Below are 57671 nucleotides of genomic sequence, written 5' to 3' on the forward strand. Positions count from 1 at the left end.
GCTATAGACCACATTTAAGTTTAAATATGAACACCCCGAATCAGACGTATGAGCAAACTAAAACCGAGCTAATTGCTTAACTCGGTTTGAAGTGGAATACTGTCAATCTATTTCAGGACAAGACATAAATTATAGGGAGCAGTGGATCATGGACAAATCTCTGTCTTATTTGCGTGTATAACTCTCTCCTTTGACTGACATTTTCTAATGGCCTTGATCATCTTGATAAGGTGAGCGCTGAATGGTGAATTGTTGAGAGAAATCATCCTGACCGATGCTAAAACTCTGATTACCAAAACTGCTCAAATGGGCTTTTATTCGCGACTGTTCAGCACCACTGAAGGTTTGGTTGGCAATGCTTTTTTCGGTATGTTCTTGATGGTAATACGTCACTTCGCCCGACGATTTGATCACTAATTCACTGTGGTTGTTTTGCCAAGTCCCCACATAATTTTCATGGCCTTTGAGGAGCGGACTGTTTTGTGTACAGGCAGAGAGCATGAGCAGACAGAGGGGAGCAAATACGAGATGTTTTTTCATAATGAAATCTACCACGCAGGAGATTTCTTTAAATGTGCGCCTGAATGCTGAAACTTACAATAGGCTTTTTGAGGCTCATAGGTGATCAAAAAACTGAGGCTGAACCGTATGCATATGTGATGCTTTTCAGGTCACACTCAACAAATCTTTGCAGTATAAAAAACTCACTTCGTGCTAATTTAAAATCAATTAGTTGATGATGCTTTAGATCGATCATTTCAGCGCATGATAAAAAATATAGAGATTGAAAATAATGCAAGGATTCGTGGATTTTTGGAAAAGCTTTAGACTTTTACCCTCAGCATGGCTGTTATTGGTGCAGTTTCTGATCTTGGTATTAACCGCGATTACCCGAGAAAGCCTGTCTTTTCGTGCGCTGATTTGGGTACTTGGGGTATTGGTGCTGTTGATCATTGCCAAAGTGATTCGCCAAACACCGATGTTTACGATTCTTGGGCTGAGTTTTGTTGGCTGCGCCGTATTGTTTTCCACTTTGATTATGCTGGGTGTAAATCATCCGAATATTCAAATTATTGCGCATGGTTTTGAAGCCTGTGCGTATTTTAGTGCAGCCTATGGTGTATTGCGCTATATGTTTGCCGATCGCTATTTAACCAAAGATGAACTTTTTGCAGCAGGGGCAGTATTTACCCTCATCGCATGGGGTTTTGCCTTTCTCTATAGTATTTGTCAGCTGATTTATCCGGATAGTTTTGTGAATCCTGCAGAGCCGGGCATGCAGTCGTGGTTAGATTTATTATTTTTAAGTTTTAGTTTGCAGTCTGCCACGGGCTTGTCGGATCTCATGCCTGTGAGTGCGCCTGCACGGGTCTTGGCTATGCTTCAAATGTTCTGTGGAGTGATGTATTTGGCTCTCATCGTTTCACGCTTAATTGCATTGCAATATATTGCCCATTTACCGGAACGCCATGAGCCCAAAGACAAATAATGGCAGGAAAAAAAAGGACGCAAATGCGTCCTTTTTGGTATTCAGTATCTAATATGAATTAGAAACGGAATTTAGCGTTTACGCCAACAGTTTGAGTGTCAAGCGCAACTTCTTCAGCATTAGCATTTACATAGCTAGCACCAACTGCAAAAGCAGGAGTGATGAAGTAGTTTACGTTCGCGCCCCAAGCTGAGTCTGGAGTACCAGCAAAGCTAGATTCAGCGTAAGAAGCACCAACGCTTAATTTAGGAGTTACGAAAAGATCAGTTTTGAATTGGTAAGCAGTGTCATCACCGTAGATGATGCCTGATTCGAAACCAATTGCCATGTTAGTGTCGTCGATTGCGCCAACATATTTAGCACGTGCAGTGATTGCGTCTTGGTCTTGGCCAATAGTTGTAGCTTCAGCAACAGCTTTAGCAACACCGTTACCCATAACGTTGAACGCGTCAACAGCAGCTTGGTCAGCAACGCTAGTGTAACCAACAGCAACTAAGAAGTTTTGAGTTGGAAGCGCACCAACTTCTAATGCATAACGGTCGCCGTTGTCATCAGTGTTGTTTGCATTTTTGCTGTCAAGGATAGTGTGGCTGTAAGAAGTACTAGCGTATACAGGAACAACTTTAGTTGGAACATAAGCTTCAGCTTTAGCACCGAAGTTATGAGCAATTACGTCAGTACCTTTTGAACCAACTTCACCGTAGTTGTAAGCAACAGATACGTTAGAAGCTTGGTTTAAGAATGCAGCTTCTGCTAAAGGACCTTTTGTAGAGTCAACATTTTTGAAGTAGTAAGTACCTTGAACACCACCAATGAAATCTTTGTCATTTGCAGTTGTGTCGATGTATTCTGCTTGGCCTTGAACTTCAAATTGGTAAGCTTGAGCACCGGTCATGGCTAATAATAAAGCAGTGGCTAAACCGAGTTTTTTCATGATTTTATACCAGTTGTTACAAATGGATTAAACATTGAGCATTGTATTGTAACAATATATTAAGTCAATGATCCTAAAGGTTATTATTCAGTCTCTGACTCAGATCTTTATTTCATAATAAGAAATTCAGTTTTTACTCTAACTAATAAGTCACTGAAAAAAAATCATTGAGAACAATTAAGTAAGTTTGATTAAATTCTTAATTAAAAAAATACACTTGAAAAAATACACAGCTTTTTAATCTGAAATAACAATTATTATTGTTATTTTAATTCAAAATAACATTTATTGTAGTGGGCAAATTCTAACGCTTTTCACGCATTTGAAGCGATAAATTGCGGTTTTGACTGCCGATTTGTTGGGCGAAAACTGTTTATTTGCATAGTAAATGGACGTTTTTGTTTTAAATCTGAGGTCCATTTAACTTAAATGAATATCTTGGTGATAAGTTTAATACCATTATGAAATACTTGGCTTTACATCAGGTTTTATTTGATTCATAATTTGCCAATCGAGTCGTTACACAGTTTAAAAGTGTGACTTTGACCCTGATTCTCCATAGTTTGTTTTTTATTCGCCCAGCTTTCCCCAAGGTTGGGCTTTTTTTTTATTCAAAAATTTAACTTTACTGTAAATCTTAAAGATAAAAGGATTATGAATAAAAAAATATGCACTACTATGGTGCGTAAATTATTGGATTTATCATCTAGTTTAGAGACTATAGACAAAAAAAATCCTGATTTTCATGGAAAATCAGGATTTTTTAGCCAAAATTTTCGGGAAACTAAAATATTCTGCTGAGGAAGAAATTTAGTGTGCCCTAATACGGTGCATTCTGCACCAATTTATTGCAATTGTAAATATTTATTTAAGCAAGTTCATAAAAAAATTTATTCCTTTCAAATATGTTGCTGTTTTTTAGCAAATTATCTCGTTTTAAAATGATAAAAATGTGACAGATTCAACACATTTGTATAGAATTTAGCTGTATAAATGTTCATTTTATAAATTAATAAATTATTGATCATTAATTTAAATATTCCCGCGTTTAGTTGATAAGTGGGTTGGGGTATGCAACAAGTGTGGGGCATAAAATAGATGGAAACATTACGAACAGAGCATATTAGTAAGCGCTTGCAACTTGCGATGCTAGTAATCGTCTTGTCTATCGTATTTATTAGTGTTCCACTGATTGTGAGCAGTTATCAAAACTACCTCAAAAATGCTCAAGCGCTGAAAGAAATTCAGATGCTAAAAATGGTGGCAGATTTAACCAACCAAATTTCTCGTGAACGTGCGCCAGCTAACAGTGCAATGTCGAGTCAAGGTCTTCAGCGTGAGCAAAAAATTATTGAGTTGGCTGAATATCGTCAAGGCGTTGATCGGCAATATCAAGATACACTGAAAGTTTTAAAAGAAACGGGCTTTGCACCGATCGCCCAGCAGTTAGAGTCCAATTTATATCCATATTTGTTGCAGGGTCGCAAAACGGTCGATCAATATATTGCGCTGCCGACACAACAGCGTGACGCTAAAAAATTGGATCATGCTATTTTGGCGATGTTCCAAGCTTGGGATCAAAGCTATATTGCCATGCAGAAATTGGTCAATCATTCACATGGTAAAGATACCCGTGTATCGAATTATTACACGCTGATTTTATTACTGGCAGAATTACGTGATCAGGCAGGACGAGTCGCGTCCAATATTATGGCTGCAGTATCGTTTCAACAGGAAATTCCTGAACAAAATTTAGCGCGGAGTTTACAAACCCAGCGTCAAACACGCTATCTATGGGAATTGATCAATGTCGTGCAGTCCGAACATGACAAAACACCCGAGTTTAAACAGTTACATCATGCGGTACGAACGGAATTTTTAGATAAAGGTTTGCCAATTATTGATGGTTTGGCTCAAAAAAGTCTTCAACATCAGCGTTATCACATGGATGACACCCAGCTCACTGATGCAATGGTCAATAAATTTGTCACAGTGGTGGAATTGCAAAGTTATATTTTAGATTACAGTCTCAAAGTAGCTGCGGATGAACAACGTGAAGCGCGAAATAAATTGATTTTCACGCTTTTTGTCTCGCTCGTGTCATTACTGACTGCATTATTAACGATGTTCTATGCCAAGAAATGGGTGTTTGAACCTTTAATTCGTGCTCGTAATCAGTTATTTAAACTGGCTCGGCACCGACAAATGGATCAAGGCGTGATTGAACCTGCCAAAGTAGGTTATCTCAGTTTATTTGATGCCATTCAGCATATTGAAAACATGTTGGAACAACGTGATGCCTTTGAATTTCAGCTTAAACATATTGCCAATACTGACTCACTCACCAATGTCGCCAATCGTTTTGCCTTAGATGAATATATTAAATTTCGCGACAGCCAAAATTCAGGCTTTTTACATACAGCACTGATCGTGATTGATATTGATCACTTTAAACAGGTCAATGATCGCTATGGGCATATTGTCGGCGATTTGGTGATTCAACATGTTGCCAATCAATTACGACAACATATTCGTTCATCCGACTTGGTGGTGCGATATGGTGGAGATGAGTTTTTAGTCCTGATCGAGGGGATTGATATGCTCAAAGCCCAGCACATTGCCGAAACCATACGGCATGATATTCAGCATGTGAATTTCAATTTGGCAGAAGACGAAGCAGATCTCATCGTGACGGTGAGTATTGGTGTTGCAGTGGGTGCCAAAAGCTGGATCGATTTATTAGAGCGCGCAGACCAAGCATTATTTAAAGCCAAAGCTGCGGGGCGTGACCGTGTTTCAGCCTAAACGCAGCTTGATATTCATAAATATCTTGGCAGATTCATAAAGTTAGCTAGAAAAATCAATTAATCTTCATCTTTATATAATTTATTGCAGGCTTGTTGGTTCATTTGACTACCATCTTCATTCCAACACTGGGCTTGGGTAATTTTGCCTAAATCGTACTGAAGCACCGCTTCAGGTTGCCCATTGTCATACCAAATTTTATAACTGTTATGACGAACGCCATTACGATAATAACCTTGGCGTTCTAGTTTGCCGTTTTCAAACCACATTTTCAGCTCGCCAATCAATTTATTGTTTTGAAAATTGGCATAGGTCCACGGTTTACCATTACTGTACCAGCGTTGGCGCAGGCCATGCTCGATACCATTTTTATAATTTTGAGAAAAAGCCAGTTGGCCATTCGGATGCCAAATTTTGTAATCCCCCTGAGATTCACCATTGATGATGCTACTTTCTTGCTCTTTTATCCCATTGGCAAACCAAAACTCGAGTTTGCCTTCGTACTCCCCATTTTTATAGGCAATGCGGCTACGGGATTTGCCGTTGGGGAAGAAACTTTCAAATACGCCTGAGCCTTGAATACCATCTGGAAAGTGAATTAGATGTTCACATTCACCATTTTTAATTTTGCTGTTGCTCAGAAAGATGGTGGTTAGGGCATTGCCATTGGCATAGACATATTGATTTTCATAGATCCCTTTGTGTGAAGTCGGGGTACTGAGGGCTTTACACTGCGGCTTATCTTTCCATGGGCTAAGATCAGGGTCTTCTTGTGAGACAAACAGCACCATGTATTCGTTTAGATAGCCATCGGCAAAGCTATATATTGGACATAATAAGAGACTGAAACTTAAGATAAATTTATTCATTGTTAGTATGCTTTTATATTTTAAAAAGTTAAAAATTATTCGTTGTTGAGTCCACGATAGGCGTCATCATAAGGATGTTTTGTTTAAAAATAAATAGTCGATATGCTAAGTTTGGAACAGATACAAGACTGTTGAAAAGTACACAATTCAGGTTTGAACTTCATCTTATACTGTGGACTTTAAACGCCATAAAAATAGTGCAATGAAAAAAATATATCTATCGTTGATGACTGTCCTGAGTTTGACAGCATGTACAGCAAATGAAGGCATGTTGGATTCATCTCAACACTTAAAACAAACGGCTCAAGCCAATTTAGCAAATTCACGGGTGAGTGAAATTCCGTCTTTATTTAATCAAGCACAGACACAGGCGGTATTTGTCACATTTGATGGTCAGAGCATGAGCCATTATGGCAATGACTTACAGCGCGCCCAGACAGCATACATTCCTGCATCTACCTTTAAAATGTTAAATGCTTTAATTGGTTTGCAGCATCAGAAGGCGACAACCACTGAAGTTTTTAAATGGAAAGGTGAAAAACGTGCTTTCCCGTCATGGGAAAAAGACCTGACTTTGGGTGAAGCGATGCAAGCGTCTGCGGTGCCTGTTTATCAGGAACTGGCAAGGCGAATAGGTTTGGCGTTAATGCAACAAGAAGTCAAACGGGTCGGTTTTGGCAATGCCAATATTGGCAAACAGGTGGATAATTTTTGGTTGGTTGGGCCGTTAAAGATTACGCCCGAGCAAGAAGCCAAATTTGCGTATCAGCTTGCGACAGAGAAATTACCGTTTGATGTCGCGGTACAAAAGCAAGTCAAAGACATGCTTTATATTGAAAGTCGTGGCGATGCGAAGTTGTATGCCAAGAGCGGTTGGGGTATGGATGTGGAACCTCAAGTCGGTTGGTATACCGGTTGGGTGGATGATGGTCATGGCAAGATCACGGCGTTTAGTTTGAATTTGCAGATGGCGGCAGGGGATGATGTGGCGGAGCGTAAGCAGTTGACGTTGGATGTATTGGATAAGTTAGGCGTGTTTCATTTTTTACGTTAATTTTTTGAATTTTGAATTTTGAATTTTGAATTTTGAATTTTGAATTTTGAATTTTGAGTTTGCACGTCCTTACTTTGCATTGGGTTTGAGTTTCCATTGCGTAGGAGATTCCTACTTTTGAAAGCACAAAAGTAGGCAAAATGCTTTTGTTTGACTGAGGGCACATCCGTGCTGCCCCAGTCAAACAGGCGACATCCATGTCGCCGTCATGTGATTGAATTTATTGTTTTTTGCAGATATAAAGGATATAAGTTATTAATATTTCAAGACAATGAACCAGTCTCAAGAACAACGTTTAGAAGATATTTTTAGAACAAATGATAATAATGGGATCGCAATTGCGATTACTGGGTCTTGGGGAGTTGGGAAAACTTTCTTCTGGAATAGCTTTTTAAAAGTTCAATCAATCAAAGAACAGGAAAGGAAGTATTTACCACTGTCCGTAAGGCTTATGCATAAGAATTTTTTTGATAAAAAATATGCTTATGTTTCTTTGTTTGGTATAGAAAATTTATCTGATCTTAAAGCTGCTATATCCACAAATATGAGTAGTAATTACTTTAATCAAGAGTCCACAAAGAACTTTGAAATACCTACATTCATCAAAAAGGGACTTACAGCTTTAAGAGAGGTTAAGCTAACGAGCAGCGAATATGGAATTAGTTCTTCTGCACGAATTTTTGAATCCGTGTTATATGCTCAAGTTAAAGATGCGATTATCTGCTTTGATGACTTTGAACGTATGTCAAACAAGCTTGATATAAAAGATGTCATGGGCTTGGCAAATCAGCTTAAACTAGAAAGAAATTGTCAGGTCGTTTTGATTTTAGATGAAGATAAAGCTGAAGGAGAGAATAAGAAAAAATATGCTGAATATAAAGAAAAGTTGATTGATGAAACCATAAAAATTACATCTGTTGAACCTTTGATTCGTGCAAATACAAAAGATATAGATGATGATTTAGTTAATTTGATGATTAAATTTGCTGAAGAGTTAGAGATTCATAATTTTAGATTTTTTCAAAAAGTCATAAAATTGTATAGCCAGTTTCTAGATCAACTACCTAAAGTGGTGGCCGATTCCACTAAACTAATTATTCTAACTAGAATTCTACAAGGTTATTTCATTTCTGATTTTGGTGTTAAATATGATTTTCAATGGGAAGATATCCAATTGGTTCTCGAAGATAATCAAAAAGATTGGTCTGAGAGGAAAGTTAAAACATATAAAGCATTACAGAATATTTCGTACAATTTTATACATTCTGATGTATGGCTTAGTGAGTTCAAAAAATGGTTTGATCAAGTAGATGAACTGGATTTCGGTTTATTAAAAGAGTTAGCTAGTTCTGAATTGATATCCGAAAAAAATAATGACTATACAAAAAGTTTTCATGCAATAACTAAGAAATTTTGGAAGTTGCAAGCAGATGAAAATTTTCCTAAAGATTTATTTGAAATAACAAAAAAAGTAATAGGCTTAGAAAATTTAGGAAATATAAGTTTTGCAATTAAACTTCTAGAGCTATTTGGGCATTCCGATCAAGCGATCGAATTAGAATGTATTACATGTGAGTGGATACATGAACAAATGATTAGAAATAGAAGATCATTTATAGGTATAAATCAATTAGGTGAAATTAGACCCGTTTTTGAAGATTATATTGAAAAATTTGAGTTGAGTTCTGAACATTTACCAATTCTAGTTGATGCTGTTTTTAAAATATTTGTTAATGGCGCTGGAAGTAGTGAGGATGAGTTATCCGTAGAAAAAGCGAATAAACAACAATGGAAAGAACTGTTATTTATTCAAATCCTCCAAGATGAAAGATTTAATGATATTAATAGTAGCTATATAGTAAAAAAAATACTCGAAAGGCCTACTGCCTCAAATTTTAAAGCTTCTTTTAGAACAATGATCACTGAAATCTATGAAGAAAAAGGAAAAGAATCTGAATTTTATAAAAATTATATGGATTATCTGATAACTCGACTAGAGAACTAAATCTCCCCCTAACCCTGAGCCATATATGGCGCAAGGAAAAAAAGAGGGGAAACTCCACTGAATTAATAATGGGATACCCCCTCCTTTATTAAAGGAGGGTTGGGGAGGATTCAATTACTTCAACATCGGCTTTAAGAACTTCGCTGTATGTGACACTTTATTCTTCGCCACTTGCTCTGGCGTACCTTCCGCAATAATCATACCGCCACCTGCACCACCTTCAGGGCCTAAATCCACAATCCAATCGGCCGTTTTAATCACATCCAAATTATGCTCAATCACCACGATGGTATTGCCCTTATTACGTAGCTCATGCAGGATGTCGAGTAACTTGGCAATATCATGGAAGTGCAGACCTGTCGTCGGTTCATCAAGCACGTACAAGGTTTTGCCTGTATCACGTTTCGCCAACTCACGTGCCAATTTCACACGCTGCGCTTCACCACCTGAAAGTGTGGTTGCAGACTGACCCAAACGGATATAGCCCAAGCCCACTTGGTTCAAGGTTTCCAAACGACGGTGAATCACAGGAATAGCATCAAAGAAATGCATCGCATCTTCAACCGTCATTTCTAAGACATCTGAAATGTTACGACCTTTATAACCAACTTCTAACGTTTCGCGGTTATAGCGCTTGCCGTGGCAGGCATCACAAGGCACATACATATCAGGTAAGAAGTGCATTGCAACCTTAATCATACCGTCGCCTTCACAGGCCTCACAGCGACCGCCTTTCACGTTAAACGAGAATCGACCTGCAGCATAGCCACGTGCTTTGGCTTCAGGGGTTTGCGCAAACAGTTCACGAATTGGGGTGAACAAACCGGTGTAAGTTGCTGGGTTTGAACGTGGTGTACGACCAATTGGGCTTTGGTCAATATCGACGACTTTATCGAGGAACTGTAAGCCATCAATCGAGTCAAATTTTTCCGCAGTCAGTGTGGTTGCACCGTTCAATTGAGTTGCTGCAAGCGGCAATAATGTCCGGTTAATCAGCGTCGATTTACCTGAACCTGATACACCCGTTACACAAGTCATTACACCTAGAGGAATAGTCAAATCGACATTTTTCAGGTTATGACCCGCAGCACCCATCAACTTGATTTGTTCTTCAGGTTTGGGTGGTTGTACACGTTGTTTAGGCACTTCAATTTTTAACTTGCCTGATAAATACTGACCTGTCAGTGAGTCAGGATTTGCCAAAATTTCATCATACGTCCCTTCGGCAATCACATGACCGCCATGCACACCTGCACCAGGGCCGATATCAATAATATGGTCGGCCGCTCGAATGGCATCTTCATCATGCTCAACGACGAGCACGGTATTACCAAGGTCACGTAGGCGAACTAAGGTTTCAAGCAAGCGGTCATTATCACGCTGATGTAGACCAATTGAGGGTTCATCGAGGACATACATCACGCCCATAAGGCCCGCACCAATTTGTGAAGCCAGACGGATACGCTGTGCTTCACCACCCGACAGTGTTTCTGCCGAGCGCGATAAACTTAAATAATTCAAACCGACAGAGACTAGGAAGTGCAAACGTTCACGGATTTCTTTGAAAATCTTGTCGGCAATTTCGCCTTTGGCACCGCTTAAGTTGAGATCTTGATAATAGCTTTCAGCATCGCCAATTGACATTTTGGTGATCTGGGCGATGGTCTTATCTAAAATTTTCACATTACGTGAGATTTCATTCAGACGAGAACCATCACAGGCATCACAAGCGGCATTCGACAAATACTGTGCTAAATCTTCACGTACATAGTTGGATTCGGTTTCACGGTAGCGACGTTCTAGGTGCGGTAGAATCCCTTCAAAGGCTTGCACGCGTTTGTGCGAACGACCACGTTCATCGATATAACTCAGGTCAACTTTTTCTTTACCTGTCCCATACAGAAATTTCTTTTTGGTGTCGGCATCGAGTTCATTCCACGGTGTATCTAAAGAATAACCAAAATGATCTGCCACTTTTTGGATCATGCTATAGTAATACGGACGTTGACGGTCCCAACCGCGAATCGCCCCTTGGCTAATCGAAACTTCATTATTGGGAATCAATTTGTCAGCACTAAAATGGCTGCGTGTGCCTAAACCATCACAAACAGGGCAGGCACCGAATGGATTGTTGAAGGAAAATAGCCGTGGTTCAAGTTCACCAACGGCACGTTCACATTCAGGGCAAGAGTGCTTAGCAGAAAATACGCGATCTTCTTGTTCGCCTTTCATCCACGACAAAATGGCAATATCGCCGCCCATGCGTAAAGCCGTTTCAAAGCTTTCTGCAATACGGTTACCGAGGTCATCACGAACTTTAAAACGGTCAACAACGACTTCGATGGTGTGCTTTTTCTTTTTGTCTAATTCGGGTGGTGTGTCGATATCAATGACTTCACCATCGACACGGGCACGGACGAAACCCTGACCTTGTAATTGTTCGAACAAGTTGGTGTATTCACCCTTACGGTCGCGGACCACAGGGGCAAGCAACATAAGTGCCGTACCTTCTTCTAGACCTTTGACGGTATCGACCATTTCAGACACAGTCTGAGCCACCATCGGTAGATCATGTTCAGGACAGTATGGCGTGCCGACACGGGCATAGAGCAGACGTAAATAATCGTAAATTTCGGTGATTGTCCCCACCGTCGAGCGTGGGTTATGGCTAGTTGATTTTTGTTCAATGGCAATCGCGGGACTCAAGCCTTCAATCGAGTCGACTTCGGGCTTTTCCATTTGCGAAAGGAATTGGCGCGCATAGGCAGATAAGGACTCGACATAGCGACGTTGACCTTCAGCATACAAGGTATCAAAAGCCAAAGAGGACTTCCCTGAACCAGAAAGACCCGTAATGACCACAAACTTGTCGCGTGGAATATCGAGTGACACATTTTTTAAGTTATGGGTACGTGCGCCTCGAATACGGATATGGCTTTGGCTCATGCAAGGGGTCCTAAAAGATTCATCGAAAAACCTATATATGATAGCGCATGAAAAATGTTCAAGTGTAATTTAAACCTAGATTTATGCGTGACTTTGTGAGAAAAATGGCCGAATCAAAATATAGCTGTCTGTGCCGATGCCCTAAAACATCCGCAAATCAGCAATCTAGGACTTTTAACATGAAATGGCAACTTCATCTCAATCCAACATTAGGTGTGATGGGTTTATTGATGTGTAGTGTGTTTTTGAGTGCATGTACCCCGAACCACACACCGAAAGCGCAAAAATATGACAGCTTAGAACAAGCAACTTTGGCGCTGAATACCGAAAGTGAAAAAATTGATCTATATATTGCGAAATTAGGTCAAGCCAAAACAGAAGCTGAAAAAAAGCATCTGGCTTGCGAAAAAATTCCTCAACAGTTTGATTTGGTTTTGGCAATTGTTGAAAACAATCAACATTTGATGAGTGCTGAAGATTTAAAAGTTCAAGCGCAGTTTAAGCAAATGGCTGAGCAACAAAAGGCGCGCTTTACATCTAGCCTGTGGTGTAAAGGTGCATAAATATAAAAGCGCTGTGACTGTTTTGAGTTCATCGTTTAAATCTCCTGTGTCATGCGCATAACAATCCATTGGAAAATCTCAGGACTATCGCAGAAAAGGCGTAAAATGCAGTTTTCTCGAAACTATAGAATGCCATGTTGTCCTTATTTCTCAAAAGCTTAATGGGTGCCTTTGTTGTGGTATTAATTGCTTTGCTGTCTAAAAGTAAGGCGTTTTATATTGCAGGTTTGGTTCCATTGTTTCCGACTTTTGCGTTGATTGCTCATGTAATTGTGGCAAATGATCAGGGTGCAGCCGCATTACAAAAAACTGCACTGTTTGGACTCTGGTCTCTCATCCCGTATTTCATTTATTTATTGATGGTGTACCTGCTCGCAACACGTGTAAGTTTAACGGCATGTTTGAGTGTAGCAACGTTGAGTTGGGTGCTTGCTGCGGCTGTTTTGATTTATGCATGGCAGAGTTTTCAGTAAGCATCAAAAGCCTATATCGATGCTGATTTAGATCAATTTTTTATGGGTTCTAGATCATTTATAAAACTATAGATTTGGCTAAAATTATGATGAATTTCCAATCGTTAAATGTGTGATTTTAAATGTAAGTATTTGAATAATTAATTATAATTCTGACAGAACAGCAAATAATCATGATAAGAGCAAATAATGTTAAAACAATTTTGGGTGATCATCAGCCTCATGTTTTCAAGCCAAATCCTGTGGGCTGAAGACAGTCAAATCCTCGCGTTTGAACAGTTTATTGACCCTGCAGCCGAGCAGCGTTATAGCGTGAGCGTGCCTGCGGTCGCACAAAATGAACAGCTATGGTCTGTGGTATATATGGTGCTACAAACCAACCAAGTTCCTGACAATACTGTTCTGGACTTTAAAGTCGTTCCCCAAGGCTTATTGTTGAAAAATAATCCTGCACAAAAAATACAAGAGTATGCTTTTGACGGCGTACAGTTGGCACAGAAAAAAGACTATGTTCTGTCCCAATTTTCCGATTTGAGTGAACAACTGAAAGATCAAACGGGCAAGAAAGTGCAGGATGCATCGCTCTTTGATACCAGTCGTGCCCATGTATATGCTCGCGTCGAAGATTGGGTGCCTGACTATAATGCACAAGCAACTCAACTGAATATTGAACTGGGTAAACTCAATGAAATGCAGGTGAAAGGGCTGTATTTCATTTTAGGCAAAGGTGAAAAGCCCAAAGATTTATTGGCCATTGCTCAACTTGATCCGATGATCAAATCACAATTTCATTCAGAAGAGATGCAGGAACGCAAAGCAGCACGCAGTGAGTTGCGTGAAGCTCGTTTTGCGATTTTTTGGGTGATTATCGCGATGGGGATTTTCCTCGGATGGTATCGTTTTAAACGCTAATGCCTGAAATGATCGTGCAAGGTCATTTGAACCGAATCCAACTGTATAAAAAAGGATCTAAAAGCAATTTTAGATCCTTAATTTTTTATACAGTTTAAATCAAAGGTTTATTCTACAGGCCATGTCCGCTGTTGATACGCGCTGTCCCAGAACATCCATTCTAATTTTGCGCCGTTCGTATAAGCCGCATGCATTTTTTCACGTGTATCTGCATCGCAGCGAGCCGCCACTCGATCAATAGTTTGAATCACGTTTTGCACAGCAGTATTGAAGTCTTCACCTGAGTAGGTGTCGATCCATGCTTGGTAAGGGTTATTCGGCACAGATTGGCTGACAATGGCTTTGCCGACTTCAGCATAGATCCAAAAGCAAGGCAGGAGTGAGGCAAGGACCACAGGGTAACTTTCTGACCATGCTGTCGCTGTTAGAAATGAAGTGTAATGATGGCAGGCAAGGGTCAGTGGAGTATTTCCAAACTGTTCTTTGCTAATGTTGAAACCTTGCATAAAGTCATTGTGCAGACTGCGTTCCACCACGATGGCAATTTTTGCCGCTTCAGAAAACTGAATCACATCGTCGGCATCAAATGCCTTGGCTGCACACACTGCAAGTGCACGACCATAGGCCAATAAATAATGGGCATCCTGAATGACATAGTGACAAAAGGCGTCGCGGCTTAAGCTGCCCTGAGCCAATTCCTGATTAAACGGTAGATGGAGTATCTGCTGATATAACGCGGTATTACGTTGCCAAACTTCTTCAGAAAAACGCATTGAACATTCCTGTCGTTAAAAATGAAAGACGGGTCTACACCATGATGCGATGTAATTGAGAGACTCCATCTTAGAGTGTTTATTCAAAATGTAACGAATAATTTTTGGTTTCAATCCTGAAAAGCGGCATAATTGCGCCATAAACTTAGCTTCAAACTGGGTATTCCCTCATTTTGAAATCTTATTGAATGAATAGGTCGATCTATCATGATGAAACATTTTGGTTTCTCAATCGTCTTTACAATCGTGTGTCTTGCCATTTCTGCATATTGGGGTCTGAATCATGGCCCAAATGCAGGTGTGCAAGCCATGCTGACAGCACTGACCATTACTGCAATTTTGGCAGTGATGGAAGTATCATTATCATTTGATAACGCTGTAGTGAATGCATCGGTACTCCGTGGTTGGGATCATTTCTGGAAAATGATTTTCTTAACTGTCGGGATCGTGATTGCTGTATTCGGTATGCGTTTGATTTTCCCAATCGTCATTGTTGCTGTAACGGCTGACATGGGCGCTATGGAAGTGGTGCAATTGGCATTGAATAATCCAATTGAATACTCTGCAAAATTGATGGCACATCATGCAGAAATTGCGGCCTTTGGTGGTGCTTTCTTATTGTTGGTATTCCTGAACTTCTTCTTAGATGAAGGGAAAGATACCCATTGGTTCCGTTGGCTAGAGCGCCGTTTGGCCAATCTTGCAAACGTTCCTGCGATGTCCGTGTTTATTGCCCTAATTGCGTTATTGGTAATGGCAGCAAACGTGGCCGAAGCCTCTCGTCTAGCGGTAGTGATGGCGGGTATCTGGGGGATCGTGGTGTATATCGGTGTCCAAGTACTGAGTCATTTATTGGGTGGTGAACCTGAAGTTGATGAAAACGGTAATGCGGTTGGACATGACGCAAATGGCGTACCGACGGGCGTGATCAAAGCAGGTTTTGGTGGTTTCCTTTACCTTGAAGTACTCGATGCCTCATTCAGTTTTGATGGTGTGATTGGTGCATTTGCGATTACCTCTGATGTTGTGATCATTATGCTCGGTCTTGCCATTGGTGCTATGTTCGTGCGTTCGATGACCATTTACCTGGTGGATAAAGGCACCTTAGATGCTTATATCTTCCTTGAACATGGTGCGCATTATGCGATTGGTGCTTTGGCCTTCATTATGTTGGCGAGTGGCACAGGTCTGCATGTCCCTGAAGTGGTAACAGGCCTGATTGGTGTGGCATTTATTGTTTGGGCGGTGATTGCCTCAATTCAATATAAAAAGCGCCAAGAAAGTCTAGGCTAATTTAAATTTGCCTGAAATCTCCCAAAAAGCGCAGCATTAGCTGCGCTTTTTATTTGTCCAATTATCAGGATATTTAAAATCAATAAAAATCCTGCTTCGTTTTAAGCTGAATGTCCTATAATCCCATTCCAAGATTAATGAATTTTTAACCAGCTATGATGAATGCTCTTGAACGACGCTCAACTTTTGCTTTGAGTAGTATTTTTGCCTTACGTATGCTGGGGCTGTTCATGATTATTCCTGTTTTCTCTGTGGCAGGTCAGCAATATGCAGGGGCTACACCGGCACTCATTGGTTTAGCGGTTGGTGTTTATGGTTTGACCCAAGCGATTTTACAGATCCCGTTTAGTTTGATTGCAGACCGTTATAGCCGGAAACCGTTGGTGGTGATCGGGCTGCTGTTGTTCGCTTTAGGCGGTGCAATTGCGGCGATGTCCGATAGTATCTATGGCGTAATTATCGGGCGTGCGATTGCTGGTGGTGGTGCTGTATCTGCGGTGGTGATGGCTTTGTTAGCCGATGTCACACGTGAAGAACAGCGTACTAAAGCCATGGCGATGATGGGGATGAGTATCGGTTTGTCCTTTGTGGTGGCATTTAGCCTTGGACCTTGGCTCACAGGTTTAGTCGGTATCTCGGGTTTATTTTGGGTGACCACCATCATGGGACTTGCCGCGATTGCAATGTTGCTGTTGGTGCCGAAAGTGACACGTCATCACCGAAATTTCCAACAAGGTTATCTGACGCAGTTGAAGCAAGTGCTGAAAATGCCTGATCTAAATCGTTTGCACGTTTCAGTCTTTGCATTGCATTTACTACTCACAGCGATGTTTATTTATGTGCCATCTCAGTTGATTGACTTTGCCAATATTCCATTACATTCACATGGTCTGGTGTATTTGCCGCTTTTGGTCGTGAGCCTGTTTTTTGCATTTCCAAGTATTATTTTGGCGGAAAAATATCGCAAAATGCGCGGCATTTTCTTGACCGCCATTGGTGGCATTATTTTAGGATTGGGCATCTTAATTTTTGGTTTCGAATCAAAATATATTTTGCTGACAGGCTTAGGTTTATTCTTTATTGCATTTAATGTGATGGAGGCATTATTACCGTCATGGTTATCGAAAGCGGCTCCAATTCAATCCAAAGCGACTGCCATGGGGGTGAACGCCAGCAGTCAGTTTCTAGGGGCATTTTTTGGTGGTATTATTGGCGGGCAACTTCTGTTGCTAAATGATACGGCAATGGGATGGGGCATCCTGACAGGGCTAGCCATTTTATGGTTTATCATTAGTTTTGGATTGGCTCAACCGCGTTATTTATCGTCTATGGTTTTCAGTTTGCCTGAAGATAAAGAAACGGATGAATGGACTTCTCAGCTTTTAGCAATTCGTGGTATTGAAGAAGTTGTGGTGATGTCTGACCAGCAAGTGGCTTATGTAAAAGTGGATAAGCAGCAGATGGATGAATCTGCGCGACAACATTTAACGCACTTGTTAGGGAAAGAGGTAGCCATTTAACCATAACTCTTATAAAGTAAATAATAGAAACAAATAGGAAGAATACGTCTGATGCGTGGTGTAAATAAGGTCATTTTAGTTGGTACTTTGGGTCGTGACCCTGAAACAAAAACTTTCCCAAATGGTGGTTCTCTCACTCAGTTCTCAATTGCAACGAGTGATTCATGGACAGATAAAAATACAGGTGAACGTAAAGAGCAAACAGAATGGCACCGTATTGTGTTACATAACCGCTTAGGTGAAATTGCACAGCAATATTTGCGCAAAGGTTCTAAAGTTTATATTGAAGGTTCATTACGTACTCGTCAGTGGACAGATCAAGGCGGTCAAGAGCGTTACACGACTGAAATTCGTGGTGAACAAATGCAAATGCTTGACAATAATCGCCAACAAGGCGAACAAGGTCAAGGCGGTGATTTTGGTCAGCCTCGTTTTAATAATCAACAAGGTGGTTATAACAATAACCAAAACCAAGGTGGCTACGGTAATAGCTCAAACCAAGGCGGTTATGGCAATAACCAACCGGCTCAAGGCAATAGCTATGGCAATAACAACCCAGGTGGTTTTGCGCCAAAACAACAGCCTGCACCGACACCGGCTCCTGCAGCAGCAGATTTAGATGACGACTTACCGTTTTGAGACACACTAGAGATATATTTTTGTAAAGTTTAAAACGGTAGATCATCATCAAAAAAAGCCCTCAATCTTGAGGGTTTTTTTTTCGTAGGTCTCATCTTGAAAGATCAGTTTCATTTTGCAATTGAGTCGACGACTTATTTTTTTTCAGAAACCCACATGGTAATTACGGCTTTAAAAACGGCTTCATTACGCGTGTTGTTCACCACGACATTCACCAAATAATCACTCCCTGCATTCCACGTAAAATTAGCATCGACAGGCGTGGCAATGGCCGTTAAATCTGTATCGGCTTTTTTCAAATATTCCACAGTCATGCCTTTGGGAATCCAACGATGGCTGCTCGGAACGGTCACATCGGTCATGGTTCCGCCAGCCAATTCAGCCATATTACACATGGCAATCGCGTGGACAGTGCCAATATGATTCAGCACGCTGCGCTGTTTTTTTATATGTAGTTCACAGTATTGGGGCTTTAATTCATCAAAAACAGGCGAAATACTGCTGAAATACGGTGCTTTCAAACACAGCAATTTTGAAAAAGTCCATTTCCCTGCGGGTTTGTTTTGGAAGGTCTTCCATAATTTTAATGCTTGGCTCATGCTTAATTATCCGTCATTATTTAGAATATAATTCTAATACAGAATATTGTTCTGTTAATGGCGTAAATGACGTCACAGCTATTAAAAAAAGCCAACATTGTTTTAAAATGCCCCGAGCAAAGGAAGGTATCGATGTCGTCAAATCAAGCATTATTGCAACGAATTTACAGTGGTCGCCGAGCGGAACTTAAACGGCAGATCTTAGGAGAAGCCCTTGCATGTTTTTTAGAGCAAGGGATTGAAACGACGACGATTGAACATGTGAGAGACCGTGCAGAGACCAGTGTTGGCGCGATTTACCATCATTTTAAAAATAAAGATGGTTTAGTGGCGGCATTGTATTTTGCGGCGTTGCAAGATCAATTTGTGAAAAGGGCAGATGCATTGACACAGGCCCAATCGCTGCAGGAAGGCATTCAAGCCATTTTGTGCTCGTATATCGACTGGGTCGAAGCGTATCCAGATTTTGCAGGATTCTTGTATGCGGCAGGGTTTAGTATGCGTAAGGAAACGCTACAAGCCGAGTTAAAAAAACATAATTTGCAACGCAATAGCGCACTACTGGATTGGTTGACCGCACAACCCGATTGGCATTTGATTGAGCATTTACCCAAAGAATTAATGATGTCATTGGTCTTAGGGGCAACGGAAAATTATTGTCGGGCATGGTTATCACATAAAGTCAAAACGCCACCATCACACTATAAACAACAGTTTACACAGGTTGCTTGGCAGACCCTCTTTATGGATATAAAGGCTTGCACCCATTGAACTTGATTGGTTTGCACGATGGAAAGGCAAAGATTGATTTAAATAACAAATCTAAAAATCCGATAGTTTTTATAAAAAAGTTCGGTTTTACCTATGGTTTGATATTTCGTATTCTAGCTTCAACAGATAAGCAATCCCTGAAATGAGTTAGAGGAATATCAAATGAGTTTAATTAATACTGAAGTAAAACCATTTAACGCTACCGCTTACCAAGACGGTCAATTTATTGAAGTTTCAGAAAAAGACTTCTACGGTAAATGGTCTGTGGTGTTTTTCTATCCTGCTGACTTTACTTTTGTATGTCCAACAGAATTAGGCGATCTTGCTGATCACTATGCTGAATTCAAAAAAATGGGCGTAGAAATTTATTCAGTATCTACTGATACACACTTCACGCATAAAGCTTGGCACGATTCTTCTGAAGAAATTAAGAAAATCGAATATCCAATGGTTGGCGATCCAACTTGGACACTTGCGAAAAACTTTGATGTTTTAATTGAAGCGGATGGTCTTGCTGACCGTGGTACTTTCGTAATTGACCCTGAAGGTAAAATCCAAATCGTTGAAATCAATGCAGGTGGTATTGGTCGTGATGCTTCTGAATTGATGCGTAAAGTAAAAGCTGCTCAATATGTACATGCACACCCAGGTGAAGTATGTCCTGCAAAATGGAAAGAAGGTGAAGCGACGCTTGCACCATCGATCGACCTAGTGGGTAAAATCTAATTTAGTGATCCAACCGTAGATTTAAAAAAGCCAGAACTCAGTTCTGGCTTTTTTTGTGGTCTAGAACATTAAACTAAATAGCCATCATGCTCCGGAGCATAGTCACGAATTCCAGCGACTAAATAGTCAATTAATCTTTCCATGACTAGGCGCTGACCTTTTCGCGAAGCATATACCAATTGTACCGTACCGACATTTGAGCACCATTCGGGGAAGAGGTGAATTAAACGACCTGCCTCAATATCTGCTTGTACCGTTAAATACGGTAAGTCTGCGATGCCTAAACCATCGAGTACCGCATAATAAGCACCGGCTAAGTCATTGCTTTTAATCCGAGGTTGTAAGGCAATTTCAATCTGCTCTTGCTGTCCCGTATGATGCAAATGCCATTGATAGCGGTTTTTCTGTGTACCCAAAACGATACTCGGAAATTCTGTCAATTCGAAAATATGCTTTAACTCGCGTCCTTGTAAAAGTTCAGGACTAATCACTAAGCAATGCACGGTTTTAATCACGTCACGTACAATAATGCTCGAGTCTTCATTTTTACTAAAATTGGTACGAATCGCTAAATCAATGTCGTCATGCAAGACATCTACACGGCGGCTAGACAGCTCAAGTTCGACCTGAACTTTGGGATGATCTTTTAAAAATTGATTTAACAAGGGGCGAATTTGATGTTCCATCATGACCGGTGGACAACTAATTTTAACCAAGCCTTCAAGTTCACTTTTTTGCTTCAGGAGCACCTGATGCGCACATTCAACTTGTTCGATTACTTTTATGCATTCTTCATACAATTCTTGGCCTAATGTCGTGACCTTAAAGTGTCGGGTAGAACGCTGAATAAGGGTGACATTATATTTGGCTTCAAGATCTAAAATGCGTCGGCTTAATTTTGATTTTGTAATATTCGATGCTTCACTTGCAGCGCTAAAACCGCCATGTTTCACCACCAAGTAAAAGTAGTAATAATCATCAAATGAATGCATGGATCACCTTATGCAGTGAAAATTATTTCAATTCAAATCATCATACGTCAATTTATACATCAGGTATAAAAAAAGCGGCTCGAAGCCGCTTTTTACTACTGAAGGATTATTTCTTTTCAGTATTTTGCGTATAGCTGTTGATTAGGTTGCGGTAGTCCGGTATATGGTTGCCGAAAAGCGCACCTAAACCTTCAATATCATTACGCCAGTCGCTGTGTAATTCACACGCGGTACCAAACCACGTCATAAGCTGCGCACCCGCTTGCGTCATACGTTGCCAAGCTGAGTCACGGGTTAAATGGTTGAATGTACCTGAAGCATCGGTCACCACAAAGACGTCAAAGTCTTCTTCTAAAGCAGACAAGGTTGGAAATGCAACACAAACCTCAGTCACTACACCGGCAATAATCAATTGCTTTTTGCCTGTTGCTTTGGCGGCTTTCACAAAGTCTTCATTATCCCAAGCATTAATTTGACCTGGGCGTGCAATATAAGGTGCGTCAGGGAACATTTCTTTGAGTTCTGGAACCAATGGACCGTTTGGACCTTGTTCAAAACTGGTGGCGAGAATCGTTGGAAGATTAAAATATTTTGCGGCTGCAGCCAGTGCGAGCACATTATTTTTAAATTTATCTGGATCAATGTCGCGAACCAATGAAAGTAGACCTGTTTGATGGTCAACTAAAAGTACCGCGGCATTATCTTTGTCTAAACGAACGTAAGGTTTGCCCCATTTTATTGTCCTCTTTCCTGTTTGCAAGTACGCAGGATCAGATGAAATCTGCGTGTTAACTAGATTTAGAAAAGTTGTAAAAATGAGACAATGAAATGGGTTTAAATGAGAAGCTCAATCATAAAATTGGGATAATTCATCGTTATATATGACTTAAAGCTTAGAATTTCTGAATTAATGCTTGGTTTTGAGTGAGGTGCAGATTGTATGTCTGAGTATTGTTCTAAATTTGAGATATAGAATGCTATCTGGATGATGGCCATCAAGTATTTCAAAGCTTAAAATAAGCGCTATGTTCATCCTATCGTATGAATATAGGAGCTAAGAAATGAAAAAAGTAATTGGTGTTTATCGTAATCAGCAAATGCACTGGGTGGGCGATGGTTTTCCAGTCAAAAGCTTATTTTCCTATGATCGTCTAGGTCAGGCGATTAGCCCATTTTTGCTTTTGGATTATGCGGCACCTTATCAGTTCGATCCCACCACTGCACGGCATGGTGTAGGTTCACATCCACATCGTGGTTTTGAAACGGTGACTATCGCCTACAGCGGTGAAGTGACTCATAAGGACTCAAGTGGTGGTGGCGGCACAATTCAAACAGGCGATGTGCAATGGATGACCGCAGGGTCGGGTCTGGTGCATGAAGAATTTCATTCGCCTGAATTTGCTCAAGCAGGTGGTCTTTTTGAGATGGTTCAATTGTGGGTGAATTTACCGGCAAAAGACAAAATGACTCAGCCTCGTTACCAAGCGATCACACGCCAAGATATTCCTCGCATAGACATGGATGAAGGTGCAGGGCATATTCGGGTGATTGCTGGTGAAATGGGTGGTCACCTTGGGCCTGCACAAACCTTTAGTCCAGTGAATGTCTTGGATGGTGAATTGAAAGCTCAATATGAAACCACCTTACATGTACCTGAAGGGCATAACACCATTTTGGTGGTCTTGAAGGGTGAGGTTGTGGTGAATGAAAGCCATAAAGTTCAAGACAGTTCGATGGTCATGTTTGCCAAAGATGATATCGCCATTCAGCTACAAGCGTTGCAGGACACACAATTTCTGTTACTTAGCGGTGAGCCACTAAATGAGCCGATTCAAGGTTATGGCCCATTTGTGATGAATAGCAAAGCTGAAATTATTCAAGCCTTTGATGATTTCAATAACGGAAAATTTGGTGAAATTGCTCTAGCGCATGAGGCTTAAGTGAAATTCATGCCGTTGAAATAGCCGAAAAAAAAGCCTCTGAACAGTCAGAGGCTTTTTTATTGAGCGCTGTAGTATTTATAGTTGTCATGATTTAAATATCATTTTACTTTTTATAAATTGTGATGAATTTATCACTTTCTTATGTGGCGCATCTTAGCGAGACTTGGCTTTAAAGTAAACCGAAAGTTATAAAAATGGTTAATTTAATTGTTTGGTTTTATAGGGTAATTAAAATTTTAAAGAAAAATATGTTTAAAAAACAAAGCTTAAATTGTGTGCTTTTTGACTGTAAATATTTGTAAATTTAACTTAAAAACGGCTGTACTGAAATCCATACAAAAAGTGCGAATCTGGTATTTTTTAATAGCTATTTTTAACTTCTGATCAGTCATACTTTTAAACTGTGTTTTATAGATGGAAAAGAAAATTGGAAATTGCAGTCATCGGTAGTGGCATGGCTGGGCTGGCTACCGCAAGAATTCTTAAAGACGCAGGGCATAACATTACAATTTTCGAAGCTCTGCCTGGTCGTGGTATGGATAGCCACAGCACTGAGTTTGAAGGCGGCTTGATCGATGCCCCTTTGCGTGTGATGAATCCACACCTCTGGAAAAATACCTTAAGTTTGGCGACCCATTTAGGGATTAAAACCTTCCCCGTCCGTACCTATATGGCATGCAGTTGGCTATTTGAAGATCGTACAGAAACGTGGTTGACCACCAGTCGTAGCCGTATTGGTAATTTCCCAATTATTAATAACCGTAAAGGCTTACAACAATATGGCTGGCGTTTAGTCAAAGGAATGTTGCAACTCAAAGCCGCGATCACTCGATTTTTTAAATCAAAAAATCAGGACATCACGCTTGCCGAGTTCATTAATAAAAATGAAATTGAAGAAGTATTTTGGCATGGTGCGGTCATGCCAGTGTTGTATACCATTTGCACCTGTAACCCGAAAACGATTGGCGAATGGCCTGCTAAACCGCTGTTGATTTTCTTGCGTCAATTGACCAATGGCGATGCCTTGCTGCGTATCCAAGGTGGTACACCTGCGTTGGTTGATAAACTGATTGAAGGTTTAAATATTCAAAGTGGTACGGCAATTACCAAAGTGCACGAGCAAGACGATAAAGTCTTGGTGGAAACTGAGGCCGGAGCACATCATCTATTCGATCGTGTGGTAGTCGCGACACCAACCACCAAAACGGAAGAATTTTTAGATTCAACCCAGTTTGCTGACGATATTGAGCTTTTAAAGAAATTTAAATTTGAGCAAGGTCAATTGGTGATTCACACCGATCAAACAGTGATGCCGCCGAAGCGCAAAGATTGGTCTGTACTAAGTTATATGATGGATCGTAAATTTACCCGTCAGCAATTTACCGTGTGGCTCAACTCCATTGAGCCGAGCTTGGTGGGTAAAACCCCTGTGTTCCAAACCTGGCAGCCAGTGACACCGATTGATCCTAAAAAAGTGATCTCTTCGGTCAGTTTGACACGTGCAGTGGTGGATTCACATACCGTGGCGCTGAATAAAGAGTTACAGCAACGACATTTATCCCCTGAACGTAAAGTCTTCTTCTGTGGTTCATGGTCTTGTGACGGTCTGCCGATTTTAGAGTCTGCGGTAACGTCTGCTATGCATATTGCAGAAATTTTTGGTGCACCATTGCCGTTTGTAGGTTTAAAACCTAAAGTGGAGGTTGCCCCTCAACTCGGTTACTAACATGAAATGGCTTCAAGCAATTCGTCAGTACGTCCCTAGCCATAAATATGCGATTAACAGTCGACTACTCGGAGATGATGCGGAGCTTGCTTGGAGCAATTTGGGCTATTGGGATGATGCAAAATCATCCTATCCTGCAGCCTGTCAAAAACTCGCTTTACATCTTGCCGAATCCATTCAATTAAAATCTACAGATCGTGTTTTAGACCTTGGTTGTGGGCAGGGCGCAAGCTTGGTTTTTTGGATGGAACATTTTCAAATTCAAAACTTATCCGCAGTCGAATTGCAAACCGAATGTGTGGAAAAAATCCAAAAAAATTTAAATTCAAAAATCAAAATACAACAAGATTCATTTTTGAATTTAAAAAATATTTATCCACAAAACTGTATGGATGCCGTACTGTGTATTGATGCTGCTTATCATAGTGATTTGAATTCATTGCTTTTATCAGTTGTTAATGTTTTGAATTCAAAAGGACGCTTTGCTTTTCACTATTTGATGTTGTCTGATACGTTTTTGAATTTAAATTCATTACAGCGACTGCAATATCAAAGTCTGTTGAAAGCAGCAGATGTGAATTTGAAAAATTTAAATTCAAAGCAAAATTTACAACACCAAGTGCAACAGGCAGGTTTCGAAAATATCCAGATTGAAGATATCAGCGAATTCGTATTTCAGGGTTTTGCCGATTATATTCAAGAACAAAAAAGTCAGATGAGCCTGAGTCATGTGGATCAATTCAAAATCAAGATGACGGCAAAATTGTGCGAAAAGTTGTATCGAGACGGGCTGATTCGTTATGTGCAGATTAGCGCGAGGAAGCCATAAAAGAGCGGCTCTAAAAACATCAAAGCCTCACTAAAAAGCGAGGCTAAGAAATGGTGCCGGCACACGGATTCGAACTGTGGACCTACTGATTACAAGTCAGTTGCTCTACCAACTGAGCTATGCCGGCGTTGTGGAATGCATTCTACAGATTTTTTGAAGTGGTGCAAGTTAAAAAAACAGCAAATCGAATGTAATTTATACGTTTGATTTATTCAGCATTCGACCGATGTTTGGCTCTAAAAACCAGAGAAATAAAATTAGGCAATGTTTCGCCCACAAGATGTGGGCGAAAAAGTAGGATAGATGAACGTTGGGTGCTATTTCATTCTTAAAATTTGGTCTAGATCCCGTGCGCATTCTTCAAGTGTATATGCCATCTCCAGTTGCATTTGGGGGCGGAGTTCATTGGCGAGCTTTCGCCATTCGTCAATCAGACGCTGTGCTTTTTGAATTTTATGTTTATTGATGTCTTTGGCAAGGGTTGGGGTATAGCCACCACGTTTGGCGTTCTTGATCTGCTTAACATAATTCTGGCTGTTATTCATGTTCTCTCCCGAATAGCAGTGATATATGAAAGGTGTTTTTTAAGTTTTTCGTTGATCAAGTTAAAAGTACCGCAATCGCGTTTCAGTTCTATGATGTTTAAATTAATGAATAATTTTTTGAATAGTACCTATATTGAGAGGATGATTTATTTTTAGCATAGGCTTAAGTAATTGTCTTTAGAATATAAAATTTGTATTTGTAAATAAACGTGTCTTTCTTGCTGCCAATAAAAAATCCATAAGTCATGCATTAGGAAAAAAACGTGTGATTTAAATCCATCAATCAGGACTTAAATACTGTGAAGTTATTGAGTTAAAAGGCTAAAAGATGAATTAGGGGGATATTTAATATTGAGGATATTACAATTAAAAAAGGCCTAAATTTTATTAATTTAGACCTTCATTCTGCTTGGCATTGCAGTTTATTCTGGCGAAAGAGGGAGTCATCTTTTTATATTAAGCATATGATAATTAATTGAAATAAAAAATTATATTTTTATTTTACCCCCAATTTTACCCCCAGTTAGATCGAGGTGGTGGTGTTCTTTTAAGTCCATGGAACCATAGAACAATTATAAGGTTATTTTCACATACATTTTTCAAAATGACATGTTAATAGTAGTCCACTAAATGATTCTCAGATGTACTGTGTCGTTATACTGATAGGTGTTTAGTGAGTTACTACAAACACACTGGGAAAAAATGATCTGGAAGGACGTAAGTGGGATATTCGCTGAAGAATGGATGAAGAACCGTCTTCCGTATCGTGTACCGTTGACGGACATGATGATTACTGAGTTAAAGGCTTTGAGACTTACTCATAATCAGGAACTGCTATTTCCACATCGTTTAAACAATAGAGAACCGATGCGTAGCGAGTCTATTTTGGCTGTGATCAAACGTTCGGGCTATGTCGGTCGGATGATCACACATGGTTTTAGATCTCTATTCAGTACAGTCGTAAACGAATCAAATTTATTTAATCCCGATGCCATTGAAAGGCAGCTTGCTCATGTGCCTCAAAATAGAATTCGCTCGGCATATAACCGAGCGCAATATTGGGATGAGCGGGGGAGATTGATGGAGTGGTATGAGGGGAGTGAAAGATTGGCTGAATTAAATGACTAGAAAAATCACAAAAACCACGCTAAAAAGCGTGGTTTTTTTTCATCGTTATAGCTGAAACCTGAGTACGTAAAATGTCCTAATAGTTCTTAAATAGGGGGGTAAAATTTTATAATCTAGGGTTTAAAAGTATGTAAATAGGGTATAACAGTTTTTATTTTAATTAGATGGGGGAAGGGAAGCTTGAAAAATAAGGGTTATAAGTGTTAATTTTTAACTATTATCTAAAAATACTAGAATATTTTAGTCATGAATGAATCAAATTTTCAATTTTTTAAGGAGCTTCCTGAAATTGGGCAATTAGAAAAACTGAGCGATAAAGAAATTTTTGGATTTTTGAAACGTTACTATACGGATAGCTATCGGCGTTCAATTACTCAAAATAGGAAAATTCATAAAGGCATATTTCGGGAATCTATCGAAACTTTAGAAAGACTGTATGAGCGTTTGGAGTTAGTTGAAGAATTCATTGGTTATGACAAAGTAGATTGGGAGGATGCTTGCTTTTCAGAAACCGAGACGAAAAAAAAGCAGATAGTTGAGTTTTATAATGGTTTAGTAGTAGACGTTGAACTTATGAAGCTAGCAACTCGATATTACAAGTTGCCAGAAAAAATTCATGCCTTCATTAATTTTTTAGATAAAGAAAGATTGTGTATCTTCAGAAGTGAAATTCAATCTAAAAAGTGGAAGATTGAAGACTTTCCGCATGAGGATGCCTTTGAAGCGATTGATCAATATAAGCAGTATTTAAGAGAGCAAAAAAACTACAAATTTAATTTCGATCAAGATAAAGGCGATGAAATTGCGCGTGAAATTTTGGATGTACTACATGGCGCTAAGAAAATTAGACAAGCGCTTGTGTTGGTAAAATTTCATGTACAAGATTTCTCTGATAAGGAGATTAAAAATCTAACTCAAACTAGTCAAGTAGATCATAGATTAGCTACAACTTCGGTCGAAAGAAAAACATACTTGTTAGTAGATGAGTTAAATGATCTTGAGCTAGGAACCCATTTACCTTGGTTATCTATCCTTAAAAAAGGTGAGATAGAGCTGAATGGTGAAGTTCGATTAATGTTTGGATTTATTCTAGACAGTTCAACACATCAAATAGACACCAACCAAATCAAGGAGTCATTACATCGTGAGTTAGATAAATTTTTTTATGGTAGTAAGATTGCTGCTTTTGTTCGGTCGGAAATTATTGCTATTGATCAAATTCTCGATCACTTAGGTGTAAAAGAAATAAAAGAATTCAAACTCCCTAATCGAAAAAAATTAGCTCTCATGTTGAAGTGGTTTGTGGGATTGTTTTATGGAATGGGAAAGATTATTAGTCCTGATAATCACACTGCCGAGAGTCAATTAGTTGATACGCCTATACGTCTAATTACAAGAAAAGCTGATGGTCGTTTAAAAGATCGAAATGATAAGAGAAAGTCAAAAAGACAAGAAAAAGATGATCTAGAGAAAAAACTATATGATTTTAATTCAATCTGGGATGATGCCAGTTTAGTTAAACGTGCTCCAGAATATGCGAAGTCTATCCACAAATTTTACGAGATGCTGAAATATTTTGATGAGTTAGATGCACAGAAAATAAAACTATTGCAAAGGGTTAATTTGTTCCTGGCTTATTTGGAGCATACATATATTGACAGTTTATCAACTTCTCTATCGATCAACCAAAATCCCTCTAAATGGCCCTGTGCAGCTAGGATGTATTTAGCCTTATTAGATAACGGAATTGATATTAATTTTTCTGAATGGGCATCTAATTGGACTCTCTACAATACTTTTTCGCTTCCGGTAAGTTTAAATAATTCATCATTAACGTATGACTTACATGATATAAATCTGGCGGAAGTAACAAATCTAATAGCGCCAGAGCTAAAGGTAATCAAACAGCGCCATATCTCAATTCCCCGAAGCAGATTAGCTTATATGGAAATGCTAGTGCAAAAAAACACGAGATCAGCGCAGTGTTATTTAGAGACAAGTTTCAAAGAGAACACGATTTTATTACGCTTTAAAATTGATAATAGCCAGAGTCGATTAGATATCAATACCTTGAAGACAATTGTTACTCAATTTTTTAAGAAAGCGAAACGTGCACCCAAGAGTATAGGGGCATATTTAGACGCTTATATCGGATATTTTGTCTTTAAACATGGCAGCTATTCTATTGACTGTACAGCTATTTGTTACCTTCGTTCGGACGTTGTTCCTGATGAGGTAAATTTAAAATTTAAGGATTATTGGGGGAAATTTACTAAGAGGTATACTGCTAAGCAAAAAGATACCCCAGAACTCCCGGACTTGAGAGTAATTCCTAGTTTGTGGTTTAAGGAAGGCGGATCTCAGTATTTTGTTGTAAATAAAAGAGACAAGCTTATTCCACAGCTGATAAATGATCTTGTGTATTTCTATACTGCGTATGAATATTTCAATAAATATAAAAGTACAAGCCATCGCAATCAAAAAAGACCAGAGCTATTTTTGAGGGGTAGAATTAAAGAAGCTATACCTAAAAAAACGGATGAAAAGAATACTCCACAAGATGAAGTGAGTGCGCCTGAAAATGAAAAAAGCGTAAATGCAATCAATGAAAATTCATCTCAAGAGGGGGCGGATAAGCAGGCTGATTTTTATGAGAGAAGAGCAGAAAGATTAGCACGGTTAATACTACCTCTATAGTAATTTAATCTGATAAATTCCTGATATCACGCCTGCTTTTAGGCAAAAAAGTCATCGTTTCACAGTCTGATGAGAAAACCTGTATACGAACTAGGAATATCTCTGCGAAATACTATTCAGGTAAATTTCTGCGTTTGTCTTCCTAAATACTCACCGCATAACTTTTTTTATCCAAAGATATCAGTAGTGGATTAATAATTAATAGATTTAGTAAATTTGATCATTGAAGCCTACTCAATTAGGTGAGTATCACAATGAGAACTTGCAAACTATAGCTAACGGTTTGCAGGTTATTAATATTATTAAATATATTTAATATACCCATATAACCTAACTAGATATATAAGCTAAACACTAGAGTACTCATAGGGTTGAATACCTAAGTAGATTCTATCTAAGAATTATATTCATACAGTTTAACCCTCTCATATGGAGCTATTTCCAGATTGAGTATTAAACATGAGTAAATCAATTAATGAATCTAAACTGACAATGCAATTAGAAGTAACAACTCAATTGTGGATTAGAGCAGAGAATGAACCACAAGATTTCTATGAGGAGATGGCAGAACTGTTAATTGATTTTAACCAAATTTATAACCGTGATTATGAGTACTTTGGTTATATCAATGCATGGTGTGATCTATTGAGTCGTTTTGTACGATCTAAAATGAATGTGGATAGAGTACTTAAAAATATTCAGCGCAAATCATTTTTATGTTATCAGGAATATTTTAAGTCATATACATCCAAACATTTAGAAGCACTTAAACGGCACAAAGAGAATGAGACTCGTAACAGGATTTCATTTAGGAAAAGAGCACTTAACGCTGTACAAAAGTATTCCAAAACGGAAGTGATACGTGTAAATCTTGGATATATCAAAATGTATCATCACTTAGTGAATATACAATCTGTGTACGATGATGTTGCTCAATTTAGAAAAGCGATTAGTACACGTAAAAAGCCATTTCATGACTTAATCATTTATTCATTGGCTATAGAGCAAGGTGCTGATAAGGGTTATCACATTCATGTTGCTTTGTTCTTTAATGGTCACAAGAGACAAAGTGGTTGGGGAATAGCTAAGGATGTTGGTGAGGTTTGGAAAAGTATCACTGGTGAGAAGGGGTGCTTCCATAATGGTCATGATCCTGAGACATTGCAGAGCTATGAAGAAAGGGGGACGTTAGGTATTGGACGCATACATCGTGATAACGAAACTGAAGTGTCAAATATGTTGGATACCGTAGATTATTTAACGCGCCCAAATAAAGAAGCTCAGCACTTACGTGTGAAGATCAGTTCAAAGATGCGTACATTTCAATAAAGGGAAGTTTAAAAGAAAAGGCTCAAATCATATTGTTTGGGCCTTTTAAAGCAGGTTAAGGTTTGAAAGTCCATACACCTTGATCTGTATTAATTTCAACTTCTAAAATATCTCTAGGGTTGCAATACAGTGTAAAGGTTCTTGCACCAGAAAAACTAAGTGGTAAATTTAAGACCTGATTTGGCTCTATTTTATTAACTCTACAATTACCTCTGTTTACTTTCACACCTGTAATTGTCACAGCATCAACAGTAGCTTGGACTTTTAAATTAGACATGTGATCCCAGCTTTCATTCGGGAGGAAGTTGATTTTGATAGGTGATTCGGTCGGAATTTGCTGTGTTTGAAATTGAGGTAATTGTTCAAGATTAGTAGTTAATTCGCCTATACAGCTATTTGAGAGTGTGACACCTGGTTCTATAGCATCAGGAGACAAAGTAACTTCTTCACTTTCACAATTAAAGCTATGACCTGTACTTAAGTTTGAAAGAGTTACATCCCAATTAAAAATTTCAGTATTGTTGTCTTTAATAGAATCAACATGTTTTAAATTCTTAATTTCAATAGTATAGGGATTTGGTGTTCCATACATTTCTTGAACTTGTTGATTAATCCAATCTTGTAGTGCAATGGGCCCCTTAGATTCAATATCAGCTTTCATATCGTTGAGGCGGCTATCCTGATCTGTCGCAGCAACATCTTCTACATTGGGTTTTTCGGACTCAATCCCCTTATTGCTTTTACTACATGCTGTAGTGAGTAGAAGACTACTTATTAATAATAATGTTAAGTTTAACTTCATGGTGCTCTCAGTTTTTATTGGTTAAGTATATTGATTTTTAAGATAAAAATTTCTTATATAATATTAATTCAAATTTGTTAAAGCAATATAATTTCAGCGAATTGAAAAGTATTTTAGATATACATCATCTAGATGAAAACGAGTTTTTTTAACTTTGCAAGGCTTACCAATCGTGAGCCTTTGTCATTTCTAGAGGTATATATTATGAATTTAAATTGTCCTTATTGTTTTTCGGATCAGGTTATTCAGGTTGTCAATCAGCAGGTGAGTGGATCTGATTCTACAGGTCTAGCAGCATCAGCTTCGTTCGCAACCATCGGTGCATCCATTTCAAAGAGTTTGCCATTGCCTGTATCCCCATTCATTGGTGGTATTGCAGGTGCAGTCATTGGTGGTTTATTTAGCAGCGTGTTTGATGAGCCGAAAAAGCCGATCACCCTGACGTATTACCATTGCGACCACTGTCAGCAGAATTTTCGTTGAATCAGTATAGGAGATAAGAACGATGGCACATCAAATCGAACAAATCGCCTATGTTGGCGAAACCCCTTGGCATGGTCTCGGTAATCAGCTAAGTCCGAATCAACCACTGGAAGTATGGGCACAGCAAGCTGGGATGGACTGGCGGATTGAATCCTCGAACGTCAGCTATATGGCACAGAATGAGCGTGCTCAGAGCATTATCATGCCATTTGAAGAGCAGCGTGTCTTGTATCGTTCAGATACACATGCGCCTTTATCTGTGGTCAGTCAGCGTTATCAGGAAGTTCAGCCTAAAGAGATTCTGGAGTTTTATCGGGATCTGACTGAACAATCAGGCTTTGAGCTAGAAACTGCGGGGGTGCTGAAAGGTGGGAAGAAGTTCTGGGCTTTGGCACGTACCGGACAAAGTACCGCGTTAAAGTCCAAGGATGTCAGTAATGGTTATATCCTGCTGGCTACTGCGTGTGATGGCACCTTGGCAACGACAGCACAGTTCACAAGTATCCGAGTAGTCTGTAACAACACTTTAGCTATTGCGTTACGTGGGCAGAGCAGTAGTGCTGGTGTGGTGAAGGTTCCACATAGTACCAAGTTTGATGCAGAGAAAGTGAAGCAGCAATTGGGTATTTCAGTTCGTGCCTGGGATGAGCACATGTATGAAATGAAACAACTCACACAGCGTAAGGTGAGTCAGCAGGAAGCCAAAGCTTATTTTGATGCCGTGTTCAATAACAGCACCATGTCAATTTCTGATCCTGAAGAAAACATCATTCAGTTCTATCGCAATGTCGCGCAGCAAGCTCAGGAGAAAAAGCCTGAACCGAATGGTCGTGCCATGAATAAAGCTTTGGAGATGTTTAATGGTCAAGGTCGCGGTGCTGACCTGTTATCAGCCAAAGACACGGCTTATGGCTTACTGTGTTCGATCACGGAATTTGTGGATCATGAACGACGTGCCATGAGTACAGATCACCGTCTTGACTCAGCTTGGTTCGGTGCAGGTGCGGGTGTGAAACAAAGAGGATTGGAGCAAGCGCTTGCTTTGATCGCCTGAAATTAACTAACTCACTTATGTTGAAATCAAGTCATCCCAAACAAATGCTCATCAGAGCACTCATGTAACCCCTTTCAATTAATAAGCATGCATATCGCCATACCCGACCTTGTGTCGGGTATGGCTTTTTTATGCATTTCTTTTACAGAGATCAGAATTTATAAGGATAATTCCATGAATCAAATTGTACATATTTCCCATCAGCCTACGACTGTAGGATCAAAGATTGTAGTCAATCCAACTATCACGACCAAACGCTCAACAGCAGCCAAGCGATTGGTTAATACCAAAGGGATGGAATATCAGGACTGGCTCGAAGTGCGTAAACAAGGTATTGGTAGCAGTGATGCCGCGACAGCCTGTGGCCTCAATCCTTATATGTCGATGCTGGAACTCTGGCTGATCAAAACAGGTCGTCAGACTCAATCAATTGAAGATGAAAGCTCAGGTGTAGCACCGCTATATTGGGGTAAGCAGCTGGAACCTTTGGTGGCAGAGTTCTATAGCATGCACACCCATAATAAGGTGCGACGGATCAATGCGGTACTTCAGCATCCTGATCCCGATAAACACTTTATGCTAGCCAATCTCGATTACAGCGTAGTCGGCAGCGATGAAGTCCAAATTTTGGAATGCAAAACAGCAGGTGAGCATGGAGCAAAATTGTGGCGTGATGGTGTGCCTTTATACGTGCTTTGTCAGGTGCAACATCAACTGGCCGTGACTGGTAAACAGGCAGCGCATGTTTGTGTCTTGATCTGTGGGCATGAAACCAAGATCTTCAAAGTGACACGGTCTGAATCGGTGATTGAGCATATTGTTAAAGCAGAACGTTATTTCTGGGAGTGTGTAGAAAACGATACTCCGCCATCAGTCGATGCTAGTGAATCCGCAGCTAAAGCGATTCAACAACTCTATCCAGCGCATGTACCCCTGACTGTAGAGGATCTCTCGCAAAATGAAAATGCCAATTTGATGTTCGACCAGCTCATCAAAATGAAAGAAGAGATTCAGCATAAGCAGGAACGCTTTGACCAGCTTAAACATGAAATCCAGATGATGATGCAAGACAAGGAAAGGGCAGTCTTTGCTCATGGCTCAGTAGTCTGGAAGAAAGCCAAGGATTCTATCAGCCTCAATACCAAAGCATTGCTTCAGCACCAGCCTGAACTCATCGAGCTTTATCCACTTGAAAAGCAGGGCAGTCGTCGATTCAACATCTATAACGACTAAGCCCGATCTACAGCACCAAATCAAAAATTCACAAAAATCGCTCCCCGCTCTCTACCCTTCGGTAGAGAGCAAATCGGTCGCGATCTCTGTAGCACTTTATCTGGCTCTACATTCTTTGGGTAACTTATTTGGTCCTTGTTCCGACCTACATACATAGACCCAAATTTGTAAGGTAATACATTAAGGAATATCAACATGATTAAAGGTTTAGCAATTACTCCTCCAATACTCGGACGGATCAGTATCGGTCGGATGATCGAGAAGAATGGCAAGCGCCTACCGGAAAAGGATGACCAGTTCACCATTACTTCCCAGATTCAAAGCAAAGAAGGCTGGGTTAAACATCCACTGGATGATCAGCTGCGAGCGAATGCTCCGAATCAGAAGCTACGTTCAATCCCTGTCAGAATGATCTTTAATGATCCTGATTTAAACCTGCGTGCAGAATACAGCCTGTTTGACCGACAGACTGGAAGACCTGTCTGTGTCGGTAATGGAGAAACCTGCCAGCGTTTAACCAATCAAGGCGTGGAGCAACATCCCTGTCCATCCCCTGATTTATGTCCATTGGCTCAAGGAGGGCATTGCAAGCCCTACGGGCGTTTGCATGTGAACTTAGATGAATCGGATGAGTTTGGCACCTTCATCTTTAGAACCACAGGCTTTAACAGTATTCGGACTTTGGCTGCACGGCTGAGTTATTACCATGCGGCCTCAAATGGCTTGTTGTCATGTCTACCCTTGCAATTGATATTGCGGGGCAAGAGTACGACACAAAGTTATCGTCAGCCGGTGTATTACGTGGATTTAACTTTAAGAGAAGGGATTAGTTTGAATGAAGCCATTATGCAAGCGAAGCAAATTGATGAACAGAGTAAGCAGGCGGGGTTTTATCAGGAGGCTGTGGATTTTACTGCCAGGAAGGGCTTTGGGAATGGAAGGATGGAGGTCGATATGGAAGAAGGTTTGGATGTGGTTGAGGAGTTTTATCAGCCTGTTGAAGGCCAGCAGATTGAGGAAACGCAGCCTGAATTTAATATTCAGCAGGGATTGAAAGGATCAGTGACGGCTTTGAATTAAATCTAACCGGGTAAAACCTTACGAGATTGCCGTATCTCATGAGCGAGTTGCTCGAAATCATGAGATAGGAGTAAACATCATGAATGCATTTGTTGGTCAAACTTTCCCGATGAATCAAATCGTTAATATTAAAGAGGTGGTTCAATTTACAAGTATTAGTCGAGCTAAAATCTATGAAATGATCAATGAGAAATCAAAATACTACGATCCTACTTTTCCAAAGCCTGTGCGACTAAGTGAATCTCGTATTGGCTGGTCAGCTTGGGAAATAAATCAATGGATTGAAGATAAGCTGGAAAATCGTGAATAAAAGTGGGGAGCTTCGGCTCCCTTATTTTTTGGTTTTCAGTAAACTATGGAAATGTTAAAAATCTAAAGAATAAAATGAATCAAGCCATTCACTACTACAATCAAAAGATGCTTTAAACGACATTTTCTGTCGCTGAGTGAAATCAATTCAGTGATTAATCACTATTTTTTTCCAAAAGTTCAACAAAATTTCAGTAAGATAAAGGTAAGCAAGTTTTCAGTTGATGCTACTGCGTCAAATAAGAACCAGGATTTTTCAGAACACTATGACCAACAATAACTTTTCACAAATCGCTTCTTTCATCTGGTCGGTTGCCGACCTGCTGCGTGGTGACTTCAAACAATCGCAATATGGCCGCATCATTCTGCCATTTACCTTGTTACGTCGTCTGGAGTGTGTACTGGAAGAAAGCAAGGCGGCGGTACTGGCAGAACATGAAAAAGTCTCCAAGCTGAATCTGCCAGAAGAAGCTCAAGAAAAGTTATTGCTGCGTGCCACCAACGGTCTAGCCTTCTTTAACACCTCCCCAATGGATCTCAGCAAAATGGGGCAGAGTGATATCAAGGCCAACTTAAGCACTTATGTGCAAAGTTTCTCTAAAGATGCCCGTGAGATATTTGAATACTTTAACTTCATCGAATTTGCAGGCTTACTCGATGATGCCAACCTTTTGTATAAAGTCGTGCAAAAGGTTGGCACCACGGATCTGAGTCCAAAGAACGTATCCAACCATGACATGGGTTTGGTGTTTGAAGAACTGATCCGTCGTTTTGCCGAAGGTTCTAATGAAACGGCTGGGGAACACTTTACCCCGCGTGACATTGTACGTCTGACCACGGCACTGGTGTTTATGGAAGATGATGACGTGCTGACCAAAGACGGCATTATCCGTACCATTTATGACCCGACTGCGGGAACAGGCGGCTTCCTGTCTTCAGGCATGGAATATCTGCATGAGCTAAACCCAAATGCGGTGATGCGTGCCTTTGGCCAAGAACTGAATCCGGAATCCTACGCTATCTGTAAAGCCGACATGCTGATCAAAGGCCAGGACGTGAGCCGCATTAAACTCGGTAACACGCTGTCGAATGACCAGCTTGCTGTGGATCAGTTTGACTACATGCTGTCGAATCCACCCTTTGGCGTGGACTGGAAAAAGATCGAACAGGACATCAAGGACGAACATGAACACAAGGGCTTTGATGGCCGTTTCGGTGCAGGCTTGCCACGGGTATCGGATGGTTCATTATTATTCCTGATGCACCTGATCAGCAAGATGCGTGATACCAGTAGTAGCGAGAGCGGCAGCCGCATCGGGATTATCCTGAATGGTTCACCTTTATTTACTGGTAGTGCAGGCAGTGGCGAAAGCGAGATCCGTCGCTATATTTTAGAAGCCGATTTGCTGGAAGCGATTATTGCCTTACCCAACGATATGTTCTACAACACCGGGATTGCCACCTATATCTGGGTACTCAGCAATAAAAAAGCCGCTGAACGTAAAGGCAAGGTACAGCTGATTAATGCCTCAAACCTCAGTACCAAAATGCGTAAGTCGCTGGGTTCAAAACGTAACTATCTGACTGAAGCTGAAATTGCCACCATTACCCAAAATTACGGTGACTTTGTGGCGGTAGACACCTTGGCGCAGGATGGCGAAACCGAACAGCAAAAACCATTCGCCAGCAAAATCTTTGACAGTCATGAATTTGGCTACCGTCGCGTGACCATTGAACGTCCATTACGTTTATCGGCACAGATCACGGATAGCGCGATTGCTGCATTACGCTTTGCCCCGAAACCGTTTAATGCCGTGATGCAAAGTATCGATGCGCAATTGGGCACAGCATTTGGTAAAGAATGGACAGCTGAAACTTATGGTCAGTTGCAGGACGTGGCGCTTGAGGTGCGTGCCCTGATTAAAGCGGAATTCCCTGAGCTAAAAGAAAAAGACATTAAAGAGGTACTGGACAGCAAAATCTGGCTATTCCAGAAAGCCTTGATGGAAAAAGCCCAAGCGTTACAGGCCGTGATTGGTACTGAGCAGTTTGATGATTTTAACCAGTTTGATGAAGTGCTGAAAAAAGCCCTGAAACAAACCGACATCAAGCTGGATGCCAAAGAGAAGAAACAACTGTTAGATGCCATCACCTGGAAAAATCCTGAAGCAGAACCAGTGATTAATAAGATCGTGAAACAGGCTGAAAATCCACTATATGGCCAGTTCAGCTACCAGGGCAAAGTGGTAGAGTTTGTGCAGGATGGGGATTTGCGTGATGCCGAGAATATCGCACTGAATCCAAAAGTCAGCACTACAGAGCTGATTGAAGATTACTTTAAACGTGAAGTCCAACCGCATGTACCTGATGCCTGGATCAATGCCGACAAGCGTGATGAAAAAGATGGCGAGATTGGCATTGTCGGTTATGAAATTCCGTTTAACCGTCATTTCTACGTGTACCAGCCACCACGTGACCTAAGTGAGATTGATGCTGATTTGGATGCGGTGAGTGCTGAGATTATGCAGCTGCTACAAGAGGTGCATTCATAATGGCAAAGTATCAGACCTATGCGGAATATAAGGATTCGGGGGTTGAGTGGTTGGAAGTGATACCAAGTCATTGGACATCAATTGCCATTAAATTTCTAGCGCTTGATAAAAATAGTCTGTTCTTGGATGGTGACTGGATAGAGAGTAAAGATATTTCTGATTCTGGCATTCGATATATAACAACTGGTAACGTGGGTACTGGCTTTTATAAAGAGCAAGGATCAGGATTTATTACTGAATTTACTTTTAAAAAACTTTCTTGTTCTGAGGTATATGCTGGGGATATTTTAATTTCCCGATTAAATCTACCAATTGGTAGAGCGTGTATTGTTCCCGATCTGAATAACAGAATTGTTACATCTGTAGATAATGTGATTTTTAGACCAGATGAAGAATATCACCCCAAGTTTTTAGTCTACTTATTCTCTAGTAAGGAATACTTCCAAAATACTGAAAATATAGCTCGTGGAGCTACTATGCAACGTATTAGTCGAGGACTTCTTGGAAATATTCGAGTTGTAATGCCTTCCAAAGATGAACAAACTCAGATCGCCAACTTCCTCGATCACGAAACCGCCAAAATCGATCATCTGATTGAAAAACAACAACAACTGATCGAACTGCTGAAAGAAAAACGCCAGGCGGTGATTAGTCATGCCGTGACCAAAGGACTCGATCCAAATGTCCCGATGAAAGATTCGGGTGTGGAGTGGTTAGGGGAAGTGCCGGAGCATTGGACAGTTAGTAAATTAAAATACATAAAATCCCATGAGCAGAATGCATTTGTGGATGGCCCTTTCGGTAGTAATTTAAAGTCAGAACATTTTGTGGAAGATGGTGATGTTTATGTCATTGAAAGCAATTTCGCAACAACAGGAAATCTGGAAACGAGTAATTTAAAAAGAATTACAACCAAGCATTTTGAAACTATTTGTAGGAGTGAGGCCAAAGGAGGAGACATCATTATTGCTAAAATTGGTGCTCGTTTTGGTAGTTCTTCAATCCTCCCAATTTTAGATAAAAAAGCTGTAGTATCTGGCAACTCTTTAAAACTTACCGTGAACTGTAAAATTTGTGATGTTAATTATGCAAATAAGCTATTACAGCATTTGAAAAATGAAGGGGCAATTGATGATGGAGTTAATGGTTCAGCACAACCCGCTTTATCTTTAGGAGGACTTAATACACTTCCATTTTTGTTACCTCCATTAGATGAACAAATAAAAATTATTCAATCGCTTGATTTGAAGGTTAGTAAAATTGATCAAGTAATATCGCAGGCTAAAAAACAAATTCTACTCATGCAAGAACGCCGAACCGCTCTCATCTCAGCCGCAGTCACCGGCAAAATTGATGTCCGCAACTGGCAATCGCCAACGGTTGCTGAGACACATACGGAGTTAAGTGCATGAGGGCATCACGTTTCTTAAACAACTGCTATACACAAGGCTATTGCATAATGGCCCACTATCATGCACTATACGCTCAACAACACCCGACAAGGCTAGGCAAGCAATTGCATCCTCAAACTGTCGGGTTACTTGTTTCTGGAGCCCTAAAAAATATAACAATCAGGGCAAGCCATCTATGAAATCTTTCAATAAGCCTGCCAAAACCTTTGCTGAACAAATCGAGCTATTAAAAGCGCGTGGTATGCAGTTTATTAACGAGCAAGATGCACAATTTTACCTAGAGCAAATCAATTATTATCGCTTAGGTGCCTATTGGCTTCCTTTTGAAAACACCCATTCACCGCATTGTTTTAAACCTCATACCAGTTTTGAGCAGGTGCTTGAACTGTACATCTTTGACCGTGAATTAAGGCTACTTATTCTAGATGCCATAGAACGTGTAGAAGTGGCGATCCGTACCCGTTTTGCGTATGAACTGGCACATCGGCATGGCTGTCATGCCTATCTGCAAAGTCAGTACTTTAAACCTGCCTTTAGATGGAACAGCTTACTCGAATCACTGAAAACTGAAGTTTCCCGTGCAGATGAGGTCTTTATAGAACATTATAAACGTACCTATGATGATCCTGAATTACCACCGATTTGGGCAACCTGCGAAGTCATGAGTTTTGGTCAGCTGTCTAAGTGGTATCAGCTCTTGGCACCGATTCAGACACGTAAAGCCATTTCCAGTCATTTTGATTGCGATGAAAAACAGTTTGAAGGTTTATTGCATCATTTTGTTTATTTAAGAAATATTTGTGCACATCATGCCAGATTATGGAATCGTAAATTGACGAAAACGATTGCACAACCTCGCAGCAAACCAGCAGGTTTAAAGCCGCAATGCAATTTTGATCAAAATATTTCAGCAGACAGAAAACTTTATAACAGCCTAGTTTTTTTATTGCATTTCATGGATAAGATTGCACCAAAGCATACATGGCGTAATCGCTTACTCTATCTGTTACGCACGCACCGCAACATTTCTAAAACATGGATGGGATTTCCTGAACAGTGGGAAAGTTATCCCATTTGGCAAACAGATCAAATCCAATGAATGACGGGGTCACACTGGCACACAATATTGACGAACCCATGCCGACCGTGAGTGTGGCAGGTGTGATTTGAAAAATTCATTTTATTTACAAAGATTATGCAGACGCTGTCTGCAAAATGCAGTTTTTTGGGGGCAAGCATCATGGATGCAACTTTAGAAAGCATTTTTCAACAAGATATCGTGGCGCAAATGCAAAGTCATGGTTGGATTATCGGCTCAGCACAAGGCTACAACCGTGAAACCGCCTTGTATGAGCAGGACGTACTGGATTTTGTGCAACAGACCCAAGCACAAGACTGGCAGAAGTTTCAGCGCATTTTTCCGCAAGATACCGAACGGCATTTTCTAGAAGCCGTGGTTGCCCAGCTGAAGAAAGCCGACATCAATGCCACTGATGAACAGTCACGCAGCTATGGCACCTTGGGTGTATTGCGTCACGGAGTGAAAACCCGCAGTGCACGTTTTTTCCTGTGTCAGTTTAAACCTGAACATGCGCTGAATCCCGATACCTTAGCCAATTACAAAAAGAACATCTGCCGCATTGTGCCAGAATTGGTCTATAGCCCCTATGCCACCGCTGCCGAGTTACAGGACACCGGCAAACAGGCCAAGAAATGGCGCATTGACCTGGTGCTGTTTATAAACGGCTTTCCTGTGGCAACACTGGAACTCAAGTCCGAGTTTAAACAGGCCGTGCAGAATGCCATGTTGCAGTACAAACGCACTCGCTTGCCGAAAGATCCAGAAACCAACAAGCCTGAACCCTTGCTGATGTTTAAGCGTGGCGCATTGGTACATTTTGCCGTGAGTCAATACGAAGTCTATATGGCGACCCAACTGGCCGGAGAAGATACCTTCTTCCTGCCGTTCAATAAAGGCACGCATGACGGTGGCGCAGGCAATGATGTGCCAGAAGACCAGAATCAGTACGCTACGGCCTATCTGTGGAATGAAGTTCTCACCCCAGACAATTTGCTGAATATCATTGGACGCTTTGTCCATCTGCAAATTGAAGAGAAAGAAGACTGGGAAGGCCGCAAGTACAAAAAAGAACTGCTGATCTTCCCACGTTACCACCAGTGGAATGTGGTCACCAAACTGATCAATGCCGCCTTAGAGGAGGGCACTGGACAGAAATATCTGATTCAGCACAGTGCAGGTTCAGGTAAGTCCAACTCGATTGCCTGGACAGCACATCAGCTGTCGACCCTGTACGATCAACACAATCAGAAACTGTTTGATTCGGTGATTGTGGTCACTGACCGTACCATTCTGGATGCCCAGCTACAGGACACCATCTACCAGTTTGAACATGCCGATGGCGTGGTCGGACGCATCAACAATAAAGAAGGCGATGGCTCCAAATCGGAAAAACTGGCCAAGGCATTGGAAACCTCACAGCCGATCATCATTGTGACCATCCAGACTTTCCCCTTTGTGTTGCGTGCGATTGAAAACAGTACCAATCTGAAACAGCGACGCTATGCGGTGATTGCCGATGAAGCGCATTCTTCACAAAGCGGCTCTACGGCACGACAACTCAAAGAAGTGTTGATGCTGGAAGAGCGCGAAGAGGATGCTGAATTGTCTTCGGAAGATATTCTGGATGCCGTGGTTGCAGCACGTAAGGGCAGTAATAACCTCAGTTACTATGCCTTTACCGCGACACCGAAAGACAAAACCCTGCAACTGTTTGGCCGTGTACCCAATCCTGAGCTACCGCCATCCAAGCAAAATAAGCCGGAAGCCTTCCATGTTTACTCCATGCGCCAAGCCATTGAAGAAGGCTTTATTCTGGATGTGCTGAAAAACTATACCAACTATAAAGTGGTATATAAACTCAAACAGAAAATTGAAGAAGCCGACAAACAGGTCGATGCCAAAAAAGCTAAGATCAAACTGAATCAGTGGGTGCGCCTACATGACCACAACATTTCCCAGAAAGTGAAAGTCATTGTCGAGCATTTTAAAAATAACGTGATGGGCTTATTGGGTGGACAGGCCAAAGCCATGGTAGTGACCAGTTCACGTAAAGAAGCGGTGCGTTACAAGTTGGCCTTTGACAAATACGTGGCGGATCAGGGCTATAAGTCCATTCAGGCTATGGTCGCATTCTCGGGTGAGGTTGAGTTTAATGACAAGGATACCGACAGCAGTGGTTTAGTCGGGCAGACCTTTAATGAACGCAACATGAACCCGGGGCTAAAAGGGCGGGAAATGCGCAAGGCCTTTGATAGTGATGACTATCAGGTGATGCTGGTGGCCAACAAGTTCCAGACTGGCTTTGACCAACCGAAACTGTGTGCCATGTACGTGGACAAGAAACTTGGCGGTGTGGAATGCGTACAGACCTTATCACGCCTGAACCGCACCTATCCGGGCAAAGCGGAATCTGGCACCTTTGTCTTGGATTTCTTTAACGATCCTGAAGACATTCTTGGGGCCTTCCAGCCTTACTACCAAACCGCAGAATTAGCCGATGTCTCCAATCCGGATCAGATCTTTGACCTGTTTGAAAAGCTCAAAGCCACCAAGATCTTCCTCTGGACGGAAGTTGAACAGTTTGTAGAAGCCTTCTTTACCAAGAACAAATCCAATGCTGCGATCAGTAATATCTGCAAACCGGCGGTTGAACGCTGGCAGAAACGTTATAGTCAGGCCATCGAAGCCTATAACACCACCCGAGACATGCTGGAACGCTGCAAGAAAACCAATGATGCGGTGCTGATTGCCAATGCCGACAATGCCTTTAAAGAGGCCAAGCTTGAAAAAGACAAGCTGGAAATCTTTAAAAAAGACTTGGGAAGCTTTACTCGTTTTTACGAGTTTATGTCGCAGATCGTGGACTACGATGACAAAGAACTGGAAAAACTTAGTCTGTATGCGCGTAACCTGCGTCCATTGCTGCGTGAAACCGCAACGAAAGATGATGAGGTGGACTTAAGTAATGTCAGCATGAGCCATTACCGCTTGTCCAAGATCCGTCAGCAGGACATCAAGCTGAAAGAAGATGCCGAAGATTTTAAGCTGGAACCGGGCAATGACCTCGGTGCAGCCAAGCCACGCGATAAGAAAGAAGAGTTCCTGTCACAGATTATTGAGCGTCTGAATGATGTCTTTATCACCGATAACCTGACTGATAAAGATATGCTCAACTATGCCTATACGGTACGTGACAAACTGGCTGAGAATGAAATTGTCATGAAGCAGATTGCCAACAATACCCGTGAACAAGCCATGCTGGGTGATTTCCCGAAAGCGATGGATGATGCCATTCTTGGTAGCAGTGCCGCACATCAGGAACAGATGATGCAGTTGCTGTCTGATCCGGCGAAAGCCAGCATATTTGCGAGAGTGATCTTTGATATGTTGAGTGGTGGGTAATTTTAGAGAGAGGGGGGAAAGAGAATGCAAATTGATGCCCAAGTAAAAAGTATTTCAGATATTAATCAATTCTTTATTGTTCCTGATTATCAAAGGGAATATGTATGGAAAGCTAATGATCAAGTAAAACAATTCATCACAGATATAGATAATGCTTTTGAAACTTCAAATAATGATTCGAGCTACTATCTAGGGTCTGTAATTATTGTTAAAAAACAGGATAATTATGATGTCATAGATGGTCAGCAACGTCTTACTACAATTGTACTAACTCTCTGTGCGTTAAAAGATTTTTTAGAAAGTATTACCCGTACTGAATCTGCTGAAAACTTTTATAACGCGATTAAATCATGGTTATCGACTTTCAATATGAAAACGGCAACCCATCAAAACCGTGTAGAGTTGCAATACGAAGAAAGCCAAAATTATTTAGGCTATCTTATTCATAAAAAAGAATACAAAGGTAAGGTTACGCCATCTATTCAAAAAATGCAGGCTGCCTATGATGCGATGTATGAATATATTGCAAGTTTGAAGAATGAAGGACAAGAGCATCTGGTTGATTTTATTACTTTCTTTTTTAATAAAATTGTCCTAGTTTTTATTGTTTCTGCGGACCTTCATGGCGCATTGAAAATATTTGAAACCAGTAATCAGCGTGGGGCAAGCCTGGATGCTATGGATTTGGTTAAAAATCTTATTTTTAGTGAAGCTAATGAAAAAGATTTTCCGGATATCAAATCTAAATGGAAAATGGTTGTTGGAAATATCCATGCATGTAAGGAAGGGGAGAACCCATTACGCTTCCTACGATATTTCTTAATGGCACGTTACTGTAATAATGGAATTCTACGTGAGGAAGATATTTATAAATGGATCATTTCTGAGGGTGAGCCATTAATCAATTATAAAAATAAACCAATCGAATTTGTAAATGCATTATTGAGTGCTTCAGAACGCTATTCAAAATTAGTTAATGCGACAAGTTTAGCTGATCATCATCAAGCTTACCCTGCTGTAGTTAATATAGGCTACATTAATAAATATATGTCCAGACAGCACTTATTACTGTTGTTGGCCTTAGATGTTAATTGTGAAGATGAAGTGATCAATTATCTTGCAAAACAATTAGAAACTTTGTTTTTTGTGAGTAATACATTAGGTATACAGGCAAAATATAACGAGAACAATTTTAGTATATGGGTGCAATATTTCCGTGGCTTAAAAACCATTGAACAGGTAAAAGTTGCTGTTGAAAAAACTATTGCAAAATATATAACTAAAAAGGCGGCAGAATTTAAACAAACCTTCTTAACGAAACGTCATGATGCTTTTAATCCGCTTTATCGTCTGCGTTATATTCTAGGTACATTGGAAAATAAAGCGGCTGAGCTTTGTAATATGCCACTCAAGGACCATGGATTTATCCAAAGTCTGCAAGTTGAACATATTTTACCTCAGACACCTAAGGCTGATGTAATTCCTGAAGAGTATGGGGCTGACTATTTAGAATATAGTGGCCAAGTTTATATGTTAGGTAATGTGACATTATTAGAAAGTCAGATTAATCAGGCGGTTAATAATTTTAATAACCTAAGTGCAGATTGGTTTAAACAAAAGCAATCTGAGTATAAAAATTCAGCATTAGTACTGAGTAAAATGCTAGATAATGAGTTTAGTATTGGTAAAAATACCTCAACCAATCAATTTATCCATGATTATAAGTATGCTTTTACTGAATGGAAAAAGGAGCAGATTCTACAGCGTCAGCAAGTTTTATTGAATTTAGCTCTTTTGGCTTGGACAATTAATGGGCAAAGAATAGACCAATATAAATTTGCTGATGAAAATGAGCAACGTACAAACATAGATCAAGTTGTTACAGCTGTATTATAAGGAAACTGTAAGTCAAGGTAATCTTAGATCATTCTACATATTCAATATATTGTTTAATTATTTATTAAAATGATATTTAACTTTATTCCAGTAGCCACTTCGGTGGCTACTGGAATAAAAAGCCTACTATAGAAACTTTTAGAAGTTTTGAAGAGAAAAAATATCATCGTTGCAAAATAGCCCAAAAATTTAGCCTATTGCATAGACTATTTACCCTATCTTTTGCTTCGGAAAAGGCACTATTTTGTTTCTCAAACTATCAATAAAGTCTGACCATTCCTGCATCATCTTAGTTCTATATTCTAAATGTTGTGCATGGTTGTAGGCTTGAGAGACGGCATTTCCGACAGTATGTGCTAACTGTATTTCAATTGCATCGTGCATATAGCCTTGCTCATGTAGTGTAGTAGATGCAAGTCCACGGAAGCCATGACCAGTCATTTTTCCCGTATATCCCATGGTGCGAATCGCACTTAACAGAGCATTGTTGCTCAGAGGCTTAGCTGTACTGTGGTTATAAAAAACAAATTGCTTATTACCAGTAATGGGCTGTAACCCTTTGAGTAATTCAATAGCCTGCCTAGATAAAGGAACAATATGTGGTAAAGCCATTTTCATCTTATAAGCTGGAATTCTCCATAAACGATTATCAAAATCAATCTCATTCCATTCCATGTTAATGAGCTCGGCAGTTCTTACAAATGTTAGAGTCATAAACTGTAAAGCTGTCTTAACCAAGATATTGCCGTGATAACGATCCATCCGTTCTAAGAAAGGCGGAAACTCAGAAATATCTAGGCGAGCCATATGTTTTACTTTACGTGGCTTGAGAGCTTCGTGAAGGTGGGGTGTAGGGTCATTCTCAATGAGTCCTTTACGGATCGCATAACGAAAAATACGCCCAGCTAAAGGAATAGAGCGTTTAGCCATCTCCTGAGCACCACGTGCTTCAATTTGCTTAGCACAAGCAAGGACATCTTTTCCTTTAATCTGATCAATAGGTATATTACCTAAAGCAGGGAACAGGTCTTTTTCAAATACAGATAGGTCACGTAAATATGTACCTTCTTTAATAACAGTTTTACGATCCTCCATCCACTCCATAGCAAGCGCTTTGAAAAGAATGCTTTCATCGGCTTGTTGTTTCTTTTGCTTTTTCTCTTTATTGGGATTAATCCCGTCTTTAAGTTTTAATCGTGCTTCATCTCTAGCACGGCGAGCCTGTGCAAGCGTAGTTTCAGGGTATGTACCAATACTGAAGATATTCTCTTTACCATTCAAACGAAACTTCATTCGCCAATGCATCCCTCCAGAAGGAGTGACCTCTAGATACATACCTTTTTCGTCAGAGTATTTAGTTTTCTTTTCTGAAGGTTTTATTTTTCTGACTTGAGCATCTGTAAGCATGGCAATAATTCCGCAGAATTGGGGGTATAATTTTAGGGGTAAAATATTATACCCCTAGTTATACCCCCAACTGCATCAAGCTTGCAATAGATCAAGTAGATTGTATAAGACGTAAAAAAAGCTTAAACCCTTTAGATTTAAGCTTTTTTAGACCTTATGGGACTTCATAAGAGTTGAATTTGGCGGTGAAAGAGGGATTCGAACCCTCGAAACGCTATAAACGTTTACACACTTTCCAGGCGTGCTCCTTCAGCCACTCGGACACTTCACCTTTTGCGCGGTGGATAATAGCGAAAAAAATATATTCTGCCAAGAGAAACAATTGAATTAGACAAAAACATCTTGAGCGGTGCTATGATTCGCAAAAATCCTGTCTAAATTGAAGACAATTATATGCAAAGTACTGCACAAAAAGCCGCATTGCCTGCCATCACCTTGGCAGCTTTGGGCGTAGTATTCGGAGACATTGGGACGAGCCCATTATATGCGCTGCGCCAATGTTTCCTCACAGCACACTTGGCGATTAGCGAAGCGTCTGTGCTGGGTATTCTGTCCCTGATTTTCTGGTGCATCATGCTGACGATTAGTTTTAAATACGTCAGCATCATTATGCGCGCAGATAACAATGGCGAGGGCGGTATTATGTCGCTGTTGGCCTTGAATCTACGGACCACACGAATTGCCGAAAACAAAAAAATCTACCTGATTGCCCTTGGCTTTATTGGGGCATCTTTGTTCTTTGGTGATGGGATCATTACCCCCGCAATCTCCGTGTTATCCGCGATTGAAGGTTTAAGTATTGCGACGCCGATGTTTAACCAATGGCTGCAACCTTTATCGATTGGTATTTTGGCGGGGCTATTTTTAGTGCAACGCCATGGCACAGGCACGATGGGTAAATTCTTTGGTCCCTTGACGCTCATGTGGTTTTTATCCATTGGCGGATTTGGATTATGGAGTATTTCGCAAACGCCATTTGTGTTGACCATGATCAGTCCGCATTGGGCTTTCAATTTTGTGGTACAGCAGCCTTATGTTGCGTTTTTGACCATGGGTGCGGTTATCTTGACGATGACGGGTGGTGAGGCAATCTATGCCGATATGGGGCATTTTGGCCGACTCCCAATCCGCTTGGCATGGTTTATTGTGGTGATGCCGTGTTTGCTGTTGAACTATGCAGGCCAAGGTGCCTTGCTACTGCGTAATCCAGAAGCTCTAGCCAATCCATTTTATATGCTGATCCCAGAATGGGCACTGTATCCAATGATTGCTTTGGCGACAGCGGCCGCGGTGATTGCCTCTCAAGCGGTGATCACAGGGGTGTTTTCTATGGTCAATCAGGCGATTCAATTGCGTTATTTGCCGCGTTTGACAGTGAAACATACCTCTGAAGTTGAACGTGGTCAGATTTATTTACCATTTATTAACTGGGCATTGTTTATCTCGGTGCTGATCTTGATCTTGCTGTTTGAAAACAGTGCGAATTTGGCCAGTGCGTATGGCGTAGCTGTGACCATGACCATGCTCTGCGGTACGATTTTGATCTCAGTTTTGGCTTATGGTTTATGGCGTTGGCCCGTTTGGAAAGTGGCAATATTTGCAGTGCCATTTTTATTGATTGATTTGATCTTTGTTGCATCGACATCATTAAAAATTGCAGCGGGCGGTTGGGTTCCAATCCTGATTGGTGCGGTATTGTTTACGATTTTAATGACGTGGAAAGATGGACGGGCATTGGTGCTCAATCGGCTCGGTAAAGATGCTTTGCCTATTGACCTGTTTATTCGCAGTGTCAGCATGGGTAGTGAAACCAAGTTTGTTCCAGGTGATGCCGTATTCTTGACAGGAACACCTGAGATCGTGCCTCATGCCATGTTGCATAATATTAAGCACAACAAAGTTCTGCATGAACGCAATATTATGGTTACGGTCAACACCCGAGATGTGCCATTTGTACCCGAAAATGAGCGGGTGATCACGGAAAAACTAGATGATCGATTCTATCGAATCACGATGTTTTATGGGTTTAAAGATCAGCCGAATATTCCTGCCGCTTTGGAGCATGCGTATCGTGAATTGGGCTTTGAATTTGATCTAATGCAAATCAGTTTCTTTATTTCCAGAGACCGTATTATTCATACCTTGGGTGAAGGCATGGCACCTTGGCGAGAAAAGCTGTTTATCTCTATGCAGCGAAATACCAGTCCAGTCAGCGATTTTTATCAAATTCCAACCAACCGTGTGGTTGAGTTGGGCAGTCAGATTGAAATTTAAGACCTAGATTGAACTTTTAGGCATAGATTTAAAAGTTAAACACGAAAATGCCAGATCAATTCTGGCTTTTTTTATCTGTGATAATTGAACTTATTTAGTCCAAAGACATAGAGATCATTCTGTTGCTTTTTCCTGGGAGGAGTATGCGAGCAAAGCAACAGAATGAAGATATTGCGTTATTTCATCCTTGAAAATACGCTGATTAGTTGATTGTCGCGTCTACATCTGCAGAGGCTTCAGGCGCAGCTTGGATGGCTTCGTCAGCAACAGGTGCTTCTGGGTTGGCTTGAATTGATGCATCTGCAGGATTTGCACTTTGAGTTTCAGGTGCTGCCATAAAAGCATCTTGTTGTGCTTGAGGAGCTTCAGGCAATGCAGCCGATGCGCTATCGGCATTCACTGGCGCTTCTGCAGAAGAGGCAATGACGGGTGCAGCATTGGCATCCGTTGCTACGGCTTCAGGTGCTTGCTGTGCTGTTTCCACAGGTGCTTCAGTTATAACGGCTTCAGGTGTATTGGCCACTGCCGTTTGTTCAGTTGGAACGGACTGCTCTGTAGGCGCAGCAGCTACACTTTGCTGTTCATTTGCGAGTGCATTTTCCGCTTCAGTTACTGCTTGTTCAACATTTGCAGGGACTGCAGGGGCATTCGGATCGATTTGGTTTGCCTGAGCCTGTTCAGGGTTTAAGGGCTGTTCTGTTGCAGCGGCATTGACTTGTCCGGCAGGAGCTTCAACCAATTGAACTTGGCCACTTGAAACTAAGTCCTGAATGGAGCCAGGTTGACCATTCACGGTGGTCACAATTTTGACTTTAGATAAGCTTTCTAATGTATCACCGGGTTGAATCGGCGGTTCTGCAAATGCTGCTGCGCTCATTAAACCTGAAATTAAACCTAAACCTAAAATTTTAGAATGCATAATCACTCCGTATATTTTTATCGCAATTTTTCGTATTTTTACCTTGTCATAATTCTTGAGGCAAATTCAATGATACATACGCAACTGCTTCATGACTTCCTATAAAGACCTGCACAACTGCGACATAAAGTTACATCAACTGCTGCTTTGTTAAACAATATTTGTGTGATTGTTAAGCAAATTAAAAAAGAAAAGTGTACTAAAATTTGCACCCTTGCTAAGCTGCGGAAAAATAGTCCTTTTAGAAGTCATTGTTGTAAGTCATGGTCAAAAAGAAACGCAATTCAGCAAATCCGCTTTCACAGTTATTTGGGCAAAATGGCATAAAAGTGCTGTTGGGTCTGGTGGCAACAGGAAGCTTTGCTATTGCTTTCGGGCAAGAAAAAATTCAACAACTTGTTTCCATGAGCAGCAGTTCAAATAGCGCCTGTTTGGACCAATTTTATCGTGAAGTGCCACCTTATTTGGTCCGTGAAAGCCTACATAAAAACAGTTTTCCACTGTGTTTTAATGGCTTTAATGTCATGTATTCAGGGATATCCAAGACACCGCTTTGGGTTGCAGAAGCATTAACCCCCGCACGCCTGAGTCAAAAAATTCCGCGTGAAGATAACTTTCATGAAGAGACTCGCGTGCCGTCTGAATATCGGGCTTTGCTGTCAGACTATAAATCTTCAGGCTATGACCGTGGACACATGGCGCCAAATGCCGATATGCCCAATAAAGCTGCGCAGTTAGACAGTTTTTCTTTGGCCAATATGGTGCCGCAAGCTCCAAAAAATAATCAGCAAGTGTGGCGTGAGTTAGAAGAAGCCACACGGGCGATAGTGACCAAACAAAAGCAAGATGTCTATGTGGTAACGGGGCCGGTATATAGTGCGAAAAAATTAAAAACCATCGGGCAAGGGGTCATCGTGCCGACCGCCACTTATAAGGCGATCTATTTGCCGAAAAAAGGTGTTGCAGGCGTGTACTATGCAGACAATACTTTGCGTGATACCGCACCGACAGTCAAAGTCATGAGTATTTGTGCGCTAGAAGAACTGACTGGAATTAATTTCTTTCCAGAATTAACCGAAGACCAAAAGCGTAATACCTACCGTTTGCCACTCAAAGCCACCCAAGTAAAAGCAAATCAAGATATCGCTTATTTGCATTGGGATGCTGAAAGCCAGTGTGCTGCAGATGTCGCAGAAGACAAGATTTTAAGTTTGCAAAAAGAGTTTAAATCGAGTGGTGGTTCTGTGGGAGAGACATCCATGGCAAGCAGTGAAAATGACAACAATCAAGATGCCTTGGTCAAACAATTGATTGAAGAAATTTTGCAATATCTGCTACAAATTTTGAAATAATCAAGCAGATAATAGCGTTGAACTGCGAGCGATGAAGAGGAGCATTGCTTGCAGTTGAAATCTTTTTCACGTATTTCTATTGCAGCATCAATACAACAAAAAAGAAGGATATCCAACATGTTTAAAGCATTTGAAAATGACACAGCGTCGCATGCAATTCATGACTTAACACTAGAAAATGGCCAAGATCGAATTAATATTTATGGCAACTTACAGGTGACGAAAGACCAAGCAGGTTTAGCTGCAGCGAAAGCTTTACAGGCATTTTTCAATGATGTGGTGACCACGCTTGAGGCAGAAACCAACTTAGCTGAAAAAATAGCGCAGGGCGGTGAAGACAACGAAGTGGAAAATCCATTTCTTTAATGCTGTGTTATCGGCTGTCGAAGGACGCAATGCTCAATTCGGGATGAATGAAAAAAAGCTCACAGGTTGTGAGCTTTTTTATGGTGTCTTTTTCTATTTATGCGTCTTTTGCCATCAGTTTATAGATGACCGCACCAATCACCGCGCCAATGATAGGGGCTACCCAAAACAGCCAAACTTGTGACAGCGCAGCAGTTTCAGCAAAGAATGCGACACCCATACTACGCGCTGGGTTGACTGAAGTATTGGTGACGGGAATGCTGATCAGATGGATCAATGTAAGCGCAAGACCGATCGCAATTGGGGCAAATCCAGCAGGGGCACGTTTATCCGTTGCTCCCATGATCACAATCAGGAAGCCAGCCGTCAGCACAATTTCAATGATTAAGGCTGAGAGCATAGAGTATTTGCCCGGAGATAACTCACCATAGCCATTGGTGGCAAAACCGCCGACACCGGTAAATCCGGCCTGACCTTGTACAATGATGAATAGAATAAATGCGGCGAGGGTTGCACCCAGCAATTGAGAAATAATATAGGGTGCTAGTTCTTTGGCTTCAAAACGACCACCGGCCCACAAGCCGATACTCACGGCAGGGTTAAAATGTCCCCCTGAGATATGACCCAGCGCATAAGCAGCCGTTAACACCGTTAAACCGAAGGCCAGTGCCACGCCTGCGAAGCCAATGCCAAGTTCAGGAAAGGCCGCAGCCAAGACCGCACTACCACAACCACCAAAGACCAGCCAAAACGTACCAATCAGTTCTGCTAAATATTTATTCATTTAAAACTCTATTTGTTTTTGTCATTTGGAATAGATTTTCAATCTTTCACTCAGCATGAGTGCAATCTAGTTGTGAAGTGTTGTTTTATTCATTTATTGAATATGCATAGCTTTAATGGATTTTGCTGAAAATCACAATATATAAAATGATAACTGCGTCACATTTTAACTTACTGCTTCAATTTGCGATAAGCGCCATTGCTGTGGGGTTAAATTTCGCCATTGTTTAAAAGCACGTTGAAATGCACTCTGTTCTGAATAACCCAGCAGTAGCGCAATTTCTTGCAAACTTAAATGTGGGTCTCTTAAAAATTCTTCAGCCATCATACAGCGCACCTCCTGCATGCGTTGCTGATAGGTGCTGCCTTGTTGTTGTAAATGGCGTTGTAATTGTCGGACGGACAGATTCAGTTGAGTAGCGACATGTTCAATTTGGAACTGATTTTTTTGTAAACCCATTAAGATGGCTTGCTGTAAGCGTTGGTCGATTTGCGTGGTATTCGGCAGCTTTTCCAATAAAGACTGTGCCTGTTGCATTAACAGTTTTTGTAAGGTCTGATCGCCTTGGGAAAAGGGGCGAGACAGTTCTTGAATGGGAATAATAACCTTCGACTTTTCTTGGGAAAATCGAACTTTACAGCGAAAATATTGTTCATACTGAGCGACATTTTTCGGTGCAGGATTATGAAAATGCACTTCGTGTAAATTAATATCTTCAAAACGCATGAATAATTTTAGAAACTGCAGCATTAAGGCAATCGCAATTTCATCGGTCAATTGATTGGCCATATTCATGGGTAAATCATTCCAACCGATCGAGAAAAAATCATTTTGAATATCAATCAGCAATGGACTACCATCGAAGATTAAGCGATGAAAATCATGGTAGCGGAGCAGCGCTTCGCCTAAGTTTTCACAGGACAGGGCAATATACGCAATGATGCCAATATGTTTGGGTTGCACATGTTCTGCAATTTCTAAACCCAGCGCTGGCTTTTGGATCTTTTGATCTAAATCCATCAATAAATCACGCCAAACGGCATAATCAAAACGTTCTAAGTTTTGAACTTTATTCAGTTTTTCAGGAATAGCAATGCCTTGAGCTTGGTGATAAGCATAGAGCAAATGGCCCAGTCCTCCATAGACCGATCCTGTATAGTCCTTGAGTTGTTGCATATTTTTTTAATTCTAAATTTTGTCGTGTTTTGTCAATAATATTAAAAAAAACGGTCAATATCTAGCCCTCTTCATTACCTATAGTGGAGCTAAGAAAAGGAGATATTGGTCATGTTAAAAGGTTTTATTGCAGGGTTGGTCGTCGCCAATGCCTTTGAATGGGTCGCGCATAAATATGTTTTGCATGGGACACATCGGTCAGGCAAGCCACGTTTTAGTCCAGTACCGAAAAGCATGAAATCACATTGGGAACATCATCGTGAAGTTCGAAAAACAGATTTTCATGATCATGGTTATGTTGAAGGTGTACAGAACTGGCGCACGAAAAATGAAATATTGTCACTGGTGGCAGTTTCAGCCGTATTTGTCCCGCTTTTTTATCCCATTTCCAAAGGAATGAGTTTGTCTGTGCTGTACTGTGCAGGGAATTATTATTATATCCATCGTCGCGCACATCTTGAGCCAGAGTGGGCGATGAAAAAGATTCCATGGCACTATGACCACCATATGAACTCAAATCAGGATGCCAATTGGTGTGTGACCAAGCCGTGGTTTGATTATATTTTAGGGACTCGGGTGATTTCCTCGGCGAAATTACAGGAACAGAACCCATTGGGTGTGTTACTACCGACAGCGATTGCGAAACCATTGTCACACTGGGTCAATCGGGTATTTCCTGCAAAGTGGGTCGCTGAGCGCGAAAAGCCAGTTGTACTTCTTGAAACGGTCTAATATGAATGCGCTGTGCGTTTTGACAACGAGCGTTGCTACCCATTTGAGCTGTCGCAATTTGTCAATAAATTATGAATCTACTGTCAATCAAATACAGTGTAAATGCCCTATATTTAAATCATCAAAAGGCTTGTACACGACGAGTTGATTGATGAAGTTGCTATGTATATTTTTTCATTTGTTTTACGTATCAGACCAAGTGCTGTAGTTTTTCTTGGTTTATAGGAGCCGACAAGGCTCCTTTTTTTATGTCTATAGTAAATCAATTGCATGGGCGATGCTCTGCTGTAACTCCATGTTGTTGCATCAAAAACACCAAAGCAAAAAAAAGAGCGAATCATCGCTCTTTTTCAATCTTCATTGAAAACAAGCCCATTAAAGACGCATTTCAATGCCTTGTTCTGCTAGATATTTTTTCGCTTCAGGAATGGTGTGTTGACCAAAGTGGAAAATAGAGGCTGCAAGCACCGCATCTGCACCGCCTTTTAAAATACCATCGGCCAAATGTTGTAGATTACCGACACCACCAGAAGCAATGGTTGGAATGGTCACACGGTCATTGATATTACGCATCAGTTCAATGTCATAACCGGCTTTGGTTCCATCGGCATCCATCGAGGTGATAAGTAATTCACCTGCACCGAAGTCCGCCATTTTTACTGCCCATTCGATGGCATCGATGCCGGTTTCTTTACGACCACCGTGGGTGAAAATTTCCCATTTATTATCGCCGGTTTTTTTCGCATCAATAGCAACCACAATACACTGTGCGCCAAAACGCTGAGAGGCTTCTTGTACAAATTCAGGGTTATAAATAGCCGCAGAGTTAATCGAAACTTTGTCCGCACCCGCATTTAATAACAGGCGGATATCTTCTACTTTACGCACGCCACCACCGACTGTTAATGGCACAAATACAGACTCAGCCATACGCTCTACTGTACGGTAAGTGGTATCACGACCATTTGAGGTTGCGGTAATGTCTAAGAAGGTAATTTCGTCCGCACCTTGTTCGTTATAACGGCGTGCAACTTCAACTGGATCGCCTGCATCACGAATATCAAGAAATTGAACACCTTTCACTACACGACCGTTGTCCACGTCGAGGCAAGGAATAATACGTTTAGCAAGCATAATTTTTTCCAAAAATAACAGCCGATTATGAAACTTCGCGACTTAGATGCTACACCTTAGTAGTCGGAGCGGTTATTCTATCAAAAATATGTAAGTTTTTTCGCAGGTTTTCTATGTCGGTTTATACCACTTTGACTTTAAAGGAAGTTCAGGATTTTGCAGCACCTTATGGACTGGAGGTGATTGACCTGATTCCGATTCAAGGCGGTATTCAAAATACCAACTATTTTATTGTTTGCGAAAATGGTACGCAGTATGTATTAACCGTTTTTGAAGAGATGGACGAGCAAGGTGCAGGGGAGTTGGTTCCTGTACTTGAACACTTGGGGCAGGCTGGTCTAGCTGTGCCTGTACCATTGAATCATTCAGGTAAAGCGATTCATAGCTTAAAGGATAAACCTGCTCAGATTGCGCCACGCATGCAAGGTCAACATCCCATGCCTGCGAGCTTAGCGCAAGCAGAAGCGATTGCTGTAGCCCAAGCGAAAATGCATGTGGCTTTACAAGACTTCCCTTTGGAACGTGCAGAATATCGTGATCATGCTTATTGGTTACAAGTTTCACGTGATATTCGTCCAACATTAAATGAAGCAGATACCATGCTGCTTAACAATCTATTGGGCTTATATGACATCTTAACAGCGATGTATCCAGACCGTCCTA

The 57671-nt window shown here is 40.7% G+C and carries 47 protein-coding genes, 2 tRNA genes and 1 pseudogene (1 of these 50 running past the window's edge); 33 read left to right on the forward strand and 17 right to left on the reverse strand.

What is annotated here, in order from left to right:
* Positions 1–204: 204 nt before the first annotated feature.
* A complete protein-coding gene (locus tag FTU37_RS09375) occupies positions 205–540 on the reverse strand; it encodes a hypothetical protein (protein ID WP_168379422.1) in 336 nt (111 codons plus the stop codon).
* A 253-nt stretch (positions 541–793) separates the two neighbouring features.
* Between FTU37_RS09375 and FTU37_RS09380 the strand changes: the two genes are divergently transcribed.
* Positions 794–1489 (forward strand): ion channel, encoded by a 696-nt coding sequence (locus FTU37_RS09380; protein ID WP_168379423.1) that lies wholly within the window; start codon positions 794–796, stop codon positions 1487–1489.
* A gap of 58 nt (positions 1490–1547) precedes the next feature.
* Here FTU37_RS09380 and omp33-36 read toward each other — a convergent pair whose 3' ends face one another.
* Positions 1548–2423 (reverse strand): porin Omp33-36, encoded by an 876-nt coding sequence (omp33-36, locus tag FTU37_RS09385; protein ID WP_168379424.1) that lies wholly within the window; start codon positions 2421–2423, stop codon positions 1548–1550.
* A 1098-nt stretch (positions 2424–3521) separates the two neighbouring features.
* Between omp33-36 and FTU37_RS09390 the strand changes: the two genes are divergently transcribed.
* Positions 3522–5228, forward strand: a complete 1707-nt coding sequence (locus FTU37_RS09390) for a diguanylate cyclase (protein WP_168379425.1) — start codon at positions 3522–3524, stop codon at positions 5226–5228.
* Between the two features lie 59 nt (positions 5229–5287).
* Here FTU37_RS09390 and FTU37_RS09395 read toward each other — a convergent pair whose 3' ends face one another.
* Positions 5288–6097, reverse strand: a complete 810-nt coding sequence (locus FTU37_RS09395) for a toxin-antitoxin system YwqK family antitoxin (protein WP_168379426.1) — start codon at positions 6095–6097, stop codon at positions 5288–5290.
* A 202-nt stretch (positions 6098–6299) separates the two neighbouring features.
* On the opposite strand from FTU37_RS09395, the gene blaOXA reads away from it, so the two are divergent.
* Positions 6300–7151 carry a class D beta-lactamase gene (blaOXA, locus tag FTU37_RS09400; protein WP_373686306.1) on the forward strand — a complete coding sequence of 284 codons (852 nt, stop codon included), beginning with the start codon at positions 6300–6302 and terminating at the stop codon, positions 7149–7151.
* A 271-nt stretch (positions 7152–7422) separates the two neighbouring features.
* Entirely contained in the window at positions 7423–9156 is a 1734-nt protein-coding gene (locus FTU37_RS09405; protein ID WP_180124242.1) for a P-loop NTPase fold protein, read from the forward strand.
* A gap of 114 nt (positions 9157–9270) precedes the next feature.
* Here FTU37_RS09405 and uvrA read toward each other — a convergent pair whose 3' ends face one another.
* Positions 9271–12102: an excinuclease ABC subunit UvrA gene (gene uvrA / locus FTU37_RS09410; RefSeq protein WP_168378956.1), complete on the reverse strand. Its 2832-nt coding sequence runs from the start codon at positions 12100–12102 to the stop codon at positions 9271–9273.
* Between the two features lie 179 nt (positions 12103–12281).
* On the opposite strand from uvrA, the gene FTU37_RS09415 reads away from it, so the two are divergent.
* From FTU37_RS09415 to FTU37_RS09425, 3 genes are all read left to right on the forward strand, one after another.
* Positions 12282–12665: a hypothetical protein gene (locus FTU37_RS09415; RefSeq protein ID WP_111884494.1), complete on the forward strand. Its 384-nt coding sequence runs from the start codon at positions 12282–12284 to the stop codon at positions 12663–12665.
* Between the two features lie 134 nt (positions 12666–12799).
* The gene (locus tag FTU37_RS09420) at positions 12800–13138 is read left to right on the forward strand and encodes a GlpM family protein (protein ID WP_111884495.1); all 339 of its coding nucleotides are present in this window, start codon (positions 12800–12802) and stop codon (positions 13136–13138) included.
* Between the two features lie 189 nt (positions 13139–13327).
* Entirely contained in the window at positions 13328–14050 is a 723-nt protein-coding gene (locus FTU37_RS09425) for a hypothetical protein (RefSeq protein ID WP_168378957.1), read from the forward strand.
* A 107-nt stretch (positions 14051–14157) separates the two neighbouring features.
* On the opposite strand, the gene tenA is transcribed toward FTU37_RS09425, so the two are convergent.
* Entirely contained in the window at positions 14158–14823 is a 666-nt protein-coding gene (tenA, locus tag FTU37_RS09430; protein ID WP_180124243.1) for a thiaminase II, read from the reverse strand.
* A gap of 207 nt (positions 14824–15030) precedes the next feature.
* On the opposite strand from tenA, the gene FTU37_RS09435 reads away from it, so the two are divergent.
* From FTU37_RS09435 to ssb, 3 genes are all read left to right on the forward strand, one after another.
* Positions 15031–16116: a DUF475 domain-containing protein gene (locus FTU37_RS09435; protein ID WP_168378958.1), complete on the forward strand. Its 1086-nt coding sequence runs from the start codon at positions 15031–15033 to the stop codon at positions 16114–16116.
* A gap of 155 nt (positions 16117–16271) precedes the next feature.
* Positions 16272–17636 carry an MFS transporter gene (locus tag FTU37_RS09440; RefSeq protein WP_180124244.1) on the forward strand — a complete coding sequence of 455 codons (1365 nt, stop codon included), beginning with the start codon at positions 16272–16274 and terminating at the stop codon, positions 17634–17636.
* 51 nt (positions 17637–17687) lie between these two features.
* Entirely contained in the window at positions 17688–18275 is a 588-nt protein-coding gene (gene ssb, locus FTU37_RS09445) for a single-stranded DNA-binding protein (RefSeq protein ID WP_078193176.1), read from the forward strand.
* Between the two features lie 134 nt (positions 18276–18409).
* Here the strand turns inward: ssb and FTU37_RS09450 are convergent, their stop codons facing one another.
* Positions 18410–18874 carry a hotdog fold domain-containing protein gene (locus FTU37_RS09450; protein WP_168378960.1) on the reverse strand — a complete coding sequence of 155 codons (465 nt, stop codon included), beginning with the start codon at positions 18872–18874 and terminating at the stop codon, positions 18410–18412.
* Between the two features lie 132 nt (positions 18875–19006).
* On the opposite strand from FTU37_RS09450, the gene FTU37_RS09455 reads away from it, so the two are divergent.
* The gene (locus FTU37_RS09455; RefSeq protein ID WP_168378961.1) at positions 19007–19645 is read left to right on the forward strand and encodes a TetR/AcrR family transcriptional regulator; all 639 of its coding nucleotides are present in this window, start codon (positions 19007–19009) and stop codon (positions 19643–19645) included.
* 162 nt (positions 19646–19807) lie between these two features.
* A complete protein-coding gene (ahpC, locus tag FTU37_RS09460) occupies positions 19808–20371 on the forward strand; it encodes an alkyl hydroperoxide reductase subunit C (RefSeq protein ID WP_078190520.1) in 564 nt (187 codons plus the stop codon).
* Between the two features lie 68 nt (positions 20372–20439).
* Here the strand turns inward: ahpC and FTU37_RS09465 are convergent, their stop codons facing one another.
* Complete coding sequence (locus tag FTU37_RS09465) at positions 20440–21363, reverse strand: LysR substrate-binding domain-containing protein (protein WP_168378962.1); 924 nt, start codon at positions 21361–21363, stop codon at positions 20440–20442.
* A gap of 106 nt (positions 21364–21469) precedes the next feature.
* Positions 21470–22102 (reverse strand): isochorismate family cysteine hydrolase YcaC, encoded by a 633-nt coding sequence (gene ycaC / locus FTU37_RS09470; protein ID WP_168379025.1) that lies wholly within the window; start codon positions 22100–22102, stop codon positions 21470–21472.
* A 322-nt stretch (positions 22103–22424) separates the two neighbouring features.
* Between ycaC and FTU37_RS09475 the strand changes: the two genes are divergently transcribed.
* The 3 genes from FTU37_RS09475 (at position 22425) to FTU37_RS09485 (ending at position 25861) form a co-directional block, all read left to right on the forward strand.
* Complete coding sequence (locus tag FTU37_RS09475; RefSeq protein WP_168378963.1) at positions 22425–23303, forward strand: pirin family protein; 879 nt, start codon at positions 22425–22427, stop codon at positions 23301–23303.
* 430 nt (positions 23304–23733) lie between these two features.
* Positions 23734–25032, forward strand: coding sequence for an FAD-dependent oxidoreductase (locus FTU37_RS09480; protein WP_143221600.1), 1299 nt, complete (start codon positions 23734–23736; stop codon positions 25030–25032).
* A 1-nt stretch (position 25033) separates the two neighbouring features.
* On the forward strand, positions 25034–25861 hold the full coding sequence (locus tag FTU37_RS09485) for a cyclopropane-fatty-acyl-phospholipid synthase family protein (protein WP_168378964.1): 828 nt from the start codon (positions 25034–25036) through the stop codon (positions 25859–25861).
* 51 nt (positions 25862–25912) lie between these two features.
* Here the strand turns inward: FTU37_RS09485 and FTU37_RS09490 are convergent.
* Together FTU37_RS09490 and FTU37_RS09495 are read right to left on the reverse strand one after the other, a co-directional pair.
* Positions 25913–25988: transfer RNA gene (locus tag FTU37_RS09490), tRNA-Thr, on the reverse strand.
* Positions 25989–26178: 190 nt separating this feature from the next.
* Positions 26179–26406 carry a hypothetical protein gene (locus FTU37_RS09495; RefSeq protein WP_168378965.1) on the reverse strand — a complete coding sequence of 76 codons (228 nt, stop codon included), beginning with the start codon at positions 26404–26406 and terminating at the stop codon, positions 26179–26181.
* Between the two features lie 672 nt (positions 26407–27078).
* Here FTU37_RS09495 and FTU37_RS09500 point away from each other — a divergent pair.
* The 3 genes and pseudogenes from FTU37_RS09500 to FTU37_RS09510 all read left to right on the forward strand — a co-directional run.
* Positions 27079–27526 (forward strand): annotated as a pseudogene (locus FTU37_RS09500) (tyrosine-type recombinase/integrase); the annotation flags it as partial.
* Between the two features lie 254 nt (positions 27527–27780).
* Positions 27781–30231, forward strand: a complete 2451-nt coding sequence (locus FTU37_RS09505; RefSeq protein ID WP_180124245.1) for a hypothetical protein — start codon at positions 27781–27783, stop codon at positions 30229–30231.
* Positions 30232–30690: 459 nt separating this feature from the next.
* The gene (locus FTU37_RS09510) at positions 30691–31560 is read left to right on the forward strand and encodes an inovirus-type Gp2 protein (protein ID WP_110974211.1); all 870 of its coding nucleotides are present in this window, start codon (positions 30691–30693) and stop codon (positions 31558–31560) included.
* Between the two features lie 55 nt (positions 31561–31615).
* Here FTU37_RS09510 and FTU37_RS09515 read toward each other — a convergent pair whose 3' ends face one another.
* On the reverse strand, positions 31616–32362 hold the full coding sequence (locus FTU37_RS09515; protein WP_110974210.1) for a hypothetical protein: 747 nt from the start codon (positions 32360–32362) through the stop codon (positions 31616–31618).
* A gap of 204 nt (positions 32363–32566) precedes the next feature.
* Here FTU37_RS09515 and FTU37_RS09520 point away from each other — a divergent pair, with 204 nt between their 5' ends.
* From FTU37_RS09520 to FTU37_RS09565, 10 genes are all read left to right on the forward strand, one after another.
* Positions 32567–32845, forward strand: a complete 279-nt coding sequence (locus FTU37_RS09520; protein WP_180124246.1) for a hypothetical protein — start codon at positions 32567–32569, stop codon at positions 32843–32845.
* A gap of 22 nt (positions 32846–32867) precedes the next feature.
* Complete coding sequence (locus tag FTU37_RS09525; protein WP_180124247.1) at positions 32868–33899, forward strand: DUF932 domain-containing protein; 1032 nt, start codon at positions 32868–32870, stop codon at positions 33897–33899.
* 174 nt (positions 33900–34073) lie between these two features.
* Positions 34074–35132 carry a YqaJ viral recombinase family protein gene (locus FTU37_RS09530; protein ID WP_180124248.1) on the forward strand — a complete coding sequence of 353 codons (1059 nt, stop codon included), beginning with the start codon at positions 34074–34076 and terminating at the stop codon, positions 35130–35132.
* Between the two features lie 195 nt (positions 35133–35327).
* Positions 35328–36212 (forward strand): hydrolase or metal-binding protein, encoded by an 885-nt coding sequence (locus FTU37_RS09535; protein WP_180124249.1) that lies wholly within the window; start codon positions 35328–35330, stop codon positions 36210–36212.
* Between the two features lie 79 nt (positions 36213–36291).
* Positions 36292–36522: an AlpA family transcriptional regulator gene (locus FTU37_RS09540; RefSeq protein WP_004884796.1), complete on the forward strand. Its 231-nt coding sequence runs from the start codon at positions 36292–36294 to the stop codon at positions 36520–36522.
* 265 nt (positions 36523–36787) lie between these two features.
* Positions 36788–39073, forward strand: coding sequence for a class I SAM-dependent DNA methyltransferase (locus FTU37_RS09545; RefSeq protein ID WP_180124250.1), 2286 nt, complete (start codon positions 36788–36790; stop codon positions 39071–39073).
* A complete protein-coding gene (locus FTU37_RS09550) occupies positions 39073–40485 on the forward strand; it encodes a restriction endonuclease subunit S (RefSeq protein ID WP_180124251.1) in 1413 nt (470 codons plus the stop codon). Before FTU37_RS09545 ends, FTU37_RS09550 begins: the two co-directional genes overlap by 1 nt.
* 175 nt (positions 40486–40660) lie before the next feature.
* Positions 40661–41584 carry an Abi family protein gene (locus FTU37_RS09555; protein ID WP_180124252.1) on the forward strand — a complete coding sequence of 308 codons (924 nt, stop codon included), beginning with the start codon at positions 40661–40663 and terminating at the stop codon, positions 41582–41584.
* 141 nt (positions 41585–41725) lie between these two features.
* Positions 41726–44968 carry a type I restriction endonuclease subunit R gene (locus FTU37_RS09560; RefSeq protein ID WP_180124253.1) on the forward strand — a complete coding sequence of 1081 codons (3243 nt, stop codon included), beginning with the start codon at positions 41726–41728 and terminating at the stop codon, positions 44966–44968.
* A 24-nt stretch (positions 44969–44992) separates the two neighbouring features.
* Positions 44993–46864 (forward strand): DUF262 domain-containing protein, encoded by a 1872-nt coding sequence (locus FTU37_RS09565; protein ID WP_110974203.1) that lies wholly within the window; start codon positions 44993–44995, stop codon positions 46862–46864.
* 210 nt (positions 46865–47074) lie between these two features.
* On the opposite strand, the gene FTU37_RS09570 is transcribed toward FTU37_RS09565, so the two are convergent.
* Both FTU37_RS09570 and FTU37_RS09575 read right to left on the reverse strand, forming a co-directional pair.
* A complete protein-coding gene (locus FTU37_RS09570; protein ID WP_180124254.1) occupies positions 47075–48271 on the reverse strand; it encodes an integrase arm-type DNA-binding domain-containing protein in 1197 nt (398 codons plus the stop codon).
* A gap of 180 nt (positions 48272–48451) precedes the next feature.
* A tRNA-Ser gene (locus FTU37_RS09575) sits at positions 48452–48542 on the reverse strand.
* A 122-nt stretch (positions 48543–48664) separates the two neighbouring features.
* Between FTU37_RS09575 and FTU37_RS09580 the strand changes: the two genes are divergently transcribed.
* Positions 48665–50545 carry a potassium transporter Kup gene (locus tag FTU37_RS09580; RefSeq protein WP_078193161.1) on the forward strand — a complete coding sequence of 627 codons (1881 nt, stop codon included), beginning with the start codon at positions 48665–48667 and terminating at the stop codon, positions 50543–50545.
* Positions 50546–50747: 202 nt separating this feature from the next.
* Here the strand turns inward: FTU37_RS09580 and FTU37_RS09585 are convergent, their stop codons facing one another.
* Positions 50748–51464, reverse strand: a complete 717-nt coding sequence (locus tag FTU37_RS09585; RefSeq protein WP_168378984.1) for a hypothetical protein — start codon at positions 51462–51464, stop codon at positions 50748–50750.
* A 263-nt stretch (positions 51465–51727) separates the two neighbouring features.
* Between FTU37_RS09585 and FTU37_RS09590 the strand changes: the two genes are divergently transcribed.
* Both FTU37_RS09590 and FTU37_RS09595 read left to right on the forward strand, forming a co-directional pair.
* Positions 51728–52816, forward strand: a complete 1089-nt coding sequence (locus FTU37_RS09590) for a DNA/RNA non-specific endonuclease (RefSeq protein ID WP_168378985.1) — start codon at positions 51728–51730, stop codon at positions 52814–52816.
* Between the two features lie 117 nt (positions 52817–52933).
* Positions 52934–53182 carry a hypothetical protein gene (locus FTU37_RS09595; protein WP_078193158.1) on the forward strand — a complete coding sequence of 83 codons (249 nt, stop codon included), beginning with the start codon at positions 52934–52936 and terminating at the stop codon, positions 53180–53182.
* Positions 53183–53279: 97 nt separating this feature from the next.
* Here the strand turns inward: FTU37_RS09595 and aqpZ are convergent, their stop codons facing one another.
* Complete coding sequence (aqpZ, locus tag FTU37_RS09600) at positions 53280–53966, reverse strand: aquaporin Z (protein ID WP_078190501.1); 687 nt, start codon at positions 53964–53966, stop codon at positions 53280–53282.
* Between the two features lie 165 nt (positions 53967–54131).
* Positions 54132–55142, reverse strand: coding sequence for an AraC family transcriptional regulator (locus tag FTU37_RS09605; RefSeq protein ID WP_168378986.1), 1011 nt, complete (start codon positions 55140–55142; stop codon positions 54132–54134).
* A 111-nt stretch (positions 55143–55253) separates the two neighbouring features.
* Here FTU37_RS09605 and FTU37_RS09610 point away from each other — a divergent pair, with 111 nt between their 5' ends.
* Positions 55254–55874, forward strand: a complete 621-nt coding sequence (locus tag FTU37_RS09610; RefSeq protein WP_168378987.1) for a hypothetical protein — start codon at positions 55254–55256, stop codon at positions 55872–55874.
* Between the two features lie 375 nt (positions 55875–56249).
* Here FTU37_RS09610 and hisF read toward each other — a convergent pair whose 3' ends face one another.
* Positions 56250–57011 carry an imidazole glycerol phosphate synthase subunit HisF gene (gene hisF / locus FTU37_RS09615; protein WP_320109244.1) on the reverse strand — a complete coding sequence of 254 codons (762 nt, stop codon included), beginning with the start codon at positions 57009–57011 and terminating at the stop codon, positions 56250–56252.
* A 110-nt stretch (positions 57012–57121) separates the two neighbouring features.
* Here hisF and FTU37_RS09620 point away from each other — a divergent pair, with 110 nt between their 5' ends.
* Positions 57122–57671, forward strand: partial view of a homoserine kinase gene (locus FTU37_RS09620; protein WP_168378988.1) — the 5' portion only. 401 nt of this gene lie beyond the right edge of the window; only the first 550 of its 951 coding nucleotides appear in the window; the start codon lies at positions 57122–57124; the stop codon falls past the right edge of the window.

It is taken from the genome of Acinetobacter sp. YH12097, from assembly GCF_013419225.1.
Classification (GTDB): domain Bacteria; phylum Pseudomonadota; class Gammaproteobacteria; order Pseudomonadales; family Moraxellaceae; genus Acinetobacter; species Acinetobacter amyesii.

Bases quoted from the DNA above. Each gene is read 5' to 3' on its own strand.
- FTU37_RS09395 (WP_168379426.1), bottom strand. From the start codon at position 6,097: ATGAATAAATTTATCTTAAGTTTCAGTCTCTTATTATGTCCAATATAT.
- FTU37_RS09425 (WP_168378957.1), top strand. From the start codon at position 13,328: ATGTTAAAACAATTTTGGGTGATCATCAGCCTCATGTTTTCAAGCCAA.
- FTU37_RS09450 (WP_168378960.1), bottom strand. From the start codon at position 18,874: ATGAGCCAAGCATTAAAATTATGGAAGACCTTCCAAAACAAACCCGCA.
- FTU37_RS09455 (WP_168378961.1), top strand. From the start codon at position 19,007: ATGTCGTCAAATCAAGCATTATTGCAACGAATTTACAGTGGTCGCCGA.
- FTU37_RS09530 (WP_180124248.1), top strand. From the start codon at position 34,074: ATGAATCAAATTGTACATATTTCCCATCAGCCTACGACTGTAGGATCA.
- FTU37_RS09515 (WP_110974210.1), bottom strand. From the start codon at position 32,362: ATGAAGTTAAACTTAACATTATTATTAATAAGTAGTCTTCTACTCACT.
- FTU37_RS09590 (WP_168378985.1), top strand. From the start codon at position 51,728: ATGGTCAAAAAGAAACGCAATTCAGCAAATCCGCTTTCACAGTTATTT.
- FTU37_RS09580 (WP_078193161.1), top strand. From the start codon at position 48,665: ATGCAAAGTACTGCACAAAAAGCCGCATTGCCTGCCATCACCTTGGCA.
- FTU37_RS09440 (WP_180124244.1), top strand. From the start codon at position 16,272: ATGATGAATGCTCTTGAACGACGCTCAACTTTTGCTTTGAGTAGTATT.
- FTU37_RS09505 (WP_180124245.1), top strand. From the start codon at position 27,781: ATGAATGAATCAAATTTTCAATTTTTTAAGGAGCTTCCTGAAATTGGG.
- FTU37_RS09375 (WP_168379422.1), bottom strand. From the start codon at position 540: ATGAAAAAACATCTCGTATTTGCTCCCCTCTGTCTGCTCATGCTCTCT.
- FTU37_RS09605 (WP_168378986.1), bottom strand. From the start codon at position 55,142: ATGCAACAACTCAAGGACTATACAGGATCGGTCTATGGAGGACTGGGC.
- aqpZ (WP_078190501.1), bottom strand. From the start codon at position 53,966: ATGAATAAATATTTAGCAGAACTGATTGGTACGTTTTGGCTGGTCTTT.
- tenA (WP_180124243.1), bottom strand. From the start codon at position 14,823: ATGCGTTTTTCTGAAGAAGTTTGGCAACGTAATACCGCGTTATATCAG.
- FTU37_RS09390 (WP_168379425.1), top strand. From the start codon at position 3,522: ATGGAAACATTACGAACAGAGCATATTAGTAAGCGCTTGCAACTTGCG.
- FTU37_RS09555 (WP_180124252.1), top strand. From the start codon at position 40,661: ATGAAATCTTTCAATAAGCCTGCCAAAACCTTTGCTGAACAAATCGAG.
- FTU37_RS09520 (WP_180124246.1), top strand. From the start codon at position 32,567: ATGAATTTAAATTGTCCTTATTGTTTTTCGGATCAGGTTATTCAGGTT.
- ahpC (WP_078190520.1), top strand. From the start codon at position 19,808: ATGAGTTTAATTAATACTGAAGTAAAACCATTTAACGCTACCGCTTAC.
- FTU37_RS09540 (WP_004884796.1), top strand. From the start codon at position 36,292: ATGAATGCATTTGTTGGTCAAACTTTCCCGATGAATCAAATCGTTAAT.
- FTU37_RS09495 (WP_168378965.1), bottom strand. From the start codon at position 26,406: ATGAATAACAGCCAGAATTATGTTAAGCAGATCAAGAACGCCAAACGT.
- FTU37_RS09405 (WP_180124242.1), top strand. From the start codon at position 7,423: ATGAACCAGTCTCAAGAACAACGTTTAGAAGATATTTTTAGAACAAAT.
- FTU37_RS09525 (WP_180124247.1), top strand. From the start codon at position 32,868: ATGGCACATCAAATCGAACAAATCGCCTATGTTGGCGAAACCCCTTGG.
- ssb (WP_078193176.1), top strand. From the start codon at position 17,688: ATGCGTGGTGTAAATAAGGTCATTTTAGTTGGTACTTTGGGTCGTGAC.
- uvrA (WP_168378956.1), bottom strand. From the start codon at position 12,102: ATGAGCCAAAGCCATATCCGTATTCGAGGCGCACGTACCCATAACTTA.
- FTU37_RS09535 (WP_180124249.1), top strand. From the start codon at position 35,328: ATGATTAAAGGTTTAGCAATTACTCCTCCAATACTCGGACGGATCAGT.
- FTU37_RS09545 (WP_180124250.1), top strand. From the start codon at position 36,788: ATGACCAACAATAACTTTTCACAAATCGCTTCTTTCATCTGGTCGGTT.
- FTU37_RS09485 (WP_168378964.1), top strand. From the start codon at position 25,034: ATGAAATGGCTTCAAGCAATTCGTCAGTACGTCCCTAGCCATAAATAT.
- FTU37_RS09585 (WP_168378984.1), bottom strand. From the start codon at position 51,464: ATGCATTCTAAAATTTTAGGTTTAGGTTTAATTTCAGGTTTAATGAGC.
- FTU37_RS09465 (WP_168378962.1), bottom strand. From the start codon at position 21,363: ATGCATTCATTTGATGATTATTACTACTTTTACTTGGTGGTGAAACAT.
- omp33-36 (WP_168379424.1), bottom strand. From the start codon at position 2,423: ATGAAAAAACTCGGTTTAGCCACTGCTTTATTATTAGCCATGACCGGT.
- FTU37_RS09550 (WP_180124251.1), top strand. From the start codon at position 39,073: ATGGCAAAGTATCAGACCTATGCGGAATATAAGGATTCGGGGGTTGAG.
- FTU37_RS09560 (WP_180124253.1), top strand. From the start codon at position 41,726: ATGGATGCAACTTTAGAAAGCATTTTTCAACAAGATATCGTGGCGCAA.
- FTU37_RS09415 (WP_111884494.1), top strand. From the start codon at position 12,282: ATGAAATGGCAACTTCATCTCAATCCAACATTAGGTGTGATGGGTTTA.
- FTU37_RS09570 (WP_180124254.1), bottom strand. From the start codon at position 48,271: ATGCTTACAGATGCTCAAGTCAGAAAAATAAAACCTTCAGAAAAGAAA.
- FTU37_RS09435 (WP_168378958.1), top strand. From the start codon at position 15,031: ATGATGAAACATTTTGGTTTCTCAATCGTCTTTACAATCGTGTGTCTT.
- FTU37_RS09510 (WP_110974211.1), top strand. From the start codon at position 30,691: ATGAGTAAATCAATTAATGAATCTAAACTGACAATGCAATTAGAAGTA.
- FTU37_RS09565 (WP_110974203.1), top strand. From the start codon at position 44,993: ATGCAAATTGATGCCCAAGTAAAAAGTATTTCAGATATTAATCAATTC.
- blaOXA (WP_373686306.1), top strand. From the start codon at position 6,300: ATGAAAAAAATATATCTATCGTTGATGACTGTCCTGAGTTTGACAGCA.
- FTU37_RS09475 (WP_168378963.1), top strand. From the start codon at position 22,425: ATGAAAAAAGTAATTGGTGTTTATCGTAATCAGCAAATGCACTGGGTG.
- FTU37_RS09610 (WP_168378987.1), top strand. From the start codon at position 55,254: ATGTTAAAAGGTTTTATTGCAGGGTTGGTCGTCGCCAATGCCTTTGAA.
- FTU37_RS09420 (WP_111884495.1), top strand. From the start codon at position 12,800: ATGTTGTCCTTATTTCTCAAAAGCTTAATGGGTGCCTTTGTTGTGGTA.
- FTU37_RS09380 (WP_168379423.1), top strand. From the start codon at position 794: ATGCAAGGATTCGTGGATTTTTGGAAAAGCTTTAGACTTTTACCCTCA.
- FTU37_RS09595 (WP_078193158.1), top strand. From the start codon at position 52,934: ATGTTTAAAGCATTTGAAAATGACACAGCGTCGCATGCAATTCATGAC.